Genomic DNA, 54746 nt, shown 5'->3' with positions numbered 1-54746 from the left:
CACGGCTGATATAAACCTTTCCGGGTTCGCGGCCCGGGCCGGTAACGCTGGGCATATTGTCAATATCGCCCTTTAATTCCTGGGTAATCGGATAGGTATTTTTACCCAGCCGTTCAAACAATCTTCCGACCACGCCGTTTTCCTGGGTCAGCAGCGCCAGGAGCAGATGCTCTGGCTGAATTTCCATGTGGTCATGGTCTATGGCAATCTGTTCGGCATTTTTGACCGCTTCGATTGATTTCTGTGTTAACATGTTCATGTCCATTAAATATCACCTACTTCTCTTAAATTTTGTATGTAAAGCCGCCATGCGGCCTGAATGAAGCGCACCCAAACCGCGCTCCGATATGTGATTCGATCCCTGCCTTTATTTCTTTGGCCTGGGATTTCCTAAAAACTGACCGTATAATTCCTCGAGCTCCTGATCCAGATTTTCATCCTCGTTGCTCTCAAAGTAGAGGTTCATGGCAGAGTCGATCATCCGCAGGTATTCGGTCAAAAAATTGGTAACAGTGCTGACACCGTTCTGTACCGCGCCGTTTTCCTTGAATTCACGGATGAATTTGTGGTTGGTCAGGTGTTCGCTGTCCTTGTCATCCACCTCATTGTTTTTGCGCTCGATGTTACAGATTTTCTGGAAAAACTGGTCAAAATGCTCGTTTAAATCCTCGGACTTGGTACGGGAGCTTACCTTAAGCACCGCGTATTTCTGCCCGTTGTCATTGACAAACTCATAGCTGTACCGCACCTTTGGACGGTACTTGTATTTCAGGCTTTTGCCAAACTGGATGCTGGAGTTTTTGTTGATCTGGCTCACCGACAGGGTGTCGCTGAGGTTTTGGTCCAGCTGCTCCAGTATTTTCTGCACCTGCTGCTCAGGTGTCTCCAGACCGATCTTCTCAGCCAAAATATCATTGATGAGCTGAGAGCGGTTGGTATTATTTTCATATGCCAGTTGATCGATCTTTTCAACGATCTCATCAAAAAGCATCAGGCTATATACACTTTTTTTCATAGTTTCCACCTCGTCTATGCATTAATAATACACCCTAACCAATATATTGTCAAATGATTTATGTAAAACACATGACATTTTATTGTATTTCTTAATCCACTTTAAGAATTAAAAGGCTTCATTAATAAATATTACCCAAAAAATTGAAAAACGGACGAAAATTTATGGAATCACTTAAAAAGCTTAGGAAAGCAGCTGATTGGGATTTTAAGGTTTATTAATTTTGGAAAACGTGATATGAGCTGATTATCGAATACAACAATAGCACAGCAACATAAAAAGATCGGCGCAAAATTGTGCCGATCTTTTTTAGCTTCATCTTCATTTTTTATTTTTAAGCACCCTGCACAGTGTGGCGCGCAGGACTTTCATATCCACGGGCTTGGCGACATGGGCGTTCATGCCTGCGTCCAGGGCAGCCTGAATATCCTCTGCGAAGGCGTTGGCAGTCATGGCGACAATGGGGATGGTCCGGGCGTCGGGCCTTGGCAGGCTGCGGATGGCCCTGGTGGCCTCAAAGCCGTTCATCTCAGGCATCTGGATATCCATCAAAACAGCGTCATAGGTGTCTGGAGCGGCGCCGTCAAAGGCCGCCACTGCCTCGGCGCCATTGACCCTGACCCGGGAATCCGCGCCGAGCATTTTCAGCAGCTCGCTGAGGATTTCGGAGTTGATCAGATTATCCTCGGCGATGAGGAAGCAGCGCCCTGCGAGCAGGCTTTCATCGGTGAGTCCCGAGCACTCGTCCTCACGGCTCGCGTTACCCTCAGACGCGCTCTGGGCGGCTGCGAATTCCAGCTCTACCCGGAAGACGGTGCCTGCCCGCTCCTGGCTTTCGGCGGTGATCTCGCCCTCCATCAGGTCCACCAGCCCCTTGGTAATGCTGAGGCCAAGGCCGGTTCCCTCAACCCGCGTCACATTGCGGTCTCTGGTAAAGGGCTCAAACACATGGATGAGGAAGGCTTCGGACATGCCCACACCGGTGTCGCTGACGATGAACCGGTAGCGGACTGCATCGGGGGCCTTGACTGGTGCAATTTCTTCAACCCGCAGTTCTACCCTGCCGCCCTCGGGCGTAAACTTGATAGCGTTGCTCAGCAGGTTGATCAGGATCTGGTTGATGCGCAGCAGGTCGCCGTAAAAGTAAGGGTGCCGGATATTTTCCGTCCGGGCGCTGTAGCTGAGGCCATTGTCCGCGGCCTGGGGCGCAATCATGGCGTTAAGCTGGCTGAGCAGGTCGGAAACGGCAATGGCCGAATGGTTAAGGGTGATCTGTGACCGCTCGATCTTACTCATGTCCAGAATATCATTGATGAGGCTGAGCAGGTGTCTTGAGGCCACGACGATTTTATCCAGGCAGTCCCTGACCCGCGCGCTGTCATCCAGGTGAGCCGCAGCCAGGGTGGTCATGCCCATGACGGCGTTCATGGGGGTGCGGATGTCATGGCTCATGGATGAAAGAAAATCGCTTTTGGCCTGGTTGGCCTTTTCCGCCAGTGACAGGGCCTTTTCCAGCGCTGCCTTTGTCCGGCGCTCGGAGGCCAGCATGTCGGTGACGTCTGCCCGCACCAGGCATACGGTTTTCTGGTTCCGGTCGCCCCACAGCACGTTGATCTGCTTATACCGTGTCTGGTCTCCCAGACGGTAGGGCAGCACAAAATCATAGCCCTCGGGCTTTTTCTTCAGGCGGTCACGCAGGGTGTCCAGGCAAAACTGCTTCTGGGCGTTGTCCTGTCCCCCGTCCGACTCGTAAAACTCTGCGAGCCGTCCGGCGGATTTTGTATAATCCTCTACCACATAGGGCGGAAGGTTCTCAAGGACGATCTGGCGTGTGTACATGGTGGTGCGGCCAGTGTCAATATCAATAAAGCCGATCATCTCAAAGGTATAAGCGATCACGTTCAGCAGTCCCTGCTGCTCTCTTATGGAATCGGTAATGTCGGTTCTCGCCAGACAGACGCGGCCCAGCCGCATGTCCAGGGTGGAGACGGTCATGTTCTTAAAAAGCAGCTCGCCCTTTTCGCCGATGACAGAATAGGAAAAGGAGTAGTCTCCCTTTGCCCTGAGCTGGTCGGGCAGGGTGCGGACGTCCAGCAGCCTCGCGACCTGGTCTTTATCCTTGGGCACAACCCGGGTGTCCAGCAGGTCGCCAATCCATTCTGAATAAATCCCCTCCTGCCCGGGCGTATCGCTATAAGCATCGTCCTTTGAGATGATCCGGTAACGGTCCTGGAAAACATCCACCTCGGCCACCAGGTCGTAGCTGGCCACAGCCAGCTTGCCCATCATGCGCTCAGAGATGGTCTGCCGGGTAATGTCTGTCACGGTGAGGATGCCGGTCACATCCCCGGTATCCGGTGTTTCCACCAGGTTTACCTTAAATTTGACATAACGCCCCTGGGCCTCTCTTGGCAGCTTGATATAGCTTTTCAGGACCACCTCGGTTTCATTCCGCTCGAAGGCAGCCAGCGAGGGCGCGTTGAGGTAGGTGTTTAAAAAGGTCTGCTGCTCATCCGGGTCCACCACGAGGCTGGAGATTCCGGTAAAAAAGATTTCCCGGACGTTTCCAAAGGTCTTCAGGAGATCGGAGCCGGTGTGGTCCATGATTTCAATGATCTGGTTCTGGGTCACATTGCAGTGGCCGATGATGAGGGCGTCGGGGTCGGGCCTGCGGTAGTGCTGCAGGATGAGGTCATTATACTTTTTGCGCATATGCTCCTGCTCCTCGCGCTCCCTGGTAATATCATGATAGCCCGCGTAGATCCGCTTTTCACCGCCGCTGCCCTGGATAAGCGACAGGGTGTTTTTAACCCACAGGCTGCTGCCGTCGCCCTTTCTCAGGCGGTAGGCCATTTCACAGTAATTCTCATCGTTGCGGATATATTCGGCCATGCGCTCGTTGACCCTGGCGCGGTCTTCAGGGTGGACGCCGGCCATGGCGTCTTTCTCACAGATCCGCCAGACCTCGTCCAGGGGCATGCCGGACAGCTCGGCAAAGCCGTCGGAAATGTACTCGGGCATCATGCGGCCATCCTCCAGGCAGCGGATGACTGCCACACCGCCGGGCAGGTTCCTGACCACTGTCTGGAAGTATTCCTCTATCCTTTCCTTTTCCTTCTGCGCGCGGACCTCCTCGGTCACATCCTGCACATATTTAATGTAGGAAGGGATGCCATTCCAGTCGGTTTCCTTAAAGCGGGTGCTGTAAAACCGCCCCGGCTCGCCCACATCCATGCTGTGGGTTTTTCCGTCGGGCGCGTGAGTCTTAAGGGTACAAAAGGCGCAGGGCGCGTCCCTGCCATACAGGGCCTTGTAGCATTTCTGGCCTGCGCAGCTCTGCTCCTCTCTGAAAAGGGCGCCGGACTCGTTCACATAGAGCAGGTCATAGTTTGCCTTGTCGATGACATAAACCCCGTCGGCAATCTCGTTGGCTATGCTCTGGAACAGGCGGGTCTCGTCCGATATGCCGGTAAACACCGCGTAAAACCCGGTGTCCTCGGACAAGGGCCCCATGCGCTGGCCGTTGAGGTGAATCCAGATCAGGCTGCCGTCCTTATGGCGCATGCGGTAGGAAACATCCAGGACGCCGCCGCTCTGGACCGCGGCGCGGGCAGCCGCGTGCACCCGCTCGCGGTCAGCCTCGTAGATAATATCAAAGACATCGTCCTGTACCATTTCCCGGTATTCCTCACGGGTATGGCCTGAAAGGGACATGATGCCGTCAGAATAAAAGGTCGGGATAAAGCGGCCGTCCTCCACCTTATAGCTGGCCACACCGCCGGGGATGGCGTTGACAATGTGTTCCAGCTTCTCGTTGGCAGCGGTCAGCTCCTTTTCCAGGCGCACCGACTCGCTGACATCGCTGTAAACCCCGTACAAAAGCTTTGTGCCATCCTCTTTTTCCTTGACAGAGCCGTCAAGGCGAATCCAGCAGTACTCGCCCTTGCGGTCATTAAAAACACGGTAGGTGTAGTGCATGGTTCCATTGCACAGAATGGCCTGCTGGATTTTTTGCCGCAGCATGCCCGCGTCCCCGGGATGGACGCCCAGAAAATCAGTGGACTGCTCCACATCCCGTATATGCTCCTCGGAATAGCCCATGATCTCATAAAAGGCCGGATTGTGGAACACAGGTAAAATCTGGATGCCGTCAAACTGGTAAACACACAGGCCGCAGGGAATACTGGTAAAGGTTTCCTCCAGCTCAGCCCTCAGCGATCTGGAGCGCTCCTCCTCCCGCTCTCTGTCGGTAATGTCCACGATGTACTCGATCTGCGCCGGGCGGTCCGCCCAGTCAACAATTTTGCCGCTGAGCTCATAGACCCGGCCGCTCTGGGGATGTTTGAACTTTCTGACTAAAAGGGTTTCCCGGCTCATTTTCTCTGCGCTGCAGAAGGGACACGGGCGGTCCTGGCCCGCAGCCTGATAGCAGGTGAGCCCCGGCTTTAACAGCTGCTCTGAAAAATGCGCTTTTGCCCGTCGGTTCGCATAAAGCAGCTCCCAGTTGTCCAGCGCGCTGACATAAATCGCGACCGGCGCATTATCCAGCACGGACGCGGTCTGATCCGCCTCCAGCACGGACAAATATTCTTCCATTAACATAATTCCCTCCTGCCCGGGCTTTGACCAAGCGCCGGGTTCTGCTGTAATTGATTAATTCTACCACAGAAGGGGCTTAAACGCAATCCACCAGTCCGTAGAGCAGGAAGGCGTCCTTAAGGTGGCGGGGCGAGGTTTCATGGCTGCCCGGCGCCCCGGCCGTGACGGCGATGTACTCCCGTCCGTCCTTTTCGGCCAGGGTGGCCAGGCACAGTCCTGCCTCCTCGGTATACCCGGTTTTTCCGCCGAGGAGGGTTACCCCATCCGGATACGGCGTGCCCATGAGACTGTTCAGCGTGCTGCTGAGTCCCACGCCACCGGGGTGCCTGTTGGTAGGCTCTGTCTGGTAATCGAAGGTTGTGAGCAGCTCCCGGAAATCCGGGTTTTTAAGCCCCGCCCTCAACAGAACTGCCATGTCCATGACAGTGGTGTAATGGCCCGGGTCATGCAGTCCGGTGGCGTTTTTAAAATGGGTGTGGGCCATGCCCAGCTCCGCCGCTTTACCATTCATCAGCTCCGCGAAGTTTTCCTCGGAGCCTGCTGTGGCGCAGGCCAGGCCCATGGCCGCGTCGGCCCCCGAGGGCAGCACGCAGCCGTACAGCAGGTCCCGGAGGGTGAGCTGCTCACCGGGTAAAAATCCGGCCACAGAGGCCCCAGAGCCGCTCAGGCAGTCAAAAACCTCCCCGGGCAGGGTGACGGTGTGGTCCAGATCCTCAAACTGGTCCAGGATCACAAGGACTGTCATGAGCTTGGTGAGTGAGGCGGGATAGATCTTTTCACCGCTGTTCTTCTGGAACAGCACCTCGCCGCCGTCCAGGCGCATGAGCACCGCGCTCTCGCTGTACAGGCCGGCGCTGCCCATGGCGTTCACGGGGTGGGCCGGCCCTCCTGGGCTTATGGCCTTAAAGGCAAAGACGACCATGTAAAGGCTGAGCCCCGCGATGATCAAAAACAGCGCAGGCCGCCCCCTGGCCTTTCTTTTTCTTCTCCGGCTGATGATATTTCTTCGGTTGTCATTCATAAAAAACAGCTCCTTTCTGATGGTTCAATTAAACCACAGAAAGGCGCCGCGTTTTTTAACCTTTGTTTCTTTTTCCATTAAGATTTTCTTAACCCCGCAGGGGCAGCGTGACGGTAAAGGTGGTGAGGCCGGAAACGCTCTCGGCCTTTATGCCGCCGCCGTGGGCCAGGACGATCTCCCGGGCGATGGCAAGGCCAAGGCCCGCGCCGCCGGAGGTGGTGGATCTTGCTGTATCGAGCCGGTAGAACTTCTCAAAAATACTCTCGAGCTTGTGGGGCGGGATGGTTCTTCCCCTGTTTTTAAAGGTGACAACCGCTGTGTCCTGCGCCGTTCTCGCCTCAATTTCGATGACTGTTTCCGGGTCGCTGTAGGCCACGGCGTTTTTGAGGATGTTGTTGAACACCCGGGCCAGCTTGTCCGCGTCGCCTTCCAGGTCGATGCTGCCGTCTGTCTTAAACTCGGCCTGTTTGTTCTGGGCTGTAAAAATGGGGTAGAACTCATCCACCATCTGCATGAGCATATAGGAGAGGTGGACCTGCTCCTTTTCCAGCACCACGGTCTGCAGGTTAAAACGCGTGATGTCAAAGAACTCATTGATGAGCTGCTCCAGGCGGCAGGCCTTGTCCAGGGTGATCCTGGTGTACTTTGCCCGCTGCTCCAGGGGCATGTCCGGCGCCTCCTCCAGAATGTTCAGATAGCCGATGACAGAAGTCAGCGGGGTCTTGATGTCGTGAGCCAGGTACACCACCAGGTCATTTTTGCGCTGCTCAGCCTCCCGCGCGTCCCGGGCGCGCTTTTCCAGCGACTGGCGCACCTGGTTCATCTTCTTCTCCATAAAGTCCAGCTCCCCGGGCAGCTCAATATACTCAGACTTCTCGCCGGCCAGGGCGTCGATCCCCCGGCTGATTTCATTAAAATACCGGGTAAAGCGCGTCATCCCCCAGTAAAAAATGGCGCAGAGCAGCACCACGTAGCCCGCGGCCATCCACAGCCCCTTGTTGTTCTGGAAAATCCCCCGGTAGAGCATCTCGGCCCGCTCCCCGCTGGTGAAATGAGCGAAAATATAAACCATGTAGTCGGCAAAGCGGTCCTGGAAAACCCCGTCCACAAACAGGACCATGAGCACCCAGCCCACCAGCAGGGCGGCGAGCGCAGTCAGCAGCACCTGGAGCAGGATCCGGCGTTTCAGCCTTTTAAAGGGATTATCCAATTTTATACCCCACGCCCCACACGGTCTTTATGTACCGCGGGTTTTCCGCCGAATCCTGCATTTTTTCCCGGAGGTGGCGGATATGGACCATGACCGTGTTGTTGCCCGTAAAATATTTCTCACCCCAGACTTCTTTAAACAGCTCCTCGGAGCTGATGACCCGCCCCCTGTTTTTGCAGAGGGTCCACAGGATGGAAAACTCAATGGGCGTGAGCTCCACAGGCTTCTCGTCTAACGTACACACATGGGTCTCCCGGTTGAGCGTAAGGCCGCGGTAGGCGGCTATGGCCCCGGCCTCCTGCTGCCCGCCGTTGTAGCGCTGGGAACGCCGCAGCTGGGCCTTTACCCGGGCCACCAGTTCCAGGGGCCGGAAAGGCTTGGTCACATAATCGTCCGCGCCGATGGCAAGTCCGGTGATCTTGTCAATCTCCTCCTCCCTGGCGGTGAGCATGATAATGGGAAAGGTGTACTTTTCCCGGAGCCTGCGGCACAGGGTAAAGCCGTCCAGCTCTGGCATCATCACATCCAGCACGGCCAGCTCCGGCGGGTTTTCAAGGCCCGACGCCAGCGCTTCCTGTGCGCTGTAAAATTTGCGTACGGCGTAGCCCTCGTTGCCCAGATAAAGCTCCACCAGATCCGCGATTTCCTGTTCATCATCTACTACTAATATTTCCGTCTGCATTTTTCATTTCCTCTTTAAGTATTATGGTTTCTCTTTTATTGTATCTGAACATTGCGTGAATGTCCTTGTCTTTTTCTTAGTGACCTCTTAAGATTTTCTTAAATTAAAAGCCGCCCTGCCCTCTGGCCTGTTTCGGGCCGGAGCAGGACGGGTGTTTTTAAAACAGGCGCCCTCTAAAAGCGAAAGCGCGTGTCCTCAAGGAATTTCCGCCTGCCGGGGTTGCCCTCGGCCCGGTAGATGGCTGGCGCGCCCAGATCGTAGACCACTGACCACACCGTGTCCTTTCCGGTCCTCCGGTCATACTGGCAGATGAACCCGTCGCGGCCGGACAGCAGCGCCATGGCCCCGGGCAGGCCCATGTCCCCTGCTTTTTTGTCCAAGGCGCGGGTGAGCGTCTGGTAGCGGGGCTCTGCCTCCCAGTCGTCCAAGGTTTGGTCGCAGTAGGCGGCCATGGGCGCAGAGTGAAAGCGGTTGGTCGCGCACACATAGGGCTTTTCCTCTGTGGGGCGGATCACCTCCACGCGGTCCCGGTTGGCCTCCAGCACGGCAATGCTGCCGCTCCTGTCCGCCACGGTAAAGGTCTGGGCCGAGCTGATGGGCAGCTCCTGGATACAGCCGATGACCTCCTCGGTGCTGCGGCATTTTTCCAGAAAATACCGCAGCAGCATGCCCGCGTTCATCCCCGGCTTTATGGCGTGGGGATAGACTGCAGTAAGCCCGGCCGCCAGTCCGTGGACGTTCACGCCGTCCTCCATCTCAATAAAGGCCGTAGAATTGCCGGTAAAGTCGATGGCTTCACCCAAAAAGCGGTAGATGGCATTGGTGTTGGTGTTTTCCAGAGATACCAGGAAATCACTGTTTCGGCCAAAGAGAACCTTGTCCCCGCCAGCCACGGCAAAGCAGGAGCAGTGACAGGCCGGAGGCATGGCGTACATGCTGAATAAAAAGGCGCGCAGCGGCTCCGCAGCGCATTTCTGCCCGTCGGCCACGCCCTGTATTTCCTCCAGAATCTCGGGAAAATATTGCTGGTACACAGGCACGCAGTCGGCCGCAAAGCGCAGCCGTTCCTCTGTTATTGGAAAATCAATGCGCTCCAGAAGCCTGCTGCCATGTTCTCTGAGCAGGGTTCCCCAGCGGAACCCAATGTCATAATGGTTCCCTTTAAATCGGTTGTGATACATGTTTTTGCTCTCCTGTTCTTTTATCGTTTTAGAGAGCTACCGGTAACTCTGGTTTAATGGTAATTGAATAAAAATTTATTGTCAACAGGTTTATTAATAAAGGTTTTTATCATCCTCCACTTTGTTACTTTTTCTGATTATCGTCCATCATCTCACCAGAGCGATCCCTATTAAATCAATTGATTTTCGCGATTCGCTCTCTTTAAAACCCACGGAGCACCCCGGTGAACAGCCAGGCGGCCTGCCACACAACCACCGCCGCCACACATACAGCCACCAGAAGATAGAAAGCCCTCATGGCCTTGGATTCTGTACATCTGACTGAACAGGCCAGGAAAATCAGCCAGATACTATAGGATAAAATGGTCATTACACTGCCTCCCCAAAAAACAGTGATAAAAAACAGAGTATTCACGATTTTCATTCCGTTTTCCGAGAAAAGCTTTATTTTTAAAGACTTCAGCATGGGGCCGCTCCTTTCTGCAAAACACGGCTCACAGCGTATTCACCCTTTTATTTTATGGGCGGTGATGATCGTATAGCTGTGGGCATTGACGGTTATTTCACAGCCCTCTGTCCGGACATACCAGTTCTTGCCCCTTCTTTCCATCGCCGCGTCCTGGTTTAATATCCTCGCTCTGCACCACTGCACAGCGTCCACGTCCCCGATGGACAGGTTCTTCCTTATACGCACCGCGCCCATTTCGGTGGTGTGCAGCTTATCAATATTGGCCACTAAATCATTCATTGTCTGCCCAGCTCCTTTACCATGATGTACTCCTCGCTGTTTTCGTCTGCCACCTTAAAGCCAAGGCGGCGGTACAGCCTGACCGCGCCATTAAGCTTCTGGACAGACAGGGAGACCTGTCCCCAGCCCTTTTTCGCGAGACTGGAAAGCATTGCCCGCATCAGCTCTGTGCCGATTCCAAGGCCCCTGTACGCTTTAAAAAGGGCGATGGCAAGGGATGGCGTTTGGGCGTCGACATGCCCATAGTCCTCCATGATCCGCGCCCAGACCGCTCCAATGACCTTTCCGTCCACCTCGGCCACCAGGGCATAATCCGCCTCCTGGCCACCGAAGCCACGCACATAGACCTGCAGCTCCGGGGCGTTTACAATGGCTTTTGGCGGGGCCTCAGCCCCCTCTGGTATAAAGATCGCCTCGTATAAAAAATCCTTTAGCAGCGGGTATTCCTGTTTCCGGATCTCCCGGATGGTTTTATTCATTGTCTGCCTTCTCCTTATCTCCCGAACTTTCATGATATGGGGTATTTTAACATAATCCGCACACCCCGTCTATTTTCCTGGGCGGATTCTGGATTTTTAAAGGGGCCTGTCGCACTGAAAAAGTGGCAAAATGACGCCCGTCGATATTAAAGGTGCGGCGGCGTTTTTAAGTCTATGGATTGTACAAAAAAGCTGTCCGCGGATTAAAAGAGCACCCGGTTCGAGATTAAAATGCACACCGCAGGTGTCGCATTTTACCGAGAGAGGGTGTTTTTAATCCACGGACAGCGCCAAGGCTATCAAGCTTCCGTAATCCTTTGACGGTATTTTCTGCTTAACGATGCACGATAATCCCCATCGTTAAAGTTACGGATTGATTTTCTCTTTTTTAGTGATGGCGAAGCCCATTTGCCTGTAGAGCGCGACCGCCCGCGCATTCCACTGTGCCACATGCAGGGTGATAGGTGCTTTGTTCTCCTGTCTTATGCGCTGTATTGCCCATAAAAGAAGCTGCCTTCCATACCCCTTTCCCTGACTGACTTTCCTCACAATCAGGTCATCAATCTCATTGCCATAGCAGGACACTGCGCCGATGATGCTGCTGTTATCCAGAAGAATATAAATATTGCACAGCTTATCTTTCAGATCGTCACTATCTGCGTAGACATTGACTGGATTGATTCCCAGAGCCCTTCTCATTTCATAGAAGCAATCGTTGTATATTTTCCTGTACTCCTCCAGATACCCGTAATCTAACGGGACGCAGACAATCCCTGCCGCCCCGGCAGTCTCGTCAGGATAACACATCTCATAAACAATCATTGATTTCACACGTCTTTTCCAAAATAACACGCGAGCGCCCGCCCCACAAACGCCGACGCCCCAGGACCCTTTTGCCCGTCGATGGTTTTGATCAGCGCGTCGTTGTGGAGGTACCAGTCGATCATCATATCCCAGTAGTGCTCGCCCTTGTCAATGTTCAGCTCCGCGGTCTCCCCCAGGGCGATGAGTTCGCCTACAATGGTCTGTACCTCCGGCGACGCGGGGTCCTTTTCCCTGCTGCTGTACAGCTTTTCCATGAGGGCCGCGTTTTTCTGGACCGTGCCGTCGCTTTTCATGGCCTCCATTTTTTCCATGTTCTCAGAAAAATGGCTGATGCTGTCCCTCATGGCCGCGGTATATTTCTCAACGCTGCCATACTGCCTTATTGCGAGTCCCGCGATATGCGCTTCATCTGCTTTTACCTTTTTTATAAACTGCTCAAAGGCCTCCACGCTGCCCCAGTGGCGGGCGACGGTCCCGGCGTTTTCGGTTTTAAATTCCTCCAGTATCTGAAGATATCCGCTCAGGTCAAAAGCGTCAAAACTCACGCAGGCTTCCCCCTTTTCCAGCTTATCCAGAAGGGCGAGAAGCTTATCCAGCCGGTCGCGCCTTGCCTTAAGCAGCTCCCGCTGCTTTTTAAAGGCCCTTGCCCTGTCAAAGCCCGGATCTGCCATGATTTCCCGGATGTCCTTTAACGGAAAATCCAGCTCCTTAAAAAACAAAACCTGCTGCAGGGCTTTCAGGGCCTCATCATCGTAGAGCCGGTACCCTGCCTCTGTAACCTCGGTGGGCTTAAACACGCCGATTTCATCATAATACTGCAGGGTCCGGACACTCACGCCGGTCAGCGCCGCCACTTGTTTTACGGTTCTCATTAAAATCAACTCCTGTCTCATTGATGGTCAAGAGAGCGCCGCAGACGAACCGGCCGTTATTCTCTCCGCTTTGCCTCTTTAACCCGATTGTACACTATCACGCAGCGTGAGGGTCAATGGGTTTTGGAAAGAAATCCGGTCCGATTAAGCCAGTCTTCAAAAACCCGCAGCTGCTCGGGCGTATGGAAGTAATGCTCGCCGTCCGGCACGATCTCGAGGCCGCAGGAAAACCGGCTGGCAAAGGCTTCGACGGTGCCGCGCCCGCAGGTGTCGTCCCTGCCGCCGTACAGGATCTCAGTCGGCGCCGTCCATTTGCTGACAGGGTGCTCAATCACATAGGTATAGTAGTCCCAGTACAGGGTCTGGCCGATGGGGGTGGCGATGGTCTGCTCGCGTCTCAGCTGCTCCTCGGTAATCCCAAATCCGACCATCATGTTCTCGATCATGCGCCGCATATCCACCAGCGGCGACAAAAACCATGCCTTTTCCAGGGGCTCGCCGGAATAGGCCATGAGGCTGAAATACGCGCCGATGCTGTTTGCGAACAGGCTGACAGACTGCCACCGGGCCCTGGCCCAGCGCATGACCGCGGCCAGCTCCGCCACGCACGTCTGCACCTTGCAGAGGGTCGCCTCATCCCTGCGGTCTCCGTGCTCTGGGAGGTCAAAGCTCAGAACCTGACAGCCGCCGGCCATGTTATCGGCGTTTTCGGCCAGTATGCGGATGGGCTCATCGGCCTTGTGGGACTGGCTGCCGTGAACAGCGATGATGACCCTGTCCGCCGGACAGCCCTAAAGCAGGGCGGGGATGTTCTCAATTTTCAGGCGTTTTACAGTCATGGCTTGCGCTCCTCTCTGTTTTTGGCTGCCTCCCCGCCGGACAGGGCCTCAAGGTCTGCCTGCTCATAGCGGTTGTGGCCGGGAATGCCTTTCTTATACTTCCAGCAGACAATGGCCTCCTCCAGGGATTTGCCCGCGTTGTCCGCGAAAAAATCCCGGATATAGGTATTGTACTCAAACTGCCGGTCAATGGCCGTCTTTCCCTTTTTCTTCTCTTTTAAAATCTGATCATAGGCGGCGACGGCGTCCCGGTAGGTTTTTCCGGTATTGGCCTTCAGCCACTTCTGGAAAACCACGTTAAAGGAAAACCCGCGGCCAATCTTCTCCTTGAAAAAGGCCCGGTGCCTTTCGGAGCAGACAAAATCCGGCTCGATGGCCATCTCCTCTGTAATGGCGCCCTCCCGCGTTTTTCCCGGCCGGCTTCTGGCCGCCGGGGCCGTCACCCTGCCTGTGTCCAGAAAACAGGCGATGCGCTCGGTCAGCTCAAGCTTTCCGCCGGAAACCGGCAGGCCGTTCTGCCTGCAAAAGGCTGTCAGCTCTTCCTTCAGGTAGTAATAGCTTCGGAATGTTTTACTGTCCAGGCTTTTATCCAAATCGGGGCGCTCACTCATACCGCTCCCCCTTCCGCCCAGGCCTGGCCGCACAGGCCCTGGGCAAAGGCCCGGGCACGCTCTGCCTTTTCCGCATCCATAAAAACAGTCCCATAACCCATGTGCCTTTCGGCCAGCATACCCGCGTAGCGCAGCTGGGAGTGCCGGCAATACCGTGTCACCCCGGCCTCCCAGAGGTCGGCACCGGCTTCGGGCCTGTAGCCGCAGGTGGTGATGAGGGCCAGGTGTTTTCCGGCCCACAGAGAGGGTCCCTTCTCCTCGCCGTAGTATTTGTTCATGCCGTAAACCAGCCGGTCCAGCACTGCCTTCATGGGCGGGGTGCAGTACCATGAATAGATGGGCGTGGCCAGCACCAGCAGGTCGCACCCGAGCACCGCGTCAAAGATTTCCTGCATGTTGTCCTCCAGCGGGCAGCCGAAAATGCGCCAGTCCTTCTGGCAGCGCCGGCAGGCCACGCAGGGCTTTAAATCCCGGTCATACAGCCTTATGGACCCGCAGTCCCAGCCATTTTTTTCCATTTCCTCCGTAAAGGGCGCCAGCAGCTGCGCTGTGTTGCCATGCTTCCGGGGGCTTCCCTGTAATATACACGTTTTCATAATTTCCTCCTATCTCCCATTCTAACACACCCCGGCACTGCCGTCCATCGGCCAAATAAAAAAGGCCGGCGCGAAGCCGGTCTTTTCTGCCTTAAAAATTAAACACGCTTTCCCAGTCAAACCCGCCGGATTCCTCCAGGCTTTTGGGCCAGTGGCTGCACCAGTCCGGCACCGCGGGATTTTCGACCCGGTCCAGGCTTGGGGTGTAGGGCTTGATGTCCAGTACTGGGGTCTGGTCGGCGGCGTCGGTGTAGGCGATCTGGATCACGCCTGACGCGTGGTCGATACGGATAACCTGGGCAGTGCCCAGGGCGATGGGGTTGGGCCGTGCGGGTGACCGGGTGGCGAAAATCCCCATGACTTCGGGCGATCCCTTATAGGGGCTGGGGGCTTCGAGAACACTGCGGGCCTCGGTGGTGTCGCAGCCGTCAAACCAAAAGAGCAGGCTGATATGGCTGAAGCCCTCCAGACCCCGCAGGGCCGGAATGTAGGCTGGCTCAAGCCGGATAAACATCCCCTCTTCGTTAATATTGACGGTTCCGATGGGCTTTACTGTAAACTGGTTCACTGTGTGACCTCCTTTATTTGTTGTGCCTCCAGTTTAAACCATGACATCATGTCAAGGTCAAGGCCCGGGCGGATTTTATTTTTTGTCCCTCAGATTTCCACATGGAGATAGCCGCTCCCGTAATAGGGCAGCACATTCATGCCCAGCGCCTGAGCCATCTGGGCCAGGTCACCCACCGGCACGCCCGGGCAGTACAGGTCCGCCGCGTCGCCCCGTTTGTGGAAGGACCAGGGCACCCCGCCCACCTCGTCGTTACGCGCCTCGCACCGCACGCCGGAGGTGATGATAACCGGCGACCCGCAGGCGCAGCGCAGGGCTTCGATCTTATCGAGGAGCGCAGGGTTCATCTCGCAGGGCCACCCGCCGCAGTAGCCTGCGCAGTCGCACCGGTACTCGTCACGGGCGAAATGGGCAGTGGCCATGACCGGAGCCGGCGGGGGGGCCGGCTCTGGCGGGGGCATTGGGGCTTCCTCTGGCCCGGCGTTCTGGGCTTCCGGCGGTAAGGGCTCTGGCGGCTCTGACGCGGCGGTTTCTGTCTCTGGTCTTTTGGCCGCACCTCCCGCCCGATGCATCTGGCCTGCTAAAAAGCAGGCCGATGTTACCATGATGGCTGCTAAAATCAGCAGGACCACCTGTTTTTTTATTTTTACGTTCATGTTTTTACACGGTTACCAGTTCTTCTTTCCGTACGGTTTTGTCCACAAATTCGTAGCTTCTGAGCTTCTGGTAGGAAGCGCCGCCGGGCTGAAAGATGTTCTGGGCGATGACGATGTCGGCCGCGGCGATGATCTGCTCTTTGGTCACGTCTTCCAGATAGTCGGGCAGGCTGATGGTATCGGTATCGCCGTTATCTAACAGAAATTCCAGTTCCAGGGTTTTGCTGGTACTTGTCTCCATATACTGTCTCCTTTCCATTGATTCTTATTAAAGCCGCTGTCTTATGCGACCTCGCGGTTGTCATAATACATGGCGTTGTTGATGCTTTCCACAATGGGGGTCATTAAGGTCCCCAGTGCTTTGCCGGTTTTTACGATTGCCTCGGTGGTGGCCACGGACTCATCGGTGGTGACGCCGCCGATGGTCTTTAATTTTTTCTTGATCTTGCCGCCGACTTCGCCGTAGTTCAGGTTCATCTTAAGCTCGTTTTTAAGTGCAACGCGTTCATAAGCCATCTGCATCTCTCCTTTCGTTTTGATGTTCTCAGTATAGCATCATAAAACCGCCCGGTATATGGACAGTACAAAGTGCCCGGTTTGGCCGGTTTGGCCGGTGTTCTCCGGGCCAAAGCCGCCCAGGCAGGCGGTGAGCTGCTCCCGGGTATAGGCGCTCACGGCATCGCCGCGCTCGGCCCTGAAAATGGTCTTGACGCTGAGGCCGGTGGTTTCGGCCAGCTGGGGCTGGGTGAGGCCCTTTTCCAGACGCTGCTCCCGCACCCAGCGGCCAAAGTCTTTCATTCGTCCTCCGCCACCCACTGGAGCCGGAGCTGGAGGCCTGGGTGATCTTCCTCTGCCCGGTCCAGCTCTTCGGCAAAAAGGCTCTCGGCCTCCTCCAGGGTGCGGGCTCTGATGGTGCAGCGCAGGGTGCCCTCGGCCATGCAGTCATAGGCGGTGTACTCGGGCGATACGTAAAAGTGCTCGCCGTAGAGATCGGCGTAGCGGTCCTTTAAAATTCCCATGCTTTCTCCTCCTCTGCCTTTTGATCCCGGAGGGCCATGCCTGCCCAGAAGCGCTCGACCGGGTCGGGATACGCTGCCTCAAGCTGGCGCTCTTCCTCCTCGGTAAGCTTTGGCGGAATGTTGAAGCCGTTGGGGTTGGTGTCCGCATACCCTGGAATACTCTTTGTATTTATATATTTATTATTTATATCTGAATCAGAAGAAAACCGGTTTTGTTCCCGAGGGCGTTCCGGGTGGAATCCCGCCGGGTTTCCACTGCATTCCGCGGCGGGCTTCCAGAAGAAACCACTGCCGGAATGGGCTGCGGAACTCAGGCGAACCTGCCGCAGCCCGGTGTCGAAGGGAATCAGGGCGTACCGGGCGGGGGCGCCGCCGGAAGCCTTCTGGTATTCCAGCCGGGAATACCGGATGAGCTCCTGCCGGAGTTCCCAGAGGCGTTTCGAGGAGATTCCGTCCATGAAGGCGCGCAGCGCGCTGCTGTCCACCTCGAACCATACAGGCCAGTACCAGCTGCCGTCCTCGTCCTGGACGGCGGCGGCGTTGTTTTTGATAAAAAGGTACACCCAGAGGCCCAGAACCTCTAAAGACCTGCGCGGCCGTGCCATGAGCCAGGCCATAAAGCTCAGAAACTCAGTCACAAAGTTCATGGCTGCCACGCTCCAGTACAGGGTAGATGTTATTTTCGGCCAGCAGCCCGCGGATAAAGCGTTTGCCTTTCTGGGTCCACTGCAGGCTCTCCACCACCTTGACGCTGCCGTCTTTTTTGCGGATGGTGTCGGTGTTGGTGGCCGCGTAGCCTGCGTCCTGCCAGGCCTCGTACAAATACCAGCGCTTCCCTTTTTTGAACTGGACGCCCAGACTGTGGAGCAGGCGGTTCATAAAATCCGCGGTCATGCCGTAATCCTTGGCGATGCCGGTGATGGGGATGAGGGCCGTGCTGTCAAGGACACGCTTCGCGTAGTCGGCCTCTGCCCGCAGCCCGGCCATGACCTTCTCGGCCTCCAGCACCGCGGCGGCCAGCAGGGCCTTATCCTGGGGCATGGAGAGCGCCTGCCTGCGGAGCTGTTCCTCCATGGCGTTAAAAGCCTGGATGTACCGGAGCTTCCAGGAAAGGGCCTGGGCGCCGGTAAAGCCCATGACCAGCAGGGCAAAGCCGTCCCGGGTGATGAGGTATTCCTTCTGTGTTCTTCCGTACTGGTCGACATAAGTAGAGCTCATAAAAAGATCGGCGCAATTTTGTGCCGATGTCTCCCGCCTCAGCAGGGTAATACGCCTCAGCACGCTCTTGTGGGCCCGCTCAAAGTCCCGGGCCACCTGCCGGCTCCCTACCACAGGGCGGTTTTCCCACAGGGTGACCGCAATCTCTTTGTCCGTTTTTGAATTTTCTGCACAATGAACAAGGCCGCGGGATGTTTCCGGACCTTTGTTTTGGGTTTTCATCATTGTACCTCCTCAATCATCAGAAATTTCATCTTTTTGAGATGATACCGTGAGTTTACCCTATTCCTATGTCAATCACATCCTAAACCCAGTGCAAACCCCCGCCCCGGCCGGCGGCCCTCTCCACCACCCGGGCAAACCACTGCTCACCGCCTCCGGCTTTATCCCTCAGACGCTCCAGGGGATGCTGCGCTCTTCCATCCACTTCGTTAACGTTTTCACAATCGGGCATAAAAAGCCCGCAGGACAGCACAAAAACAGCCAGGCTCAGGAGCCATCTGTAAATGCGGTGAATGGTGTTTGGAGCGCAGGGCACATCGCGGCGGCCCTCGGCGATGGCCTGGTGCACCTCAGCGCTGTACTGGCGGCCGGGCACAACCCCCTGGGGCAGGTTGCGCTGCGGCCGGGTGTGCAGCGCGCAGGTCTCGCAGGTGCAGACCAGGCGTCGCGGCCGTATTTTCCTCCGGACGCCGTCCATGCCGATAACCACGCGCCAGAAGTGGTCGCGGACGCTCATGGGCGCGCTGCACCGCGGACAGTCCGGCATCTCCTCGTAAACAATCTTCAGGAGCTGCCCGGCTTCACAGTCCCTGCCGCTGGTCTCCCCCCTCACCATAATCTGCGCTTTGGATATGAGCATATTCTTCCTCCCCGGGCTCCCGGACGCCGCAGGCAATAAAAAACCGGCACACAGCGCCCATTGAGCGTCTGTGTGCCGGTTGATTGACATGTGTCCCGGAAACCACTATTTATTTTGGTGCTTTTAGCACTTTAATACTGTTTTTTTATTAGGGATATTATATCACATTCGGTTTGTTTTGTCTCGATTTTTTTATGCGCTGAGTTTTTCTTCCGGTCATTTTTCTTTATTCCAGCGCAGACGGCTTTACGGCCAGGCGGCTGCAACGCCGCGCACAACTTCGACAAATCTGCTGCTCTCATTAATCCACGGGCTGTGGCCCGAGTGCTCGAACCAGATGATCTCTTTGTGGGGCGCCTCGAGCCTGGCGGCGTAATCCTCTACCAGGGCAGTGGGCGCGTTAAGGTCGTGCCTTCCAGTCAGGAAGTAGACGGGCACCTCCAGTTTTGGGTAGTCCTCACGCAGATCGGTGTCGTACAGTTGGGGATAAACCTGGTTAAAGGTATCAACAATGCCCCGCAGGTAGTTCACCTTATCAAAAGCGCCGTATTCTGGTGAGAAGATATCCCGAAACGTGTGATAGCCAGGGTTTTCGACCTCGGGATTCTGGTTCATGGCATCGCCGAGATCCCCGAGGTACTCGGCGCTTTTCCAGGTAACATCCTCTCCATAATACGGCGGAGGGCCATTTTTCCTCAATTTTTCCACTTTACCCTCATCACCCCGGGCTTGAGCCAGCTCGAGGGATTTTTCGTAATCCAGCTTCTCAGTTTCCAGAAAGGCCACCATCTGCCCGGTGCCCATGAAGGCGTGATAGCGTTCCGGGTTCTCAGCGGCCAGAATGATTCCCAGGGCGCTCCCCCACGATTCTCCTACCAGATAGATCTTTTCCTTATTGAAGGTCTGGCAAAGATAGCTGGTCAGGGCGGCGCCGTCATCAATGTAGGTCTCAACGGTCAGGCTTTGGATGGGGGCCGCATTATAGGATTTTCCCGCACCGGGCTGATCCCAGTTCACTACCACAAAATCCTCCTCCAGCGCAGAAAGGGCGTGACGGACAGCCGCCATCTGTGTGCCGCCCGGCCCCCCGGCCAGAAAAAGCAGCACCGGGTTCTCCCGGTTCTCTCCCCGCAGGCTGATCCACTGCCTGCGGTCGTTGAGTTCAACAGCGCGCAGCTCAGCAATGGCGGCTTTTCTCTCCTGCCCTTCCTCGGCCCGGATTGGCGGCGAATGTGCAAGACGCTGACTTAAAAAGGCGCCGCCGCCCATCAATACAATCATGACCACTGCTGCCCATGCGGCTTTTTGGATGCCTGTTCTCTTTTTTAACCCTGCCATTTTTTCTCCTTTAATTTTTGACCAGCGGTCAAGTTTTCTCTATCATAACAGCTTTTTGACCGATGGTCAAGTTTTATTTTTGGCCGGATTATGTTATGATAATCTAAAAGAAAGGGGTGTTTATTATGGGAAAAAGGGATCTGATCCTGGATACCCTGCAAGAGCTGTTGGCTGAGGATAAAGGCGCTGCCTGCTCGGTGAGCGATATTGCCAAACGTGCAGGCATAGCCAAGGGCGGGCTTTATTACTATTTTAAATCGAAGGAAGCTGTCTTTGACGCGCTGGTAGAGCGCACCTATGATGATAATATTGCACGGTGCCGCGATCTGGTGTCCAGAAATGGCGGCACAGCGCCTGAAAAGCTCAAGGCCCTGTACCAGGCCTACCGCAGTCTCCAGACCTCGACTGACTTCGACCGCTACCTGCATCTGCCTCAAAATGCCTGTATCCATCAGAAATCTCTGGCCCGAATCCTGTCTGGCCTCTCGCCCATTGTGGCGGAGATCATCGGCCAGGGCGTGTTGGAGGGAAGCTTTACCTGCCCCTTGCCCCAGGAAACCGGTGAGATTATTCTGTCCGTATTCTGTTTTCTGCTCGACCCCGGTATTTTTGACTGGACACCCGAGCAGCTTGATCACAGGCTCCGGGCCACAGCGTCCCTGATTGAGGCCGGCCTCGGCGCCGAGCCGGGCAGCCTGGACTTTTTCTATACCCTATCCTGAAAACAGCGCACAGCGTTTTATTGTCTGTGCGCTGTTTTCTTTTTGTCAAATATTGCGGTTTGGCAAGAAAATCGCAAGGTTTTAACCATAGGATTTTATAGCCGCTGTACGTATACTGTTAGAGTGCTTACGGGCACAGCTTAAGAAATTAACGGAAGGAGATGAAACACCTTGGACAGTTGCAGTAACAGCGGAACCGACAAAACGATCAGAAAAGCAGGCCTGCGGGCAGGCGGCGTGCCCGCCGTATCCCCAGGCGGCAGACTGCCCTCCGGGTGTTGATACCTCTGCCTTTTTTCCATAATCTGTTTTCCATCGTTTATGTTTTCCACTTACTGTTGCATACCCAAACCCCAGGAAGCTTTCGGAAATGAAGGGATATGCGCTGAAGCGGCATAAGGCGGTGGTTTTTTTATGCCCTTTTTCAGTCTTTCCCAGAAACACAGAAGGAGTGTGGCACCAATGAACCTATACTGCATTATTTTCGGGCTGATCTTTCTGGCGGCCGGAGCCGCCTTTTTCGCCGGGCTGACCCCTGGCTGGCTCAACGTCTGGCAGAGAATGTCCGAACGTGAAAAAAGCAAAATACGCATTGACCGGCTCAGCCGGAACATCGGATGTGTGGTGGGCGCTGCCAGCGCTGTATTTCTGGCCGCTGGCCTTAACCCGGCGTTCCACCACGCTGCGTTCATGTGGTGCATGATTGCCTGGTTTATCCTGACCGGCCTTGATATTGCTTTTATCAACCACTCAGGCTGGTACAAATCGGAGTAAGCAAGCCCTGCATTCACGCACCGCACCATTATTATCAGGAGGTATGGACCCATGAACAGGATTCAAAAAAACAACGGAGCTGTAAAAAAGAGAATTGACAGCGCTGCCCGCAGAGAACAGGCCAGCGCAGTCATCCATTTTGCAGCGGCCAGCAAAATCCCTGCGGTTTTAAAAAAATTCAATACCACGCTGGGGGGCCTGACGGAAAAGGATGTGACCGCCAGCCGCAGCGCCTATGGTAACAACAAAGTCACCCATGAAAAGAAGAAAACACTGCCGAGAAGGCTGGCGGAAGCCTTCATTAACCCCTTTACTGCCATTTTATTCTGCCTTACCTTTGTGTCTGCGATCACCGACATTATTCTGCCGCTTATCCAGAATTCACCGGATGACTTCAGCCTGCAGACTGTCGTCATTATTCTGACCATGGTTCTGATCTCAGGAACCCTGCGCTTTTTTCAGGAATCCCGTTCCGGCAGCGCGGCCGAAAAGCTGCTGGGCATGATCACAACCACCTGCACCGTTGACCGCGAGGGCGGCGCCACCCAGGAGATCCCTCTGGACGAGGCCGTCGTCGGGGACATCATCCACCTTTCCGCCGGCGACATGATCCCCGCGGACGCGCGGATTATCCACGCCAAGGATCTGTTCGTCAGCCAGGCGGCCCTGACCGGCGAAAGCGAACCCACCGAAAAAACCCCACTTGCCTGCGACGGCACAGCCGGCACCGTCACCGACTATACGAACATTGTCTTTATGGGCAGCAATGTCATCAGCGGCAGCGCCACCGCGGTCATCATCTCTGTGGGTGACGACACGCTCTTTGGCTCCATGGCTTCCTCTGTGGCGGGGGAAGCTGTGGAAACAAGCTTTACCAAGGGCGTCAACGCCATCTCCTGGGTGCTTATCCGCTTTATGTTTGTCATGGTACCCGTGGTCTTTGTCATCAACGGGCTGACCAAGGGCGACTGGCTGGAGGCTTTCCTCTTCGGCATTTCCATCGCTGTCGGGCTGACCCCGGAAATGCTGCCCATGATCGTCACCACCTGCCTGGCCAAGGGCGCGGTGTCCATGTCCAAGAAAAAAACCATTGTCAAAAACCTGAACGCCATCCAGAACTTCGGGGCCATGGATATTCTCTGCACCGACAAGACCGGCACCCTGACCCAGGAACGCGTGGTGCTGGAGTATTCTCTGGACGTGATGGGCAATAAGGACAACCGGGTGCTCCGCCACGCCTACCTCAACAGCTATTTCCAGACAGGGTATAAAAACCTGATGGACCACGCCATTATCCGCAAGACCGAGGAGGAGGAAGCCTCTGACCCAAGGCTGACGGACCTGTCCGAAACCTACACCAAGGTGGATGAAATCCCTTTTGATTTCGCCCGCCGCCGCCTTTCCACTGTGGTCAGCGACAAAAACGGCAAGACCCAGATGGTCACCAAGGGGGCGGTGGAGGAAATGCTCTCGATCTGCGCCTTTGCGGAGTACAGGGGCAGGGTTGAGCCGCTGACCGACGAAATCCGGGAAAATATCCTGAAGACTGTCGACGCCTACAACAACGACGGCATGCGGGTCATCGCTGTCGCCCAGAAGACAAACCCGTCGCCGGTGGGCACCTTTGGCGTGAAGGACGAGTGCGGCATGGTGCTCATGGGCTACCTTGCCTTTCTGGACCCGCCAAAAGAATCTGCCTTCGCGGCCATTAAGGCGCTGCGGGAATACGGTGTGACTACCAAGATTCTGACCGGGGACAACGAAAAGGTCACTCAGTTTATCTGCCGCCAGGTGGGCCTTAAGATCAACAACCTGCTCCTGGGCTCCGACATTGACAAAATGGATGATTTCACCCTGGCAAAGATGGCGGAGCGCACCGATGTGTTCGCCAAGCTCTCACCCGACCAGAAGGCCCGCATTGTCACAGTGCTGCGCGAAAAGGGCCATACAGTCGGCTTTATGGGTGACGGCATCAACGACGCGGCGGCCATGAAATCGGCCGACGTCGGTATCTCTGTGGACAGCGCGGTGGACATTGCCAAGGAATCCGCGGACATTATCCTCCTTGAAAAGGACCTGATGATCCTGGAGCAGGGCATCATCGAGGGGCGCAAGACCTACGCCAACATGAACAAGTACATCAAGATGACGGCCTCCTCAAATTTTGGGAATATGTTCTCGGTGCTGGCCGCCTCTGCCCTGCTGCCCTTTTTACCCATGCAGAGCGCGCAGCTGATCTTTTTAAACCTGATCTATGACCTGACCTGCACCGCCATCCCCTGGGACAACGTGGACGAGGACTTTCTGAAACGGCCCCGCAACTGGGACGCCTCATCGGTGGGCAGCTTTATGCTCTGGCTCGGGCCCACAAGCTCCATCTTCGACTGGACCACCTATGCCGTCATGTACTTTGTGTTCTGCCCCATGTTCATATCCGGCGGCGTCCTGTACAATGACCTGGCGGCCCATTTCTCCGGCGCCGAGCTGGCCCAGATGCAGATAAACTATACGGCGCTGTTCCAGGCCGGCTGGTTTGTGGAATCCATGTGGAGCCAGACCATGGTCATCCATATGATCCGCACCGACAAGCTGCCCTTTATCCAGAGCCGGGCCTCCGCGGGCCTTACCCTGCTTACCTTTATCGGGTGCGGGGTGGTTACAGCCCTGCCCTTTACCGCTTTTGGCGCGAGCCTGGGCTTCATGCCGCTGCCATCCCTCTATTTTGCCTACCTGGCCCCATGCATTATCCTGTACATGTGCCTTGCCACCAGTGTGAAAAAAGCCTATGTACGGCATTTCGGGGACCTTCTCTAAAACGAAAGGAGTATGATGATGAACTTTAATATGCTTTGGTTAAGCCTTTTTAACACTACGGAGCTGCTGGGCGTCAACCTCGGCTTTTGGGCCGCCATGCTGGTCTGCCTGCTGGCTGTGGTTGTAATGAACGCAGTGCTCTGGGGCCTTAAGCCTCAAAAACAGGCGGTGCAGTCTGCCGCGCAGGCCCGCGCCCACAGCCGGCCGCGGTAAGCCTGCGGCTTTCTGAAATAACAACCGAAGGGGGTGTCACGATGAACATCTATGATTTTGTATTCCGTCTTGGCGTCGCGCTGCTGCTCGGCTTTATCATTGGACTGGAGCGCCAGTTCACCGGGCACCCTGCCGGCATCCGGACCAATATTCTTATCTGCCTGGGAACCTGCCTGTTTTTACAGCTTCCCATGGTGATCGAGCTTTACTCCGACATCGGCCGTATCGAGAGCTACATTATCTCGGGGGTCGGTTTTTTATGCAGCGGCGTCATCTTCAAGGAGGGCGGAAACGTCAAGGGGCTCAACACTGCCGCCACACTCTGGTGCACTGCGGCGGTGGGCTGCTTCTTGGCAACCGGCAGAATCCTTTTCGCCCTGGTGGCAGCGCTGATCCTCATAGCGGCCAATATCCTCTCCCGCCCGGTGGCCAGGCGGATCTACCCGCTGGTCAATTTCTCTGAGACGGACAACCGCTACACCGTATCCGTTGTGTGCGACGAGCGGTATGAGGGCCGCCTGCGCAGCTACCTCATCAACGCGGTGCGGAACCGGAAAATGTACCTGGTAAGCCTGGACAGCAACGACCTGCCCGGCGGCCGCATCGAGATCATCGCAGAATACACCTGCTTTTACCGGAACCCCATCCCTGTCATTGAGCAGATCACCACGAGCTGCCTGAAAAATGAGGACAAGGTTTCCGCCAAGTGGGAGCAGGTTCAGTAGCCGGGCTTATGTCCGGCTTTTTTAATCGCAAGAAATCGCAAGAATTTTTACATGTAAGGTGTGCTACAATAGGAACCAGCAAAATGAAATTTTCAGGAAGAAGGTGTTCCCTTGAAAAAAACATCGCCCTTAAATGAACGGATCAAAAAATACGCCCACTCCGATGCCGCCGCCCTGTACCGGGACCTGGGCACCACCAAAAACGGGCTGCGGCTAGACCAGATCGGCGCCATGAAGGAAAAATACGGGGCCAACACCGGGGTTGCCGGAAAGGCCGAGGCCATGAGCGCCCGACTCCGCCGGGCTTTTGTCAACCCCTTTACGGTGATCCTGTTTGTGCTGGGCCTGGTCGCCCTGGCCACTGACCTCTGGTACAGCGGCAGCTCCCCCAGAAACACCGGCACAGTGGTCATCATCGCTGTGATGATCCTCATCAGCGGCACCGTGCGCCTGACCCAGGAGCTGCGTTCCAAGCGCGCCTATGACCGGCTCGACCGGCTGGTCCACACCCATGCGGATGTAAAGCGGGACGGTGTGCGCCTCGCCCTCCCCGCCGAGGAGCTGGTGGTGGGCGACCATGTTTTCCTGGCTGCCGGCGACCGCGTCCCGGCGGATATACGCCTCACCCATACCGAGGACCTCTTTGTCTCCCAGTCGGCCGTCACTGGCGAGAGCGGCATCCTGGAAAAGGACAGCCGGGTTTACAGCTGTCAGGAGGAGATGGCCTTCTCCCAATATCAAAACCTTGTCTTTATGGGCACCACCGTCATCAGCGGAAAGGGCGAGGGCACAGTGCTGGCTGTGGGGCGGGAGACCCTGTACGGCAGCTTTAAAGGGCCGGACGCGCTGTCCCCGGCCAGTTTTGAAAAGGGCGCCGCCTCCATCGCCTGGGTATTGTTCCGGTTTATGGCTGTGCTGGTGCCCATTGTCTTTGTGGCCGCGGGCGTCACCAAGGGCAGCTGGGTGGAGGCTTTTCTCTTCGCCCTCTCAGTGGCTGTGGGGCTCACGCCGGAAATGTTGCCCATGGTCATCACCTCCTGCCTGGCAAAGGGCAGCGTCGCCATGTCAAAAAAGCAGACCATTATCCGGGACATCAACGCCATGCAGGGCTTTGGCAGCATGGATATCCTGTGTATGGATAAAACCGGTACCCTGACCAATGCGGGCATCCTCCTGGAATATTACATGGATATCCTGGGTAATGAGAGCGAGGCGGTGCTCCGCTTCGCCTACCTCAACAGCCTGTACCACTCCGGCGTCAGGAACCCCATCGACGCCGCGATTCTGGAATGCCGGACCATGCCGGGAAAAGGGGACGCCTGCGCCGCCCTGGCCAGGCAGTACCAAAAGGTGGATGAGATTCCCTTTGACTATAACCGGAAGTACGCCAGCATCCTCCTGGCCGGCAGCGGCGGGCATACCCTGGTCATGAAGGGCGATGTGGAGGCGGTTTTTTCCCGCTGTGCCTTTGTGGAGTACCAGGGCGCTGTCCGCCCCATTACCCGGGACGGCCGAGCCAGCCTGGACGCGGTGGTGGCCGAGATGCTGGAGGACGGCATGAAGGTGGTGGCTGTAGCCCGGAAAGACCTGAACAGCCAGAGCCATGTCACCACAGACGACGAGCGGGACATGATCCTGATGGGCTATCTGGCGTTCTTTGACGCGCCCAAGCGCACCGCGGCCCAGTCCATTGCCGGGCTGAGAGCACTGCAGGTCCAGACCAAAATCCTGACCGGCGACCATCAGCAGATCGCCCGCTCGGTCTGCCAGCGGATCGGCGTCGACGCAGACAGCCTGCTCACCGGCACAGAGCTGGACGCCCTGTCCGACCTGGAGCTGCGCCGCGCCGCGGAAAAAACCGCTGTCTTTGCCGAGCTGAGCCCGAGCCAGAAGGTGCGGATCGTGGAGTCTCTGCAGGAAAACGGCCACACCGTGGGCTTTCTGGGCGACGGCACGAACGATATTCCGGCAATCTGCCAGGCCGATGTTGGCATCTCGGTGGATACCGCCGTGGACGCGGCAAAGGACATGGCGGACGTCATCCTGCTGCAAAAGGATCTGAACGTCCTGGAGGCCGGCATTCTGGAGGGACGAAAGACCTTTACCAACATGACCAAATACATCAAAATCACCGCCAGCTCAAACTTTGGCAACATACTCTCCATTGTCTTTGCCAGCGCCTTCCTGCCCTTTCTGCCGATGGCGGCCATCCAGCTCCTGCTGCTGAACCTGCTCTACGACACCCTGTGCATTGTGCTTCCCTGGGACCACGTGGACAGTGGGGCCTGCGCCTCCCCCAGGGACTGGTCGGGAAAAACTTTGGGGCGGTTCATGGGGTTTTTCGGGCCCATCAGCTCACTGTTCGACGGGATCACCTTTCTGTTTCTGTACTTTGTGCTGTGCCCCTCCCTTACCGGCGGCCTGCTCTATACCCAGCTCACCGACCCGGCCCTGCAGCTCCAGTACATGGCGGTATTCCAGACCGGGTGGTTTTTAGAATCCATGTGGACCCAGGTGCTCATCCTGCATATGCTGCGCACCGAAAAAATCCCGTTTCTGCAGAGCCGGCCCTCTGCCCCGGTCATGCTCATCACCGTTGCCGGTATCCTGCTGTTCACCGGGCTTTCCTTTACCCCGCTGTTCAGCGTGCTGGGGCTGACCATCCTCCCGCCGCGCTACTTTGGCTTTCTGCTGGCTGTCGTGGCGGCCTACATGCTGCTGACCACTGTGCTGAAACGGCTCTACACCGCGAAATACGGCGAACTGATCTAGAAAGGAGGAACCCAGATGAAAAAAAACGCAAGCTTTATCATGATGGATTCCGCCCTTGCCCAGTCTTTGTACCAGGCCCTGGAGACCCTGCCGGTCCAGTCTGCCTACGCCGAGGAGCTGCGCCAGGGCCTGCGTGACCTCCTCGACGGTGACGCGGCGACCCTTGTGCTGGGCCTGGCCGGCCTCATGGACGACGGCATCTACGCCGGCGCCCTTGAGATCCACCCCAAAAGCCGGCGGGTGCTCTACGACGGAAAAGAGATCGGCCTGACCCCCAAGGAGTTTGACATCCTGCACTTTCTGGCTAAAAACAAAGGCGAGGTCTTTACCAAGGAGCAGATCTACCAGGCGGTGTGGGCCGAGGACTACCTCATGGCCGACAGCAACATCATGGCCTTTATCCGCAAGCTCCGGAAAAAGATTGAGCCCAACCCCGACGCGCCAGAGTTTATCCTGACCATCTGGGGCATTGGCTATAAGTTTACAGACCCGCGCTCCTGAAAGCCGGACGCGCAAAAAAACAGCGCGCGGACAGGTTCTTCCACACGCTGTTTTTTGCGCTTATTTTTCTTTCATCAGCTCTTTTTCCAGGTCGGCCGCGTACCGGGCCTGCTGCTTTTTCAGGTAGGGGCCGATAAAAGCGCGCATGAAAAACTTTTTGGGCGCGGCCTCCTCGGTAAAGGTTAAGACTGCCTGGCCGTCCTCCTCGCTGAAAAGGCCCTCCCACCGGCCCTTCATATTGCCGTTTTCCATATCAAAGGCATAGCGCTTACAGGGCTCCAGGGCTGTGATCGTAAAAAAGGTGGGGTAGCCCTTTGCGGTGTACTCCACAAACCGCCTTTCGTCCAGAACCTCGATCCGGCTCAGGTCGCTGCGCCAGCCGCTGTTTTCATTGTCGGTCACGACCCGCCACAGGGCGGAGACGCTGCAGGGTAAACTAATTTTCAGCTTTGCTTTTGCCATCTCTGTCTCCTTTCCTAACGCCTATTTGGCCAGCAGTTTTTTCAGCTGGCCCTCGTTTAACAGGTGGACGGTCTCGAACCGTCCGTCCTTAAAAACAGCCCAGTTGTTAAACACGCAGGGCACTGCCTTGGCGGCCTCCAGGCTGTCCACGGCCACCAGCTCCAGAGGGATGCCGTTGGCCTCGCAGTAGCCCTTTGCCTGCTCAACGCAGTTTGGGATAAAGGGGCACTGCATACCGTAGTAAATGGTCAGCTCCTTGCCCGGAATGGCTTGTTTTTTGACATTCTGGGCAAAGCGGGGCAGGCTCCCATCAAAGGACAGGGCCAGAAGCTCGTAGCCGTCGTCTGTGGTGTCAACGGTCTCGAAACCATATTTCATAAAAAACTTCTTATCTGCCATAAAAGGCTTTTTCTTTCTGGCGCTCAGCACGCACACACCGGATTTCCCGCGCGCTTTTGCGTCCTCGATGCAGTAGTCCAGCAGCGCGGCCCCGTGGCCCTTTCCTTTAAAAGACCCGGCCACCCACAGGCAGTAGATATACAGGTAGTTGTCCCCCAGCACCGGCGTCCAGGCAGTCTCGAGGGGCGCGTACTCGATAAAGACCTTCCCCCGGTCATCCAGCTTCCTGAAAACATGGCCCTCGTCCAGCCGCTCCCGCAGCCATTTCTTTTTTGCCGCCACACCGCACTGATGCTTTTTGTCGGCTATGGCACAGCACACATGCTGGCTGTCCAGGTTTTCGGCTGTCAGATTAAGATACGCTTCACTCATTGATTTCCTCCCTCTTTTGCCTTTTGGCTCTTTGTACCATTATACCAAAAAAACCTGACAATGTCTGTCAGGTTTTTCAGGGTGTCGAAAAGTCAAAATGTGGTTGTAAAGTTAAAGCAAGAGGCAATTTCAATGGAGAATTGAGAATGCAGAATGGAGAATTAGAGGAACAAAATGCTGTGCATTTTGATTGGATTTGCGGCCAAAGGCCGCTGTTTCAATCGCTTTTTCGTCAGAAAAAGGGGTCAATCATTCTCCATTCTCAATTCTTCATTCTCCATTAAACAATCCTCCCTTTAACGCTTCACCTCTTCATAATAACATTTGTCTACACTCTGAAAAACCTGACAATGTCTGTCAGGTTTTTAAAGATCGTTACTGGACGACTCAGGCGTGGAGCGATCAAGCCTCGTCCCCGCCGATAAAGACGCGCAGGGCGTTAAGCACCTCAAACTCACGCTCGCCAAAGCCATAGCCCACCCGGTGGATACGCATGGCGGGAAAACCGTCTGCGGGGCTGGCCAGCTCTGCCAGAATGGCCGCGCCGGTCGGCGTCACGGCCTCGCCCCCGGCGCAGCGGGCGTAAACCTCAAAGCCTGAGCCTGCCAGAATCTCGGCGGTGGCTGGCGCCGGCACTGGCAGGACGCCGTGGGCGCACGCCACAAAGCCCTGGCCTGTGTTCACCGCAGAGGCCAGAATTTTATCCGCTGCCACCGCGTGGGCGCAGATGGCCGCGCCCACAATGTCCACAATGGAATCTACGGCCCCCACCTCATGGAAATGGACCTTTTCGGGCGGTACGCCGTGTACCTTTCCTTCCGCCTTTGCCACCCGGCCAAACATGGACAGGGCTGTGGCCTTGACCGGCGCGTCCAGGCTGCTGCTTTCAATCATCTCCTGAATCTCCGCAAAATGGCGGTGGCAGTGCTCCTCCCGGCCGGCGGCCACCCGGCAGCTGGTGCCGGTGATCCCCCGCTTTTTTGTCTTTTCAATCTCAAGGTGAAAGCCAGGCAGGCCAAGCTTTTCAAGCTCCTGCCGCAGGGTCTCCGGGCTCACGCCGCAGTCCAGAAAGGCCCCGAGGGTCATATCGCCGCTGATGCCCGCAAAGCAGTCAAAATACACGATTTTCATGAATGCCTCCTAAAGCTGGTTGATTTTCGAGGCCATACAGGCCGCCCCAAAGCCGTTGTCGATGTTGACCACGCCGATGCCGCTGGCGCAGGAGGTCAGCATGCCCAGCAGGGCGGAGATGCCGCCAAAGTTGGCTCCATAACCGATGCTGGTGGGCACAGCGATCACTGGCTTGTCCGTGAGACCACCGACCACTGAGGCCAGCGCGCCCTCCATGCCTGCCACCACAATGATGACCCGGGCCCCGTTGATGACCTCCACGTTGTCTAAAAGCCGGTGGATTCCGGCCACGCCCACATCATACAGCCGCCGCACCGCGTTGCCCATGACCATGGCGGTCACAGCTGCCTCCTCAGCCACCGGGATGTCCGAGGTGCCTGCGGTCACCACTGCGATATATTCCTCGGATACCGGGTATTCCTGGCGCTTGACCACCACCGACCGGGCGTCCTTGTAATAGACGGCGTCTTCGGTCAGCTCCCGGATGGCCGCGTAGACCTGCTCATCGGCCCGGGAGGCCAGGATATTGCCTTTTGTGCGCGCAAGCATATCGGCCACAATGCCCTGGATCTGCTCAAGGCTTTTCCCGGGGCTGTAGATAACCTCAGGAAAGCCGTTTCTCAGCTCTCTGTGATAATCCACCTTGGCGTATTCCAGATCTTTGTAGGGCATTTCCTGCATTTGCTCCAGGGCGTGCCCGACACCCATGGCGCCAGAGCGCACCGCGGTTAAAATGCGTTCCATTTCTTTTTTTGTCATTTCATTTTACCCTTTCTCCTTTAATGTACCCGCCGCAGACAGACACCGCCCGCGAATCCCAAAATCCTCGGATTCGCGGGCGGTCACACTGCTGAAGAGGGGATGCTGTTTACAGGCTATGCCTGGTATTCCACAATACTGAGGGCCAGCGCCGCAACCTTCTGGGCTGCGAACTTGCCGCCCGGGATGGCCCGGGTCAGGTGCGCGGCTTTTTCCACAATATCTGCCGCCTCCGCGGGGTCATGCTTCTTCATGGCAGCCGCCACAGCCGCGGGCACGGTCACATTCAGAATACTGCAGGCGCACAGGGCCAGCTCATCCATGACCGCTGCGCCCAGAGGCACGGCCCAGGCCACATCCTGACATTCCCCTTTCACAACCCTGGGAATAATATCATGGACAAAGCCGTCCATTTCGGCCACGTTGTCGCCCACAGTCACAGTGATGTCAACCGAGGGGTCAAAGGACCAGTATTTCTGGGCCAGCTTAGAGGTTCTGCGGGCAGCAGGCTCAATCCGGCGCACCTTGATGCTCACCGGTTCGCCCACCATGCCGGAGAGCAGGACACCCGCGTTCTTTTCAACCTCTGCGATGCGGTCGTCGTCAAATTTGGAGACGATGTCTTCCAGGCTGGTACCTGTCATCATCTGATCATAGGCGTACTCTGCCCGGCGGTGGATGGCCCAGGCCCTTGCCGGCTCGGTGGCGTCGATGAGCATATTGGTCACCGGCCCGCGCCACAGCTCATTGGCCTTGCGGCAGATGGTGTTAATGCTGAGCTGGGCCACCTCCGGATCAAAGGAGCAGGCACTGCGCTCGGCCACGATTTCCTGCCCAGTTTTGGCCGCGTCGCCGCCGTTCTTGATCAGGGCTTTCATGCCGATGACCGCGTAGGCGCCCACATGGCCCAGGGGCGCGTTGACCGGCCCGCCGGAAAAGCCCGCGATGCCCTCCTGGAAGCAGGAAAAGATTTCATCAAAGGCCATCATGCCAATGACCGACGGGGCGCCAATGTCCTTGAGGATCAGGCCCACATCGCCCACCAGCTTGGCGGTGTCCACTGCCTCGCCCGTTACCTTGAAGTGCACCTCTTCCGGCAGTCCTGCGGTAGCCACCGCGGATTTCCCCACCAGATAGGCCGAGCTGGTGCGCCCGTAAACGCCCTCGCCCTCTGGCACCTCGGCGTCGGGGTGGATGATTTCAAGAATCGCCGCTGCGCCCAGCACTGCGGCGGTGAAGGGATGGGGAACCATCACTGCCCCTGCCATAGCGTCCAGCATGGCCTGGGTGCCGATGCGCGCGCCGTTGACCGCCAGCTCAGGCCAGACATAGTCCTCGCCCAGGGCGCTGTGGCCGTAGAGCGGGCCGCCGCCAACGTTCATGGGCACATTGCGCCCGTCCAGCGTGGAGAGGGTTCCCTCCAGCATGGCCTTGTTGATGGCCAGCACCGCCGGGAACGCGGAGATTTTATTGTTCATCTTGGCGGTCGGGATGGCTGCCACGCCGCTGCGGTCCACGCCGGCCAGCATGCGGGCCGTGGCTCCCAGCTTCCGGTTGCCCGCCGGAATGCCTACCTGGGCGGCAGAGCCTGCCAGGTACATGATGCAGGCTGTGATCAAGGCCGCGTTGGCCCCATCGGCGCCGGATTTCTTGGCGACCTTGACAGCCTTTTCCATGATGTCGTCGATGGGCAGGCGTCTGGCGTCCGCGAACTCAATGGAAAGCTTTTCCCCTTTTAACAGCTCGTCTGTAATCACATTGGCAACAGTGTGGATGGCCATGTTGACCATGCCGTGACCCCCAGCCAGGGCCTCGATCCGGTCGTTGGTCAGATTTGAAATATTGGATACCGAAGCCATCTCAACCGCAGAGATCACTCTGCATTTTGCGTTATCATTCATGATACTACCTCCTGAAAATTCCTTTAAATTTGAAATACACTTTTTTCACTGTCCAGCAATGCTGAAACCGCCATATGATAAGCCGCTTCGTAGGTCACGGGCTTATGCCACTTTTCATAAACCGCCTCCCGCAGCGCCACTACACTGTCGTGCTCGGGCCGCAGGCTGCCGCTCTCAAATTTCTTGCCCTCCACGGTAAAGTGGAGCGTCTCTCCCTGAAAACAGAGTTCCACGGGGCGCTTCAGCCTCTCATTGTACTGATAGCGGTGCACTGTGTCCATGCGGTGCCAGCCGCCGCTGGTCAGCTCCCCGGCAATGGCCTCCTCTACCCTGTCTGCCGAATCCGGCCTGCAGTCGATAAAAAACAGATAGGACGGCCGGTTTTTCTTGGTGATGGCCGGCACCACCTGCACGTTCGCGGCCCCGGCGGTGTAGAGATGGCCGATGGCCTGCCCGACGCACTCGCCGCTCAGGTGGTCGGCCTGTACCATAAAAACAAGTCCGTCTTTAGAATGAATGTCCATTGCTCCCTCCTTTTCCTGATGCAATCGCTCTCTTAATTCATTTTAGCATCATTTTCCTCTAAAACAAGTTGTTCACAAATTTATGAGCCACTCATAAATTAATGAGTAATGGGGAAATCTTAAATTCTTCTTTTTGCTGGCCGGATTTATGTTAGAATAAACTTAACAAATAAGAGGAGGCGCTTATGAAATACCAGCACAAACTTGAAAAAGAAAGAATGTGCCCCATTGAGCACGGACTGGAGGCCTTTGGCGGCAAATGGAAAGCCCGCATCATCTGCGTTCTGTCCACCGATGATACCATGCGCTATAAACAGCTGAAAAAAGAGCTGAGCAACATTACCGATACGGTCCTGGCCGCCATGCTCAAGGATCTGATCGCCGACGGCCTTATTGCCCGCACCCAGTACAATGAGATCCCCCCAAGGGTTGAGTACGCCCTGACCGATAAGGGCCGGTCTGTCCTGCCCATTCTCCAGAGCATCTGCGCCTGGGCCAAGGCCCATACCACCAGAGACCTGGAGGCAGAGCTGCCCTCCTGCAAAAGCTGCAGCCAGCTGCCCTGATGCCGCCCCTGGGGTATCGGCCTGCTGATGTAAACATTTTCTTACCTCCATTGTAACACGTATTTCATTGAATGCAAGTCATTTGCCTTCAGCGCATTATCGCTAAATCTTTCGTTAAGCTTTTGTCCATAAATACAAAAAGACCGGCGCAAAATTGCGCCGGTCCTGTGGCTTTCCTGCTATCGCTTTCTTCTTTTGTCTTTTTCCTTCATAAAACGCCGGGCGTTTTTCATGCCGCCCACGCTCTCAAACATCCGCTCAAGCTTCTTGGCCTCGATCTGCCTCGAATTCAGCCCTTCATAGCCTGCTTCCTTTTTCAGCTTCTGGTAGCTCGCGAACCGGTCCGCGCCCAGCGCGCCATCCTCCACTGCCCGGAGTACCGCGCAGCCCGGCTCGGTGGTATGGGTGCAGTCCCTGAACCGGCATTCCTCTGCCAGGGCCTCGATGTCGGCAAAGGCTCTGTCCAGGTCTGCGCTCTCCACGCCCAGCTCACGCATCCCCGGTGTGTCGATGACCATGGCGCCGTCTGGCAGTTTAATCAGCTCCCGCCGGGTGGTGGTATGCCTGCCCTTGTCATCGTTTCTCAGACCGCCTGTCGCAAACATTTCCTCGCCGGCCAGGCCGTTGATGAGCGTGGACTTGCCCACGCCGGATGAGCCGATAAAGGCCACGGTCTGCCCGGGCCGCATGTAGGGCATGGCGGCCTCAAAGTCTCCGCCCCCCTGGGTCGTGGTCATGATGACGTCTGCCCCGATGGCCACTGACTGCGCCTCCGCCAGGCGCTCTGCCGGATGGCCGCACAGGTCGGATTTGGTCAGAACCACCACAGGCGCTGCGCCGCTGTCCCAGCCAATGGCCAGATAGCGCTCCAGCCGCCTCAGATTAAAATCCTTGTTCATGGCCATGCAGATAAAGACCGTGTCGATATTGCTGGCAACCACCTGCTCCTCCTGGGCTGTGCCCGCCGCCTTGCGGATAAAGGCGCTTTTTCTCGGGAGCACATGGTGGATGATGGCATGGCCGCCCGCGTCGCTCTCCCGGTCCAGCATGACAAAATCGCCCACTGCGGGAAAATCCGCGGGCCCCTCCGCTTCATGCCGGAGCCTGCCGGAGACCTCGGCTATCAGCACGGCGCTTTCGGTCATAACTCTGTAAGCATCCTTGTACTGTGATACCACCCGCCCGGGGTAAAGCCCGCTGTATTCACCTGCTGCCTTTATTATCCGGTCGTTCATTCCCATCTGCTTCAATACTATTTTATTCAATGTTTTTTCCTCCTTAAAGTTGTATGATACAAACCTATGGGAGGTTTTCTGCCGCGTTACTCTGCGCAGACCTCCCGGCCTGCTGCAAGATCCGTTTTACGGTTTTTATACATAAATCATTTTCTCCTTTTCACTTATTGGTTCCGGTTCATTTTAACATATTCCGGGACAAAGGCAAAGCCCCTGGCCTGGCCCTTAAGCTTTGCCCTCAAAGGCCAAATTCCGCCGCATACCGCAGCACGCCGCTCACCGGGCCCGCGTCTTCACGCAGGCGCAGAGCCATGAAATTTTCGGGCGGCACCTCAAAGGGCGCCCGGATACCCAGCTGCTCCGCGGGAATGTAGCCCGCCCGGGGATAGTAGTCCTCACTCCCCAGCACGGTGATATAGTCATAGCCCAGGGCCTCTGCGGCCTGGCGCCCTGCCTCCATAAGCGCGCTGCCAATGCCCTGGCTCTGGTTTTCCGGCAGTACGGACAGCGGCGCCAGAACAAGCACATCCCGGCTGCCCACAGAGCCTTTGGTCAACAGGATATGCCCGACGATCCGGCCGTCCTTTTGAGCGACCAGAGAGAGCTCCGGCACAAAGGCTCCGCCCTTTCTCAGGGCAGCCACCAGGTCCTGCTCATTGCCGTCGCTGTGCTCCGCGCGCTCAAAGGCTGCCTTCACAACCGCGTAAACTTCATCATAATCCTTTTCTGTCTCCTGTCGGATAACCATCTTTCTGCCTCCGTTGTTTTATCAAAATTCCGCGCTGCCATCACGGGTTAAAAAGAATCATGTGCAGCACGGCGGTCTCATCCCCTGTATTCCTGTAGGAATGGGCGGTATCGGCCTTAAACCGCACGCTTTCACCCTTTTCCACTGTAAGCCGCTGGCCGCCCGTACAGATTTCAATACGGCCCGCAAACAGAGTGATAAACTCAGTGGTTCCTCTGAGGTGCGGCTCAGACGCCCAATAGCTGCCCTTATCCAGCTCCAGATAATAGACGGCAAAGCGGCGGTTCTCATCGTCGGGGAAAAGGGCGTAGTTCTTCACCCTTCCATCGTCCTCAAGCAGGGGCTGGAGCTCGGCTGTTTTCACGATCTCATAGGGGTTTTTGGGGCGGACGGTCAGCGCGTCAAAGGGAACGCCCATACCGTTTGAGAGCTTCCACAGGGTGGATATGGTTGGGTTGCCCTCTCCCCGCTCAATCTGCGCGAGCATGCTTTTGCTCACACCGCTCAGCCTCGCGAGCTCCTCCATGCTCAGCTTACGCTCCTCACGCAGCCTTTTTATATTTTTAGCAATGATCTGATTCATGGTATCCAAAAAAACACACCTTTCTATTGACAATATATCGCACAAGTTATATCATTATATCACACATATTGTGCGATATAATATTCACTTTGTATTATTATATAATCTAAAAGCACTTTTGTAAAGGAAAGAGGTGTGCGATTTGTTCCATTTATACGATTTTCTGCTTTACTGCTTCATCACTGCCTACACGCCGGGGGCCAACAACCTGCTCTCCATGAGCAACGCCGCCCGGCTGGGCTTTAGACGCAGCGTCCGCTTTAACCTGGGTATCCTGGCCGGGTTCACGGTCATTATGACGCTCTGTACGGTTTTCAGCGCAGCGCTCTACACCCTCCTGCCCAGGGTAAAGCTTGTCATGCAGGTTCTCGGCGGCGCCTATATGCTGTATCTTGCCTGGAAGGTCTGGAAAAGCGCGGCGGATTTAAAGGCCGAAGGCGGCAGAGAGGCCCGTTTTCTATCGGGCATGCTCCTGCAGTTCGCCAATCCCAAGATTTATATCTACGCCATTACTGCCATGTCTTTGTATATTCTGCCGGTTTACCAGTCTCCCTGGGCCCTGGCCGGGTTCACGGCGCTCCTGGCCCTCATCGGCGCGTCCGGCTCCTTTGTCTGGGCCCTGTTCGGCGCGGCTTTCTGCCATTTTTTCGCAAGGCATACCAAAGCGGTAAGCCTGGTCATGGCCCTTTTACTGGTTTACTGCGCAGTGTCGCTTTTCCTGTAAAATCAGTCTTCAACCGTCTTTGGGCAGCGGTAGCGCGGCTGTCCCTGGCTGTGCTTGCCGTACTCGATGGCCTCCCTGGGGCAGCGGCAGATGCAGGCCATGCAGTGGGTGCAGCGCTTCCCCCATCGGGGTCTTCCGTTCTCCAGGCGGATATTGGAAAGGGGGCATACCGCCTCGCATTTTCCGCAGGAAATACAGGCGTCCGTGACCCGGAACTTGCCGGCACGCACCACTGCCGGGTAAAAGACATCGTTGACCAGACCGCTCTGGATTTTATCCTTAAAAGCGACGGCCTGCCCGGGCAGGGGCTGTCCCTCCCCGATGAGCCGGGCAATACCGCTGATGGCCGGCTCGGCCCGGCCGATGATTTCCAGGGCCTCCTCCCTGCCGGGCGCGTCGTAAAGGGCAATGTAGTTTTCCGGCATCTTGACCCCTGCGCAGCCGCGAAAGCGCAGGCCTCTGGCTTCGCTCAGCCTTTTCAGATAAGCACCGGCGTTGCCGATGCTGCCGCCGCAGGTCAGCACAAAATAAATGTCCCGGGCGCCCTCGAGGGCTGTTTTCATGAGCCAGTCACGCACCACCCGGGGAATCCGCCACGCGTAGGTGGGCGCGACCACCACCCAGGGTCTTTCTGAGGACAGGGCGCTGTGGTCCTGTTTCCTTATTTTATCAAAAAGGTTCAGGGTCTCGTCCTGGATTTCCTGTCCGATCCTTTTGGCTGTGTAGGCACTGTTTCCGGTGCCTGAAAAGTATAAAATCATCTTAAACCGCTCCTTTCAAAGGCCTGGGCGCCCGTTTCCGCCGATGTGCACCACGCCGTCGTAAATCTTGTTTACCAGCTCTGCCAGGGCTTTCCACTGGGTTTCATCCGCGCTGATATAATAGTAGTTCCGGGTTCCCTCCCGCCGCATGTTCACAATGCCCGCCTCCTTTAAAATCTGGAGATGGTGGGAAACCGAGGGCCTTGTCAGGTGGGTTTTTTCGGCTATCTCACCCACCCGGATACCGGACAGGTCGCTCTGCAGCAGCACCAGCAGGATGAGCTGCCTGGTCTCATCGCCGATGGCTGTAAAGGCATTCCGGCAGGCCTCAAAGCCCTGGGTGATCTCAGCGATCCGCTCCTCACATGTTTTTTCCATAGGGCTCACTCCTATAAATACCGGACATCCAGGGCCTCACGCTGGGCTGACCGCTGGTACTTCACCGCCGGGTAGCCCAGCACCAGTGTGGTGACAGCCTTTTTGCCCCTGGGGATGCCAAGGGTTTTCCTGATCCCGCGCGACGCGCCCGCGGCTGTGGTAAAAAAGCCGCTGAACAGCACGCCCAGCCCGTTGGCCTCTGCCACAAACTCCATGTTCTGAGCCGCCAGCGCCCCGTCGATCGGGGCCTTTGCGGCAATGACAATGACGATGGGCGCGTGAAAAAAGAAAAAGTGATCGCCGATCTGGCTGCGCCGCGCCAGAGGGCTGAAAAGCCCGGCCAGAGGCTTGAGCCTGCGGAACAGCCTGACCGCCATCTGCTCGATTTTTTCCTTTTCCCTGTCCAGCACAATAAAGGAAACGTCCTGCATATTCTTCGCGGTATGGGTTATTCTTCCTGCTTCCAGCACCTGCGCGAGCACAGCCTCGGGGATTTCCCGGTCCTGGAACTGCCGGATGGTACGGCGGCGGCGGATTACGCCCAGCACCGCCTCGGGCTCCAGACGTCCGCCCCTGTCCGGGACCGGTGCCTCCCCATAACCGCTGATGGCGACCGCCGCCTTTGGGCAGACTGCCACGCAGTGCCCGCAGAGGATACAATCCTGGGCCCTTACACGGGCCTTTCCGTCCTCCAGCGCGATGTTGTGGGCCACGCAGTCCTTTTCGCACAGGCCGCAGCCGATACATTTTTCCCTGTCAATTTTAATGTGATGTTGATTGATGACTTCCACCTTCTTTCGTTAACATTCTTTAACCATTATAGCAGATCGAATAAATTGTGCCACATTGGTAAAGAAAGTCGTTACCATTAAAAATGTTCCTTAAGCGCTGCGATCCAGCCCTCGATGGCCTCGGCCAGCATAAACTGCTGCCGCAGCACAGCCTTGCCGGTTTCGGGGATCTCCGGCAGGTTTTCCTTCAGCGCCATATTTTCTTCCAGATCGCCCTTGAGGTTTTTTATGTTCGCCTCAATGTTGTCCAGGCACTGCTTCTGATCCGCGGGCGTAAGGCTGTCCAGATTGACGATGACCGCGTTAAAATCCAGAAAAATATTGATGGGTTTACAGGCGATTTCCGACATCAGCTTCTCAAATTCCCTTTCACCCGCGCTGGTCAGGGAATAGACGGCCTTCTCCGCCATTTTTCCCTCCCTCACAGCATTGCTTTTAATATACCCCTTTTCTTCAAGCTTTATGACCTTTTTATAGATGGAGGGCGTGCTGATTTTTACCCATCTGGATATGTTTTGGTATTCTACCTGCTTTTGGATATCATAAGCGCTCAGGGCTTCCTTTCTGAGCATGCCGAGTACAATCAGATCAATGGTTGCCATAATAACCTCCTCTTTCTTCTTGACAGATACTATAATTTATAGTATTATGGGTTCCTCAATTATTTTGCTATAATTTATAGTACTATATTTTACAATCCATGTCAAGTAAAAGGAGATTTTAACATGAAAGAACACCACTCTAAAATGGCGCTGCTCGGGAGCGCTCCCATTCCCAGGGCTCTTTTGGCCCTGGGGCTCCCAACCATGATGGGCATGCTCATCAACGCCCTGTATAACCTGGCCGACACTTATTTTGTCGGCGGCCTCGGGACCAATGCCATGGGCGCGGTCACCGTGGCCTTTCCCCTCGGCCAGATCGTCGTGGGCCTCGGCCTGCTTTTTGGAAACGGCGCCGCCGCTTATCTCTCAAGGCTGCTGGGCCGGGGCGATGGTGAGACCGCCAATAAGGTGGCCAGCACCGCCCTTTACAGCAGTATTCTGACCGGGGCCCTCGTCATTCTCGGCTCGATCCTTTTTCTGGAGCCCATTTTAAAACAGCTCGGCGCCCTCGAGAGCGTTATGCCCGACGCCCTCGCCTACACCCGTATTTACATCCTGTTTTCAATCTTCAATGTGTTTAACGTCACCATGAACAACCTTGTGTCCAGCGAGGGAGCGGCCAAAACCGCCATGTGCGCGCTCATGGCCGGCGCTGTCCTGAACGTGGCGCTGAACCCTGTTTTCATCTATACCCTCGGCTTCGGCGCTGCCGGCGCGGCCATCGCCACCGCCCTTTCCCAGATGGTCTCTACTCTGGTCTATCTTGGCTATATTCTCAGAAAAAAAAGCGTGTTCAGCTTCAGTCCCAGGGAGTGCTGCTTTTCCCGGGAGATCCTGTCTGAGATTCTGAAAATCGGGATTCCCACACTGGTTTTCCAGCTGCTGACCAGCCTCTCCATCGGCATGATCAACGACGCCGCCAAGGATTACGGCGCCTCTGCCCTGGCTGCCATGGGGCCGCTCACCAAGATCATGTCCATGGGCTCGCTGGTGGTGTTTGGGTTTTTGAAGGGCTTCCAGCCCATTGCCGGATTCAGCTACGGCGCCGGAAAATGGGGTCGGCTTCACGAAGCCATCAAAACCGCCATTCTGTGGTCAACCCTTTTTTGCGCGGCCTTTGGCCTGACAGTGGCTTTCTTCTCCCCACAGCTAATGTCCCTGTTTACCAGGGAGGATATGGAAATGATCCGGATTGGTTCGGCCGCGCTCCGGGCAAACGGCCTGTCTTTCACGCTCTTTGGCTTTTATACGGTCTACTCATTTCTGTTTCTGGTCATGGGCAGGGCAAGGGAGGGCTGTATCCTGGGCGCCTGCCGGCAGGGGCTCTGCTTTGTCCCGGTCATTCTGATTCTCCCGGTTTTTTGGGGCCTGAACGGTATCCTGTACGCCCAGCCCGTGGCGGACGTGCTTTCCGCCCTTGTGACGGTGTTCATGGCCGCGCGGCTTCACAGGGAACTGGCTTTGGGTCGGGAATAGGTTTGTTTGAATATAAAAAAGCACGGCACAAAATGGTGCCGTGCCCGTCTGAGCTCAATTCCATATATCTTCCAGGTTTCTTTTTTCATATACGGTTCGCAAAACGTAAACCTGCTGCTCTGATTCCAGAATGATAAAAAACGTGAGAAAATGACCTGTTTTAAAAAATCTTATGCCTCGGGCGGCCCAGGGCTCTTTCCTGTAAATGGAGTGCCGGGCAGGCATTTGCCCCAGCTTTAAAATTTCTGACATTAATCTTTTTTTAAAAGTTTTTGCAGCATCTGGTTCGAAAAGTTCTGTAGTAATATACCGCCATATCCTTTCAATATCCTTTCGTGCCGCGTCAGTAACAATCACCTCATAGCTTTTCATTCACCATATTTCTCCTGCATCTCTGCAAAAAATTCTTTTGCCGGGCGTCCTTTTCTTTTTAAGAAGTCTTCATAGCCCTCCTCGATCAGGCTGTCAAGGTGATCCGGCGTCTTTTTTATTTTGAAGGTCACACTTCCGTCACGTACAGCCTGCCGTACCAGAGCGTTAATCGCCGCATTGGTGGTAAGCCCCAGCTCAGAAAAAAGCGCGTCTGCCTCCTCCTTCAGCTTTTTATCCATTCGGACCGTTACATTGGTGGTATCCATTATTCTGTCCTCCTCATTATCAATTGCACATAATTTGCACTTCTATTATACACCATTTCAAGGATAAAAGCAAAAAAAGACCGGCACAAAATTGTGCCGATCTCAGACTTCAGACAGAGCTGAAGGTTTGAGGCAAAATCAAATCGCCTCCTGCCTACTGTTCCTGCACGATCCGGACATCGTAGCGGATAATGCCCTGATAGCTGCCGGCTACTGCGTTTGCAAAGGCGTGGCGGGCAAAAGAGACGCTGACCGGAACTGGGGTATCCAGATAGAGCGGCGTTTCGTTTTCCCTTGCGCCGCCGGGCTGTCCAATAAAGGGCGAAGCCTCTACCCAGTTGCCGGGGCTCACAGCGCTGTCAAGACGGATGCCGCCGGGCAGGGCAAGGCGCAGGCTGCGGCTTCCATACAGGTGCATCTCGGTCAGACGCACCTCGCCCACAGCGTATTCGCGGCCTCCCACTCCAGGTGTGATGGTGAGGGCACCGGGGATCACGACCACAAATCCCTCATCAATGTTCATATCAACCTCTACCGTTCCCTCGGCCCCGCCGGCGCCAGGGCCGGGTGTGATTTCCTGTTCAGCCGCGAGAGCCGGCTGTACACTCAGCAGGAACAGGACCAGCAGGAACAGTGTTAATCTCTTTTTCATAATGTTTTCTCCCACGCGGCACATGCCGCGGCTTTATGCTTAGCTGATGCCGCCTTTATTGACGACCCTTGCGACAAATTTAAGATTTCCGACTAAAGTCATGGATCCTTTTACCGGCAGCTTTTCCGGATTTGCCAGAACTACCTTTCCCGCAGCTTTTGATTCTTCTTCATTGAAGGGATATAAAAAGCTGGCAAACTCCTCATGCGGCTTTACTTCTGTAAAGTTACCGGCGGGTTCTTCTTTATACAGATTATAGGCAAGCTCGTACGTTTGCCCGCCTCCGTCACCTTCAAGCCAAAATTCATCATCGTCTGGGCCGCCGCTTCCGGTAACGGTTACGGCTATGCGGTATAAACCGGATTCAAAAGTCTTGCAGTTTTTAATGCTTATCTCAAAGGGGATCGTCCTTCCGTCCTCATCGTACTGGTAGATCATCCCATTATTGCCGGCCTTGATGTAGGGAGGTATGACCAGTGAATAGCTTGGCGACGCGTTAAGGGTAACGCTGACCTGCGCATCCCCTTCGGCACTGCCGTCGGTATTGGAGGGGTACTCCTTCGGCGGGGGAATCGGCGTGGGGGTTACCAATGGAAGATCCCCGCCCCCGGCAAAAACCGGCTGGGCGGAAAACAGCAGGCACAGGGCCAGCAGCAGGGACAGAATGCAGTATTTTTTCTTTTTCATAAAATTGCCTCCTTATGGGGTTGTCTTATCCGGGGGAACCAGTGCCGCCGAAAATACCAGGTTTCCCTGATATTGCCCGGCATTGGCGCTGTCTTCCGGCGCGTTCAGCGTGACGGTGCCTGTCTGGGGTGTATTATTTGCCTTAAAGGCAGCAAACTCGCGGTTGGCGGGGATGTCTGCGTCCCCGTTTTTAACGGTGTAGGCGATTGTGGGGCCGCCGGTTCCCTTTTCCAGCGTATAGGCGCCGCCCGATCCGCTGCCGCTTGTCTTAACAGCCACCGAGTAGCCCAGCCTCTGGGCTTCCTCCTCCATGCCACGGATAGAGACTTCAAAATCCTTTGTGTAGCGCTGCTTCTTTGCCCAGAAGGCATCGCCAAAAGTTAAGCTTTTCGGGATAACCAGCGTATAAGCCGGAAGCTTAAAGGTAACCTTGATCTCGCTCCCTCCGCTGGCCTCACCCTTTTCATCTGACTGAACGGTTGTCTCGGGAAGAGGCTCTCCCTGGGCCAAAGCCGGCTGAGCCAGCAGCAGGAAACCGAGCGCCAGAACAAGCGCGCTTATTTTCTTTTTCATGATTTACTCCTTTTGTGCTTTGTTTTTATCACCCTGAACGGATGCGTTACTCTTTTCGGCTTCTTTTTCTGTAAAGGGCCGCAGCGCCCAATACGCCGATGGCCGCTGTGCCAGCCGCCAGGAAACCGGCCTCCCGGGCGTTGAGAACACCGCCGGTTCGCGGATTATCCTCAGCCGGCATCTCCCGGTCCGCGTCGATGAGCTCCTGGGAAACGCTGACGGTCAGATCGCTGCCATAGGTCTGTCCCTCCTGCGCCAGCGCCGGGGCGCACCAGAGCAGGGTCAGCAGCGCAAGGGACAGGGTTATTATGAAACGCCTCATCACGGCACCTCCACAACTTCAAATTTCAGATACAGGGTATCACCCTTGGCCGGGCTTTTAGGGCTGTATTTTCCAGCGCTTGCCTGCCGGGCCTCGTCAAAACCAAAGCTTGCGTACAGATTGTACCGGTCGCCCTGGCGGAGCAGGGCCTCGCTGGTTTTTGGCCCGTCCTTTTGCTGCCAGGGTGTCATATAAGCCGAATAGGCCAGCTCTCCCCGGCCAGGCTGGCCAGGACTGAGGGACAGCCTCAGGGCGCGGTCGGGAATGCTCACCCGCAGCGCCTTCCCCTCGGGCATGGTTACCTGCGGGGCGTATACGGCGCCCAGCGAATAGTCGGTACTCCGGTCATAGCTCAGGCTCACACTTTTGGGCATGACCACCACATAATCCGGTTTTACCAGAAAACGGATGGACATGGGGGTTTCGCCTCCCTGTTCTCCAGCCGCGAGGGCATTCCCTCCCATGGACAGCAGCAGAACCGCTGTGGCTGCGGCAGCTGTTAATCGCTTAAATTTCATCAAGCCACTCCTTTTCTATCATCGTTTTACTGAACAGTCAGCTCGGTCTGGATCGACGCGCCGTTCATGGGGCTGTTATCCGTCAGGCTCCGGGTGTTGTAGACAATCACGGCGCTGTAGACGCCGGGGTCTGGTATGGTGCCAAGCTTTGGGTTCTCGATCCCTGTGCCGGGCTCAAGCAAACCGGATTTGTAGATGGTCTCGCCGGTATCCTGAAGCACCAGGTCGATCTGAAAATAGCAGGGGTTCCCCTCTGGATTCTGAAACATCACACTCACAACGCCTGTGGCACTGTCGGCAGCGAGCTGTGGATAGCCGGGAATCTGGATTCCGTCCGGCGCCTGCTGGCCTGTGGGCGTGGGCGCCAGGGAAACCACGCTCCGCTCCAGCTCCGGCGCCGCTGGCCGGGTAGAATACCAGGCGATAAAGCCAACAGCCGCCAGCAGCAGCACCGCCAGGATACCGATGATGATGTTTTTAATTTTGGAATGTTCCATAATGCCTCCTCCTGTCGCAATACCTTATAAATAAAACAGGAAGCCGCGCAATTGTCAGCTTCCTGTTTTTTCGGGGCTGCCTGCCCCTGCCTCTATTATACAACGATCCTCTTCCAAAAAGTAGAAAGGTTACGAATTTGTAACCTATGGGATTGTTTTTTATGATTCTTTCTCAAAGCAATAGCCCGATCCCCGGCCAGAGGTAATGGTATAGCCACTGCCCGCCAGCTTTCTGCGCAGACGGGAAACCGCTGTCCTGACTGCCCCCGCATTGCCGGCGGCCGGGAGTTTCCAGACAGCTTCGTAGAGCTGCTCGGCGGATATGCCTCTGCCCTCATTTTGGATCAGGAACAAAAGAATGGCATACTCCCTTGGCTGCAGCAGCATATCCCGGTCAAACAGAAAACCTCTCTGGGCGACGGTATCCATCACAAGAGGTCCCCGCGCCACCTCGGCTGGCGGACACATCGCCTCCCTCCGTCGGAGCAGGCCCACGATCCGGGCCAGCAGCTCCTCGATGCGGTAGGGCTTTGTCATGTAGTCGTCCGCCCCGCCCGTCAGACCGTTCACAATATCCTCATAATCCCTCCGGCTGCTCAGCAAAAGCACAGGCGCTTGGGTGGACTGGCGCAGCTCACTGATAAACGCGAGCCCGTTGCCGTCTGGCAGCAGGATATCCAGCACCACCAGGCTGATGCCGGGCTTGCCTGCCAGAATCCGGCGTGTTTCCGCAAGGCTCTTTGCGGTCAGCACCCTGTAACCAGCGCGCTCCAGCACCGAGCAGTTGAGTGCCCGCACGTGTTCATTATCCTCGACCATCAGTATCACAGGCGTTTTCTTTTCATTCATCCTGCCCTCCCCCTTTCGCTGCCGGTATGGTAAAACGGACGATGGTTCCACTGCCCGGCTCACTTTCAACGCTGATTTTTCCTCCGTGGGCATTTATGATCTGCTTTGCAATATACATCCCCAGGCCGCTGCAGTCCGGGGTGCGCCTTACGCTGTGCCGTATGAACAGCCTGGGCATCAGCTCCGGCGGAATCCCCTCGCCATTATCCGCAACGGCTACGGCCACCATTGTGTCCTCGAGCTCTGCCTCAAGCGTAATCTGCCCCTCTTCGGTGTGCTTTACACTGTTGGAAATAAGATTGAGCACGACCTGCAGCAGGCGTTCCCGGTCGCCGTACACAGGCGGCAGACCAGCAGCTGCCTTTACTTCAATGGTGTTGTGCCGTCCGGTGTCGATCAACGGAAAATATGTTTTGGCGGCGGTTTCCAGCAGGCTCGGCAGATCCATGGGCTGGCGCATCAGGGCAAAGCTGCCGTTCTCGATGGCGGCAGCGTCCAGAAGCTGAGTTACCAGCCGCTCCATGCGTCCGGCCTCACTGTCCACCCGGCGCATGTTCTCCCGGACAGCGTCCCGGTCAATCGCCGCGTCCCCCATCATAGCTCCAGTGAGCTGGGCAAATCCAGAGACAACGGTAATGGGCAGCTGCAGCTCATGGGACAGGCTGTGGAGAAATTTCTCCTTCATATCGGCTACCTCCTGTACCCGTGCCAGGGCGCTCTCCTTCCTGGCCTGCTCGCGGACATGCCCCAGACAGATGACCAGAATCGCACAGGTGATCACACTGACCAGCCCCAGCAGCGAACGGATCGCCACATAGCTGATCTGATCTGCGCCCAGCATCCCCGGTGTAGCGACGGATACAAGGATGGCAGACAGCAGAGGCGGCACCCATATGATGTTCCAGATTCTCGTGTTGTCCAGATCCATGACTGGCTCCAGCATCCTGCGGAAAAAGTAAAAAATCACCGGGTAAGTCAGCAGGTCAAACAGCAGGGTAAAAAGAATCATGGTCAGAAACCCGCCGCCAAGGCGCACCATGGCAAACTGGGCGATGCCGATATTCACTGCCATGAGCGTGTAGGAGATCAGATAGACAAAAAAGTGCCGTACAAACCGGTCCTTTATCACAAAGCAGGACATAATAAAGAAAAGGACAAAGGTGATATTGCGGTAAATGTCCGCGGAGTGTTCTTCTGAATAGCCAAAAACCAGAATACCTGCCATCACTCCGGCCCAGACAGCCGCAACCGTCAGCCCCAATGCCCAGACTGGTATCCTCAGCTTTTTACGGAAAGGGTAATACCGCATAAACAGCGGCCCCAGAAAGGTGATAAAACTTGCCAGCAATTCCATCCACATAGCGCTCTCCTCCTTACTTTTATTATACTCGATCTGAGCAAGCTTTAAAAGCAAAAAAAGATCGGCGCAATTTTGCGCCGATCTCAGGCTGATCTAATCCTCCAGCACCTCGATGGTGTCTCCGGGCTTTACCACGCCGCCTTTCAGGATAATGGTAAAAATCCCCTCTCTGGGCATGACACAGTCGCCTACTTTTTTAGCGATCTCGCAGCCCTTGTGGCACTGTTTGCCAATCTGGGTGACCTCCTGCAGGGTCTCGCCAATTTTCAGGCGGGTGCCCACAGGCAGCTCATAAACGGTGATGCCCTCCGTGGTGATGTTTTCAGCGAAATTGCCGGGCTCAAGCTCGCCGGCGCCCAGGGCCACCATTTTGTCAATGCTCTCCTGCCCCAGCAGGCTGACCTGGCGGTGCCAGTCGCCGCCGTGGGCGTCGCCCTCCAGTCCAAACTTTTCAATAAACACGCCTTCACCGATGGGGGTTTTCATCACGCCCTTTTTTTCGCTCCGGTTAATGGCAATGACCTTTCCTTTCATTTCTTTTCCTCCTTCCGCTCAAAGGTGCCGGAGTGGCCTCCGGTTTTCTTAATGAGCCTGATGTCACCGATGACCATTTCGCGGTCCACAGCCTTGCACATATCGTAGATGGTCAGCGCCGCCACCGAAACGGCCGTAAGCGCTTCGATCTCAATACCGGTTTTGCCTGTGGTCCTGAGCTCAGCCTCGATGTGGATACAGCTGTTTTCCACATCGGGCTCAAAACGCAGGTCACTGCCGGTGATGAGGATGTTATGGCACATGGGGATCAGCTCCGAGGTGCGCTTGCACCCCATAATGCCCCCGATCTGGGCCACGGACAGCACATCCCCCTTTTTCATCTGGTTGCTCAGGATCTTCTCAAGGGTTTGGGGCTTCATGTAAATGGCGCCTCGGGCCAGGGCCATGCGCGCAGTGTCCTTTTTGTGGGTGACGTCCACCATGCGGCCCCGGCCTTCTTCGTTAAAATGGGTAAATTCATCTGAGATGGCCATATTATCCTCCTATTTCGTTCATATTGCGTTTTTTAATGGTTTCATGCTCGTCGATATGGTGGCGTTCCGGCTTGGCCGAAACCGCCATTTCAAGAATTTCTCTGTAGCTCCTGCCTGCCCCGCGCAGCGCCTTCACGTCCAGCTCCTCATCGGAGTGGAGGCAGGGCTTGAGCTTGCCGTCAGCCGTGAGCCGGATGCGGTTGCAGTCCGAGCAGAACCGGTGGCTGATGGGGTTGATGAGCCCCACCTTCCCCAGGGCGCCGGGCAGGGTGCAGAGCCTGGCCGGCGCGCCGGGCGGGGACGCCGCGGGCACCAGCTCCGGCACCCGCGCAAGCACTGCCTCGCCGGGCATGTACTGGCCGAAAGCGTACTCGGCCCCATCGCCCAGAGGCATGAGCTCGATGAAACGCACCTCCACCGGGCGGGTTTTGGTGTAGTGGACAAAGGCCTCGATCTCATCGTCGTTAAAGCCTTTTATCAAAACCGTGTTGATCTTCAGCGGCGTGAGCCCGGCTGCCACGGCTGCGTCGATGCCTGCCAGAGCGTCCTCAAGCCTTCCGCACCGGGTGATGCGGGCGTACTTTTCCGGATCAAAGGTGTCCAGGCTGATGTTGACCCGCCTGAGCCCCGCGGCCTTGAGATCCGCAGCCATTTCAGGCAGCAGAATGCCGTTGGTGGTCATGGCAAAATCCCGGATGCCGGGGATGGCCCCGAGCTTTTTCACCAAATCCAGCACCCCGGCACGCACCAGGGGCTCTCCCCCGGTCAGGCGGATCTTGTCAATGCCCATGTCCGCCCCCGCACGCACCAGTGCCTCGATCTCCTCAAAGGAAAGGTTGGTGGCATGCCGGCGCTTGGGCACGCCCTCCTCGGGCATGCAGTACACACAGCGCAGGTTACACAGGTCGGTGATGGAGATCCTCAGATAATTGACTTTTCTTCCAAAGTGGTCTCTCAAATCAGCACCACTTTTCCGGGCGCATCAAACCCATAGCCTCCCAGCTCTGTGAGGGCCTCCCTCAGCTCGCTGCCCCGCAGGGCTTCTAAAAAGGCCTGAACCTTTTCATCCTCCAGGTTTTCCTGAGCCACGATAAAGTCGTACTCCTCATCGCCAACCGGGATAAAGTCCAGCCCCATCATATTGGCGGCGGACAGCACGCCCATGCCCACGTCGCAGGAGCCGGACTGCACCGCAGAGGCCACCATCATGTGGGTGTTGAGCTCCCGGTCGTAACCCACGATCTGGGAGGGGTCGATGCCCTTTTTCTTTAGGAGATAGTCGAACAGCACCCGGGTGCCGGCCCCGCGCTGGCGGTTGACAAAGGTCACGCCGTCTCTCGTCAGATCCTCAATGCTTTTAATATTTTTGGGGTTTCCCTTTGGGATCATAAAGCCCTGGACCCGCTTCACACCCTTGATGAGGGCGGCCTTCCCCCCGCCCAGATATTTTCTTATAACGGGGATATTGTAGACGCCGGTTTCCTCATCCAGCAGATGGGTGGGGGTCAGGTGGCACTCGCCCTTTTTAAAGGCCATGATGCCGCCCAGGCTCCCCACATGGGCGGAGGACAGGTTCACCAGCTTTTTGTTTTTATGGAGGATATTGGCCATGATGTCAATCATGACATCGTGGCTGCCGATGGTGACCAGTGTATTTTCGATCTCCTCCACCGGGCGCAGCAGCTCGATGTCGACCTCCTGGCCGGCCTCATAACCCTCTATATTTTTAGGCACCCGCAGGATACCGTCGGCGTTGACCAGGGACATGGTCACGCCGGCGCCGCGGTCAAGGGGCGTAGCCACAAAACGGCCGCCCACCTTGCCGCACTTCATGCGGACAAATTCCAGGTATTTGAGGGTGGACATGAGCCGCTTGGACAGGGTGGCCTTAATGACCGGGCGGCTCACATTAAGCTGGTGGGTCATGCCCAAAATCACAGGCTTCACAAAGTTTTCAAACACAAAGTAAGCCGATACCGGGTAGCCCGGAATGCCGATGACGGGCTTACCCTCGATGAAGCCCAGAATGGCGGGCTTGCCCGGCTTGATGGCCACACCGTGTATGGCGACCTCGCCCAGCTCCTCCACCAGAGCCCTGGTGTAATCCTCAGTGCCGGCTGAGGAGCCGGCTGAGATGAGCACCATGTCATTTTCAGCCACTGCCTTCTGGATGGCGGCCTTGATGACCGCATAATCATCGGGCACTGGCGCGTAGCGGGCAGGCTCGCCGCCGTATTCCTTAATCAGGGCCTCAAACATACGGGTGTTGGAGTCAATGATCTTCCCCTTTTCCATGGGCGATCCGGCCTCGACGATCTCGGTGCCCGTGGGGATAATGCCCGCCCGGGGCTTTTTCAGCACCGCCACCTCCAGGATTCCCCCGGCCAGCAGGGCGCCGATGTCCATGGCCCGCAGCTTATGAAAGGCTGGCACAATGAGCTCTCCGGCCACAATGTCCTCCCCGATGGGCCGCACATGCTGCCACAGCGCTACAGGCTTCGCGATGCGCACATGGGCATCGTCCACTGTCACCACATCCTCAATCATCACCACTGCGTTGTAGGGTTCCTCGATCACATCGCCGGTGTCCACAAACTCAAAATCCTCGTGGAGGGTCAGCACCCTGGGGCTGCGCTCATCCACGCCCACGATCTCCAGCGCCTTGACACAGATACCATCCATGGCCGAGGCGTTGTAATAGGGCGAGGATATTTTCGCAAAGACCGGTTCTGCGGTTACCATGCCCAGACAGCCGGTTACCGGCACCGTTTCTTCTGCCGCTCGGGTTCTGCCCGCCTCGGTCATTTTTAAATATTTAGAGACAGCGTCGTCCAGATCCTCATTTTTGAGGTACAGGTTGCGCTCGCTGATATCCACTATTTTTGCCATTACTCTCTCCTTCTTTCCTTAAAACAGCATGACCTTAACGGGGTCGCCGGGATTTTTACCCTCCTCGTTTTCAGTCATCTCAATATATCCGTCCGAGTAGGCCAGCAGGGTAATCATGCCCGACTTGCCATAGGTCGGCCTCACAAGCATGCCGTCCCCGCCTGCCTCAACCGCCACGGTCTGGAAGGTCCTGCGCCCCGGCGCCGCGTGGACATTTTCAGTCAGGGTTCCCACAATGTACTGATTCTTATACAAATCGGTCCGGTGGAAAATATTAATCAGCTTTTTCATGACCACCATGTAGACCATGATGGCAGAGGCGGGCTGACCGGGCAGGCCGATCACCGGCTTTCCAAGGGCTTTTCCCATGATGGTGGGCTTGCCCGGCTTAATGGACAGGCCGTGGAGGAACACCTCGCCCAGATCATTCAGCACGGTCAGGGTATAGTCCCGTTCACCCACCGAGCTGCCGCCGGAGAGCACTACCGCGTCGCTGGTTTCCAGTCCCCGGGTGATGGCCGCTTCAATGGCCTTCGGGTCGTCGGCCGCGTAGGCGGTCTCGATAACCTCAGCGCCCAGCTTTTCCGTCAGCGCCGCAATGGCCGGGGTGTTGATGTCCACGATCTCGCCCAGCCCCGGCGTCTGTCCGGGCCGCACGATCTCATCGCCGGTGGAGATAATGGTAATCCCCGGCTTTTTGTAAACCAGCGCGTCCACCACGCCCACCGAGGACAGCACGCCCACATCCTGGGGCCTTATGGTGTGCCCGGCCTCAAAGACCGGCTCGCCGGCGCGGATGTCGTCACCGGTCAGCATCATGTTTTCCAGAGAGCCTGCCCCTTTGTAGATGGCCAGCTCATCGTCCCCGAACTTTTCGGTGAACTCGATCATCACCATGGCCTCCGTACCCTCAGGCACCATGCCGCCCGTGGGCACATAGACGGTCTCACCAGCGTGCAGGGAGAACTTGGTCTCCCTGCCCATTTCCGCTGCTCCGGTCAGCTTTAAAAAGGCCGGAATGGATTCGCTCGCGCCCTGGACATCCCGCAGCTTTACCGCGTAGCCGTCCACCACCGACCGGTCGAAGTGCGGGACGTTTACACCCGAGACAACAGGCTCGGCCAGAATCCGGCCAAGGGCGCGCCCAAGGGGTACCCTTTCGGTACCGAGCGCATAGTCTGAGAAATATTTCTCCATCAGCGCTTTCATTTCATGGGTTGTTTTTACTTCAAATAGCTCCATTTTTATATCATCTGCACTTTCTATAATTCATATCTTCTATTGTAGCTGAATTTACATAAAATGACAAGGCTGACAAAAACTTATCAGGATTTTATCCATTGACAGACGGCGGCTTTTGCTCTTTCAAAGAGGAAATTCCGGCCTTTTTAAGTCTTGATTTATCCTTAATTAAAACGTCCTTCCTGTTTCTCATTATGCCGTAAGGTGTATATTTTATTGCAGACTAAAGGCATATGGACAAACTGTATTCAAATTATTTGGGAGGACTAACAAATGACTCAGTTATCTAAGAAAATCCGGGCCGCCACTGTCGGCCTGCTGGTCTCTGCCGCCATCTTCGCGGCGGGGTGCTCAAACACAGCGGTGAACCAGGGCGGCGAGGTGTATTACAACGCCAAGATCTTCACATCGGACGATGATCAGCCCGAAGCCAGCGCGCTGGTGGTAAAGGACGGGAAGATCAGCTTTGTGGGCAGCAGCGATGACGCCCTTAAATTCGCCGGCTCGGGCGCCACGTCCCACGACATGGGTGGCAGTTTGATCCTGCCCGGCCTCATCGACAGCCACGCCCATTATCTGGCCATCAACACCTGGACCAGTGACGTGCTGCCCCTCCAGATCGACCTGGCCATGACCCACGACCAGATCCTGGAGGCTGTGAAAGACTACGCCGAGCAGTACCCTGCCGAGGTCGCGCCTGTGATCTCAGAGATGGGCTACGGCACTGACGCGAAGCCCCTGGCCACTGAGCTGGATAAAGTCGTCTCCGACAGGCCTGTAGTACTCACCAACAGCGGCGGCCACGGCGGCTGGGCCAATACAAAGGCTCTGGAAATGGCCGGTGTCACTGCCGCGACCCCCGACCCGTCACCGGGGATCAGCTATTTTGTGCGGGATGAAAACGGCAATCCCACCGGAGAATTCAAGGAAGCCTCCACCATGGCCATCATGCTGCAAAACCTTGGCTTAACCTCGGGCAAGGCCATCGAAACCCGTTTTCCGGTCTTTACCCAGACAGTTCTGAGCCCCTATGGCTACACCTCTTACTATGACGCGGGCCTGCTCGTCGCTGACGAGGAAGAATCCATCGACGCTCTCAGCAAGGCGGGCGCCAACATCCGCGTTTTCACCTCCTTTGTCTACAGAGACCCTGTCCCTGTCGATGAATTCGTGTCCAAAATGACCTCCGTTCGCGACAAGTACACATCGGACACTGTGC

The 54746-nt window shown here is 56.2% G+C and carries 64 protein-coding genes (2 of these 64 only partly in view); 11 read left to right on the top strand and 53 right to left on the bottom strand.

What is annotated here, in order from left to right; genetic code table 11:
- The 25 genes from clpB to FYJ53_RS06800 all read right to left on the bottom strand — a co-directional run.
- Window positions 1-265, bottom strand: partial view of an ATP-dependent chaperone ClpB gene (clpB, locus tag FYJ53_RS06920; RefSeq protein ID WP_154557240.1) — the 5' end (the start) only. The gene continues 2339 nt to the left of window position 1, outside the view; 265 of the gene's 2604 nt are visible here — the first part of the coding sequence; its start codon is at window positions 263-265; the stop codon falls past the left edge of the window.
- A 102-nt stretch (window positions 266-367) separates the two neighbouring features.
- Window positions 368-1015: a hypothetical protein gene (locus FYJ53_RS06915; protein ID WP_013379806.1), complete on the bottom strand. Its 648-nt coding sequence runs from the start codon at window positions 1013-1015 to the stop codon at window positions 368-370.
- A 321-nt stretch (window positions 1016-1336) separates the two neighbouring features.
- A complete protein-coding gene (locus tag FYJ53_RS06910; protein WP_013379805.1) occupies window positions 1337-5617 on the bottom strand; it encodes a PAS domain-containing protein in 4281 nt (1426 codons plus the stop codon).
- A 73-nt stretch (window positions 5618-5690) separates the two neighbouring features.
- Window positions 5691-6635, bottom strand: coding sequence for a D-alanyl-D-alanine carboxypeptidase family protein (locus FYJ53_RS06905; protein ID WP_070081174.1), 945 nt, complete (start codon window positions 6633-6635; stop codon window positions 5691-5693).
- 88 nt (window positions 6636-6723) lie between these two features.
- Window positions 6724-7845, bottom strand: coding sequence for a sensor histidine kinase KdpD (locus FYJ53_RS06900; protein WP_013379802.1), 1122 nt, complete (start codon window positions 7843-7845; stop codon window positions 6724-6726).
- Window positions 7838-8527: a VanR-ABDEGLN family response regulator transcription factor gene (vanR, locus tag FYJ53_RS06895; RefSeq protein ID WP_013379801.1), complete on the bottom strand. Its 690-nt coding sequence runs from the start codon at window positions 8525-8527 to the stop codon at window positions 7838-7840. The genes FYJ53_RS06900 and vanR overlap by 8 nt, the downstream gene beginning before the upstream one ends.
- A 173-nt stretch (window positions 8528-8700) precedes the next feature.
- Window positions 8701-9708: a C45 family autoproteolytic acyltransferase/hydolase gene (locus FYJ53_RS06890; RefSeq protein ID WP_013379800.1), complete on the bottom strand. Its 1008-nt coding sequence runs from the start codon at window positions 9706-9708 to the stop codon at window positions 8701-8703.
- A gap of 202 nt (window positions 9709-9910) precedes the next feature.
- The gene (locus tag FYJ53_RS06885; RefSeq protein ID WP_154557239.1) at window positions 9911-10078 is read right to left on the bottom strand and encodes a hypothetical protein; all 168 of its coding nucleotides are present in this window, start codon (window positions 10076-10078) and stop codon (window positions 9911-9913) included.
- Between the two features lie 135 nt (window positions 10079-10213).
- Window positions 10214-10456: a DUF3781 domain-containing protein gene (locus FYJ53_RS06880; RefSeq protein ID WP_013379797.1), complete on the bottom strand. Its 243-nt coding sequence runs from the start codon at window positions 10454-10456 to the stop codon at window positions 10214-10216.
- On the bottom strand, window positions 10453-10935 hold the full coding sequence (locus FYJ53_RS06875) for a GNAT family N-acetyltransferase (protein WP_013379796.1): 483 nt from the start codon (window positions 10933-10935) through the stop codon (window positions 10453-10455). Before FYJ53_RS06875 ends, FYJ53_RS06880 begins: the two co-directional genes overlap by 4 nt.
- Window positions 10936-11301: 366 nt before the next feature.
- Window positions 11302-11757, bottom strand: coding sequence for a GNAT family N-acetyltransferase (locus FYJ53_RS06870; RefSeq protein WP_050814097.1), 456 nt, complete (start codon window positions 11755-11757; stop codon window positions 11302-11304).
- Window positions 11758-11762: 5 nt separating this feature from the next.
- A complete protein-coding gene (locus FYJ53_RS06865) occupies window positions 11763-12632 on the bottom strand; it encodes a MerR family transcriptional regulator (RefSeq protein WP_154557238.1) in 870 nt (289 codons plus the stop codon).
- Between the two features lie 113 nt (window positions 12633-12745).
- The gene (locus FYJ53_RS06860; RefSeq protein WP_320075088.1) at window positions 12746-13327 is read right to left on the bottom strand and encodes an alpha/beta hydrolase; all 582 of its coding nucleotides are present in this window, start codon (window positions 13325-13327) and stop codon (window positions 12746-12748) included.
- Between the two features lie 140 nt (window positions 13328-13467).
- On the bottom strand, window positions 13468-14082 hold the full coding sequence (locus tag FYJ53_RS06855; protein WP_013379791.1) for a DUF6434 domain-containing protein: 615 nt from the start codon (window positions 14080-14082) through the stop codon (window positions 13468-13470).
- The gene (locus tag FYJ53_RS06850) at window positions 14079-14678 is read right to left on the bottom strand and encodes a flavodoxin family protein (protein WP_013379790.1); all 600 of its coding nucleotides are present in this window, start codon (window positions 14676-14678) and stop codon (window positions 14079-14081) included. Before FYJ53_RS06850 ends, FYJ53_RS06855 begins: the two co-directional genes overlap by 4 nt.
- Before the next feature lie 91 nt (window positions 14679-14769).
- Window positions 14770-15246, bottom strand: a complete 477-nt coding sequence (locus tag FYJ53_RS06845; protein ID WP_013379789.1) for an SAM-dependent methyltransferase — start codon at window positions 15244-15246, stop codon at window positions 14770-14772.
- 89 nt (window positions 15247-15335) lie between these two features.
- Window positions 15336-15902, bottom strand: coding sequence for a D-Ala-D-Ala carboxypeptidase family metallohydrolase (locus tag FYJ53_RS06840; protein WP_013379788.1), 567 nt, complete (start codon window positions 15900-15902; stop codon window positions 15336-15338).
- A gap of 4 nt (window positions 15903-15906) precedes the next feature.
- Window positions 15907-16143, bottom strand: coding sequence for a DUF2922 domain-containing protein (locus tag FYJ53_RS06835; protein WP_013379787.1), 237 nt, complete (start codon window positions 16141-16143; stop codon window positions 15907-15909).
- A 41-nt stretch (window positions 16144-16184) separates the two neighbouring features.
- Window positions 16185-16418, bottom strand: coding sequence for a hypothetical protein (locus tag FYJ53_RS06830; protein WP_013379786.1), 234 nt, complete (start codon window positions 16416-16418; stop codon window positions 16185-16187).
- Between the two features lie 39 nt (window positions 16419-16457).
- Window positions 16458-16700 (bottom strand): helix-turn-helix domain-containing protein, encoded by a 243-nt coding sequence (locus FYJ53_RS06825; RefSeq protein WP_013379785.1) that lies wholly within the window; start codon window positions 16698-16700, stop codon window positions 16458-16460.
- The gene (locus FYJ53_RS06820) at window positions 16697-16921 is read right to left on the bottom strand and encodes a hypothetical protein (protein ID WP_013379784.1); all 225 of its coding nucleotides are present in this window, start codon (window positions 16919-16921) and stop codon (window positions 16697-16699) included. The genes FYJ53_RS06825 and FYJ53_RS06820 overlap by 4 nt, the downstream gene beginning before the upstream one ends.
- Window positions 16909-17568 (bottom strand): hypothetical protein, encoded by a 660-nt coding sequence (locus tag FYJ53_RS06815; RefSeq protein ID WP_013379783.1) that lies wholly within the window; start codon window positions 17566-17568, stop codon window positions 16909-16911. Before FYJ53_RS06815 ends, FYJ53_RS06820 begins: the two co-directional genes overlap by 13 nt.
- Entirely contained in the window at window positions 17552-18361 is an 810-nt protein-coding gene (locus FYJ53_RS06810; protein WP_050814045.1) for a Rha family transcriptional regulator, read from the bottom strand. Before FYJ53_RS06810 ends, FYJ53_RS06815 begins: the two co-directional genes overlap by 17 nt.
- Before the next feature lie 82 nt (window positions 18362-18443).
- Window positions 18444-19001, bottom strand: coding sequence for a DUF6431 domain-containing protein (locus tag FYJ53_RS06805; protein WP_013379781.1), 558 nt, complete (start codon window positions 18999-19001; stop codon window positions 18444-18446).
- Window positions 19002-19247: 246 nt separating this feature from the next.
- The gene (locus FYJ53_RS06800; protein WP_013379778.1) at window positions 19248-20339 is read right to left on the bottom strand and encodes an alpha/beta fold hydrolase; all 1092 of its coding nucleotides are present in this window, start codon (window positions 20337-20339) and stop codon (window positions 19248-19250) included.
- 125 nt (window positions 20340-20464) lie between these two features.
- Here FYJ53_RS06800 and FYJ53_RS06795 point away from each other — a divergent pair, with 125 nt between their 5' ends.
- The 7 genes from FYJ53_RS06795 to FYJ53_RS06765 all read left to right on the top strand — a co-directional run bounded on the left by FYJ53_RS06795 (window position 20465) and on the right by FYJ53_RS06765 (window position 28860).
- Window positions 20465-21061, top strand: a complete 597-nt coding sequence (locus FYJ53_RS06795; RefSeq protein ID WP_013379777.1) for a TetR/AcrR family transcriptional regulator — start codon at window positions 20465-20467, stop codon at window positions 21059-21061.
- A 462-nt stretch (window positions 21062-21523) separates the two neighbouring features.
- Window positions 21524-21835, top strand: coding sequence for a DUF3784 domain-containing protein (locus FYJ53_RS06790; RefSeq protein ID WP_013379774.1), 312 nt, complete (start codon window positions 21524-21526; stop codon window positions 21833-21835).
- Between the two features lie 51 nt (window positions 21836-21886).
- Window positions 21887-24649 (top strand): magnesium-translocating P-type ATPase, encoded by a 2763-nt coding sequence (gene mgtA, locus FYJ53_RS06785; protein WP_013379773.1) that lies wholly within the window; start codon window positions 21887-21889, stop codon window positions 24647-24649.
- 18 nt (window positions 24650-24667) lie between these two features.
- Window positions 24668-24862 (top strand): conjugal transfer protein, encoded by a 195-nt coding sequence (locus FYJ53_RS06780; protein ID WP_013379772.1) that lies wholly within the window; start codon window positions 24668-24670, stop codon window positions 24860-24862.
- A 41-nt stretch (window positions 24863-24903) separates the two neighbouring features.
- Complete coding sequence (locus tag FYJ53_RS06775) at window positions 24904-25587, top strand: MgtC/SapB family protein (RefSeq protein ID WP_013379771.1); 684 nt, start codon at window positions 24904-24906, stop codon at window positions 25585-25587.
- 111 nt (window positions 25588-25698) lie between these two features.
- Entirely contained in the window at window positions 25699-28359 is a 2661-nt protein-coding gene (mgtA, locus tag FYJ53_RS06770; protein WP_013379770.1) for a magnesium-translocating P-type ATPase, read from the top strand.
- 15 nt (window positions 28360-28374) lie between these two features.
- Window positions 28375-28860 (top strand): winged helix-turn-helix domain-containing protein, encoded by a 486-nt coding sequence (locus FYJ53_RS06765; RefSeq protein WP_154557237.1) that lies wholly within the window; start codon window positions 28375-28377, stop codon window positions 28858-28860.
- A 60-nt stretch (window positions 28861-28920) separates the two neighbouring features.
- On the opposite strand, the gene FYJ53_RS06760 is transcribed toward FYJ53_RS06765, so the two are convergent.
- The 6 genes from FYJ53_RS06760 to larC (FYJ53_RS06735) all read right to left on the bottom strand — a co-directional run bounded on the left by FYJ53_RS06760 (window position 28921) and on the right by larC (FYJ53_RS06735) (window position 34408).
- Window positions 28921-29322, bottom strand: a complete 402-nt coding sequence (locus FYJ53_RS06760; protein ID WP_013379768.1) for an SRPBCC family protein — start codon at window positions 29320-29322, stop codon at window positions 28921-28923.
- Window positions 29323-29343: 21 nt separating this feature from the next.
- Entirely contained in the window at window positions 29344-30093 is a 750-nt protein-coding gene (locus FYJ53_RS06755; RefSeq protein ID WP_013379767.1) for a GNAT family N-acetyltransferase, read from the bottom strand.
- Between the two features lie 402 nt (window positions 30094-30495).
- On the bottom strand, window positions 30496-31224 hold the full coding sequence (gene larC, locus FYJ53_RS06750) for a nickel pincer cofactor biosynthesis protein LarC (protein ID WP_013379764.1): 729 nt from the start codon (window positions 31222-31224) through the stop codon (window positions 30496-30498).
- Window positions 31225-31233: 9 nt separating this feature from the next.
- Window positions 31234-31983 (bottom strand): nickel pincer cofactor biosynthesis protein LarB, encoded by a 750-nt coding sequence (larB, locus tag FYJ53_RS06745; protein ID WP_013379763.1) that lies wholly within the window; start codon window positions 31981-31983, stop codon window positions 31234-31236.
- 116 nt (window positions 31984-32099) lie between these two features.
- On the bottom strand, window positions 32100-33884 hold the full coding sequence (locus tag FYJ53_RS06740; RefSeq protein ID WP_013379762.1) for a hypothetical protein: 1785 nt from the start codon (window positions 33882-33884) through the stop codon (window positions 32100-32102).
- A gap of 23 nt (window positions 33885-33907) precedes the next feature.
- Window positions 33908-34408 carry a nickel insertion protein gene (gene larC, locus FYJ53_RS06735; protein WP_013379761.1) on the bottom strand — a complete coding sequence of 167 codons (501 nt, stop codon included), beginning with the start codon at window positions 34406-34408 and terminating at the stop codon, window positions 33908-33910.
- 185 nt (window positions 34409-34593) lie between these two features.
- On the opposite strand from larC (FYJ53_RS06735), the gene FYJ53_RS06730 reads away from it, so the two are divergent.
- Window positions 34594-34974, top strand: coding sequence for a helix-turn-helix domain-containing protein (locus FYJ53_RS06730; RefSeq protein WP_013379760.1), 381 nt, complete (start codon window positions 34594-34596; stop codon window positions 34972-34974).
- Between the two features lie 179 nt (window positions 34975-35153).
- Here FYJ53_RS06730 and rsgA read toward each other — a convergent pair whose 3' ends face one another.
- The 3 genes from rsgA to FYJ53_RS06715 all read right to left on the bottom strand — a co-directional run bounded on the left by rsgA (window position 35154) and on the right by FYJ53_RS06715 (window position 37540).
- Window positions 35154-36239: a ribosome small subunit-dependent GTPase A gene (rsgA, locus tag FYJ53_RS06725; RefSeq protein WP_013379759.1), complete on the bottom strand. Its 1086-nt coding sequence runs from the start codon at window positions 36237-36239 to the stop codon at window positions 35154-35156.
- Window positions 36240-36447: 208 nt separating this feature from the next.
- The gene (locus FYJ53_RS06720; RefSeq protein ID WP_013379757.1) at window positions 36448-36957 is read right to left on the bottom strand and encodes a GNAT family N-acetyltransferase; all 510 of its coding nucleotides are present in this window, start codon (window positions 36955-36957) and stop codon (window positions 36448-36450) included.
- 40 nt (window positions 36958-36997) lie between these two features.
- Window positions 36998-37540 carry a helix-turn-helix domain-containing protein gene (locus tag FYJ53_RS06715; protein WP_337926963.1) on the bottom strand — a complete coding sequence of 181 codons (543 nt, stop codon included), beginning with the start codon at window positions 37538-37540 and terminating at the stop codon, window positions 36998-37000.
- A 142-nt stretch (window positions 37541-37682) separates the two neighbouring features.
- Between FYJ53_RS06715 and FYJ53_RS06710 the strand changes: the two genes are divergently transcribed.
- Window positions 37683-38264, top strand: coding sequence for a LysE family transporter (locus FYJ53_RS06710; protein ID WP_013379755.1), 582 nt, complete (start codon window positions 37683-37685; stop codon window positions 38262-38264).
- A 2-nt stretch (window positions 38265-38266) separates the two neighbouring features.
- On the opposite strand, the gene FYJ53_RS06705 is transcribed toward FYJ53_RS06710, so the two are convergent.
- From FYJ53_RS06705 to FYJ53_RS06690, 4 genes are all read right to left on the bottom strand, one after another.
- Entirely contained in the window at window positions 38267-39025 is a 759-nt protein-coding gene (locus FYJ53_RS06705) for an EFR1 family ferrodoxin (protein ID WP_013379754.1), read from the bottom strand.
- Window positions 39026-39040: 15 nt separating this feature from the next.
- Window positions 39041-39403, bottom strand: a complete 363-nt coding sequence (locus FYJ53_RS06700; RefSeq protein WP_013379753.1) for a helix-turn-helix transcriptional regulator — start codon at window positions 39401-39403, stop codon at window positions 39041-39043.
- An 11-nt stretch (window positions 39404-39414) separates the two neighbouring features.
- Window positions 39415-40194: a nitroreductase family protein gene (locus FYJ53_RS06695; protein ID WP_013379752.1), complete on the bottom strand. Its 780-nt coding sequence runs from the start codon at window positions 40192-40194 to the stop codon at window positions 39415-39417.
- Between the two features lie 77 nt (window positions 40195-40271).
- Window positions 40272-40796 carry a PadR family transcriptional regulator gene (locus FYJ53_RS06690; protein WP_013379751.1) on the bottom strand — a complete coding sequence of 175 codons (525 nt, stop codon included), beginning with the start codon at window positions 40794-40796 and terminating at the stop codon, window positions 40272-40274.
- A 123-nt stretch (window positions 40797-40919) separates the two neighbouring features.
- Here FYJ53_RS06690 and FYJ53_RS06685 point away from each other — a divergent pair, with 123 nt between their 5' ends.
- The gene (locus tag FYJ53_RS06685; RefSeq protein ID WP_154557236.1) at window positions 40920-42272 is read left to right on the top strand and encodes an MATE family efflux transporter; all 1353 of its coding nucleotides are present in this window, start codon (window positions 40920-40922) and stop codon (window positions 42270-42272) included.
- A gap of 54 nt (window positions 42273-42326) precedes the next feature.
- Here the strand turns inward: FYJ53_RS06685 and FYJ53_RS21780 are convergent, their stop codons facing one another.
- The 15 genes from FYJ53_RS21780 to glp all read right to left on the bottom strand — a co-directional run bounded on the left by FYJ53_RS21780 (window position 42327) and on the right by glp (window position 53527).
- Complete coding sequence (locus tag FYJ53_RS21780; RefSeq protein WP_013379749.1) at window positions 42327-42644, bottom strand: type II toxin-antitoxin system RelE/ParE family toxin; 318 nt, start codon at window positions 42642-42644, stop codon at window positions 42327-42329.
- Window positions 42641-42910 (bottom strand): type II toxin-antitoxin system RelB/DinJ family antitoxin, encoded by a 270-nt coding sequence (locus FYJ53_RS06675; protein WP_013379748.1) that lies wholly within the window; start codon window positions 42908-42910, stop codon window positions 42641-42643. Before FYJ53_RS06675 ends, FYJ53_RS21780 begins: the two co-directional genes overlap by 4 nt.
- A gap of 154 nt (window positions 42911-43064) precedes the next feature.
- Window positions 43065-43562, bottom strand: a complete 498-nt coding sequence (locus FYJ53_RS06670; protein WP_013379747.1) for a hypothetical protein — start codon at window positions 43560-43562, stop codon at window positions 43065-43067.
- A gap of 39 nt (window positions 43563-43601) precedes the next feature.
- On the bottom strand, window positions 43602-44249 hold the full coding sequence (locus FYJ53_RS06665; RefSeq protein ID WP_154557235.1) for a hypothetical protein: 648 nt from the start codon (window positions 44247-44249) through the stop codon (window positions 43602-43604).
- Between the two features lie 12 nt (window positions 44250-44261).
- Entirely contained in the window at window positions 44262-44822 is a 561-nt protein-coding gene (locus FYJ53_RS06660; RefSeq protein ID WP_013379745.1) for a hypothetical protein, read from the bottom strand.
- 46 nt (window positions 44823-44868) lie between these two features.
- Window positions 44869-45144: a hypothetical protein gene (locus tag FYJ53_RS06655; RefSeq protein ID WP_013379744.1), complete on the bottom strand. Its 276-nt coding sequence runs from the start codon at window positions 45142-45144 to the stop codon at window positions 44869-44871.
- Window positions 45144-45662, bottom strand: coding sequence for a hypothetical protein (locus tag FYJ53_RS06650; protein WP_013379743.1), 519 nt, complete (start codon window positions 45660-45662; stop codon window positions 45144-45146). Before FYJ53_RS06650 ends, FYJ53_RS06655 begins: the two co-directional genes overlap by 1 nt.
- A gap of 26 nt (window positions 45663-45688) precedes the next feature.
- Entirely contained in the window at window positions 45689-46159 is a 471-nt protein-coding gene (locus FYJ53_RS06645) for a hypothetical protein (protein WP_013379742.1), read from the bottom strand.
- A gap of 159 nt (window positions 46160-46318) precedes the next feature.
- On the bottom strand, window positions 46319-47008 hold the full coding sequence (locus FYJ53_RS06640; protein ID WP_013379741.1) for a response regulator transcription factor: 690 nt from the start codon (window positions 47006-47008) through the stop codon (window positions 46319-46321).
- Window positions 47001-48368, bottom strand: a complete 1368-nt coding sequence (locus FYJ53_RS06635; RefSeq protein WP_013379740.1) for a sensor histidine kinase KdpD — start codon at window positions 48366-48368, stop codon at window positions 47001-47003. Before FYJ53_RS06635 ends, FYJ53_RS06640 begins: the two co-directional genes overlap by 8 nt.
- A gap of 93 nt (window positions 48369-48461) precedes the next feature.
- Window positions 48462-48902: an MOSC domain-containing protein gene (locus FYJ53_RS06630; RefSeq protein WP_013379739.1), complete on the bottom strand. Its 441-nt coding sequence runs from the start codon at window positions 48900-48902 to the stop codon at window positions 48462-48464.
- Window positions 48899-49390 carry a cyclic pyranopterin monophosphate synthase MoaC gene (moaC, locus tag FYJ53_RS06625; protein WP_176731164.1) on the bottom strand — a complete coding sequence of 164 codons (492 nt, stop codon included), beginning with the start codon at window positions 49388-49390 and terminating at the stop codon, window positions 48899-48901. The genes FYJ53_RS06630 and moaC overlap by 4 nt, the downstream gene beginning before the upstream one ends.
- 7 nt (window positions 49391-49397) lie before the next feature.
- Window positions 49398-50354 carry a GTP 3',8-cyclase MoaA gene (gene moaA / locus FYJ53_RS06620; RefSeq protein ID WP_013379737.1) on the bottom strand — a complete coding sequence of 319 codons (957 nt, stop codon included), beginning with the start codon at window positions 50352-50354 and terminating at the stop codon, window positions 49398-49400.
- Window positions 50351-52285 carry a molybdopterin biosynthesis protein gene (locus FYJ53_RS06615; RefSeq protein WP_148429740.1) on the bottom strand — a complete coding sequence of 645 codons (1935 nt, stop codon included), beginning with the start codon at window positions 52283-52285 and terminating at the stop codon, window positions 50351-50353. The genes moaA and FYJ53_RS06615 overlap by 4 nt, the downstream gene beginning before the upstream one ends.
- Window positions 52286-52303: 18 nt before the next feature.
- On the bottom strand, window positions 52304-53527 hold the full coding sequence (gene glp / locus FYJ53_RS06610) for a gephyrin-like molybdotransferase Glp (RefSeq protein ID WP_154557234.1): 1224 nt from the start codon (window positions 53525-53527) through the stop codon (window positions 52304-52306).
- A gap of 273 nt (window positions 53528-53800) precedes the next feature.
- Between glp and FYJ53_RS06605 the strand changes: the two genes are divergently transcribed.
- Window positions 53801-54746 carry the 5' portion of an amidohydrolase gene (locus tag FYJ53_RS06605; RefSeq protein WP_154557233.1) on the top strand. Its footprint extends 779 nt past the window's final position, so only the first 946 of its 1725 coding nucleotides appear in the window; its start codon is at window positions 53801-53803; the stop codon falls past the right edge of the window.

The organism is Eubacterium sp. BL-380-WT-2B (assembly GCF_009696115.1).
Classification (GTDB): domain Bacteria; phylum Bacillota; class Clostridia; order Eubacteriales; family Eubacteriaceae; genus Eubacterium; species Eubacterium callanderi.
The sequence above is the reverse complement of the archived record's forward strand: the minus strand, read 5'-3'. Positions and strand labels throughout refer to the sequence as shown.

Excerpts from the sequence above, each read along its gene's own strand:
- FYJ53_RS06915 (WP_013379806.1), bottom strand. The coding sequence starts at position 1,015 with ATGAAAAAAAGTGTATATAGCCTGATGCTTTTTGATGAGATCGTTGAA.
- FYJ53_RS06910 (WP_013379805.1), bottom strand. The coding sequence starts at position 5,617 with ATGTTAATGGAAGAATATTTGTCCGTGCTGGAGGCGGATCAGACCGCG.
- FYJ53_RS06905 (WP_070081174.1), bottom strand. The coding sequence starts at position 6,635 with ATGAATGACAACCGAAGAAATATCATCAGCCGGAGAAGAAAAAGAAAG.
- vanR (WP_013379801.1), bottom strand. The coding sequence starts at position 8,527 with ATGCAGACGGAAATATTAGTAGTAGATGATGAACAGGAAATCGCGGAT.
- FYJ53_RS06890 (WP_013379800.1), bottom strand. The coding sequence starts at position 9,708 with ATGTATCACAACCGATTTAAAGGGAACCATTATGACATTGGGTTCCGC.
- FYJ53_RS06885 (WP_154557239.1), bottom strand. The coding sequence starts at position 10,078 with ATGACCATTTTATCCTATAGTATCTGGCTGATTTTCCTGGCCTGTTCA.
- FYJ53_RS06880 (WP_013379797.1), bottom strand. The coding sequence starts at position 10,456 with ATGAATGATTTAGTGGCCAATATTGATAAGCTGCACACCACCGAAATG.
- FYJ53_RS06875 (WP_013379796.1), bottom strand. The coding sequence starts at position 10,935 with ATGAATAAAACCATCCGGGAGATCCGGAAACAGGAATACCCGCTGCTA.
- FYJ53_RS06870 (WP_050814097.1), bottom strand. The coding sequence starts at position 11,757 with ATGATTGTTTATGAGATGTGTTATCCTGACGAGACTGCCGGGGCGGCA.
- FYJ53_RS06865 (WP_154557238.1), bottom strand. The coding sequence starts at position 12,632 with ATGAGAACCGTAAAACAAGTGGCGGCGCTGACCGGCGTGAGTGTCCGG.
- FYJ53_RS06860 (WP_320075088.1), bottom strand. The coding sequence starts at position 13,327 with ATGGCCGGCGGCTGTCAGGTTCTGAGCTTTGACCTCCCAGAGCACGGA.
- FYJ53_RS06855 (WP_013379791.1), bottom strand. The coding sequence starts at position 14,082 with ATGAGTGAGCGCCCCGATTTGGATAAAAGCCTGGACAGTAAAACATTC.
- FYJ53_RS06850 (WP_013379790.1), bottom strand. The coding sequence starts at position 14,678 with ATGAAAACGTGTATATTACAGGGAAGCCCCCGGAAGCATGGCAACACA.
- FYJ53_RS06840 (WP_013379788.1), bottom strand. The coding sequence starts at position 15,902 with ATGAACGTAAAAATAAAAAAACAGGTGGTCCTGCTGATTTTAGCAGCC.
- FYJ53_RS06835 (WP_013379787.1), bottom strand. The coding sequence starts at position 16,143 with ATGGAGACAAGTACCAGCAAAACCCTGGAACTGGAATTTCTGTTAGAT.
- FYJ53_RS06830 (WP_013379786.1), bottom strand. The coding sequence starts at position 16,418 with ATGGCTTATGAACGCGTTGCACTTAAAAACGAGCTTAAGATGAACCTG.
- FYJ53_RS06825 (WP_013379785.1), bottom strand. The coding sequence starts at position 16,700 with ATGAAAGACTTTGGCCGCTGGGTGCGGGAGCAGCGTCTGGAAAAGGGC.
- FYJ53_RS06820 (WP_013379784.1), bottom strand. The coding sequence starts at position 16,921 with ATGGGAATTTTAAAGGACCGCTACGCCGATCTCTACGGCGAGCACTTT.
- FYJ53_RS06815 (WP_013379783.1), bottom strand. The coding sequence starts at position 17,568 with ATGAACTTTGTGACTGAGTTTCTGAGCTTTATGGCCTGGCTCATGGCA.
- FYJ53_RS06810 (WP_050814045.1), bottom strand. The coding sequence starts at position 18,361 with ATGAAAACCCAAAACAAAGGTCCGGAAACATCCCGCGGCCTTGTTCAT.
- FYJ53_RS06805 (WP_013379781.1), bottom strand. The coding sequence starts at position 19,001 with ATGCTCATATCCAAAGCGCAGATTATGGTGAGGGGGGAGACCAGCGGC.
- FYJ53_RS06800 (WP_013379778.1), bottom strand. The coding sequence starts at position 20,339 with ATGGCAGGGTTAAAAAAGAGAACAGGCATCCAAAAAGCCGCATGGGCA.
- FYJ53_RS06795 (WP_013379777.1), top strand. The coding sequence starts at position 20,465 with ATGGGAAAAAGGGATCTGATCCTGGATACCCTGCAAGAGCTGTTGGCT.
- FYJ53_RS06790 (WP_013379774.1), top strand. The coding sequence starts at position 21,524 with ATGAACCTATACTGCATTATTTTCGGGCTGATCTTTCTGGCGGCCGGA.
- mgtA (WP_013379773.1), top strand. The coding sequence starts at position 21,887 with ATGAACAGGATTCAAAAAAACAACGGAGCTGTAAAAAAGAGAATTGAC.
- FYJ53_RS06780 (WP_013379772.1), top strand. The coding sequence starts at position 24,668 with ATGAACTTTAATATGCTTTGGTTAAGCCTTTTTAACACTACGGAGCTG.
- FYJ53_RS06775 (WP_013379771.1), top strand. The coding sequence starts at position 24,904 with ATGAACATCTATGATTTTGTATTCCGTCTTGGCGTCGCGCTGCTGCTC.
- FYJ53_RS06765 (WP_154557237.1), top strand. The coding sequence starts at position 28,375 with ATGAAAAAAAACGCAAGCTTTATCATGATGGATTCCGCCCTTGCCCAG.
- FYJ53_RS06760 (WP_013379768.1), bottom strand. The coding sequence starts at position 29,322 with ATGGCAAAAGCAAAGCTGAAAATTAGTTTACCCTGCAGCGTCTCCGCC.
- FYJ53_RS06755 (WP_013379767.1), bottom strand. The coding sequence starts at position 30,093 with ATGAGTGAAGCGTATCTTAATCTGACAGCCGAAAACCTGGACAGCCAG.
- larC (WP_013379764.1), bottom strand. The coding sequence starts at position 31,224 with ATGAAAATCGTGTATTTTGACTGCTTTGCGGGCATCAGCGGCGATATG.
- larB (WP_013379763.1), bottom strand. The coding sequence starts at position 31,983 with ATGACAAAAAAAGAAATGGAACGCATTTTAACCGCGGTGCGCTCTGGC.
- FYJ53_RS06740 (WP_013379762.1), bottom strand. The coding sequence starts at position 33,884 with ATGAATGATAACGCAAAATGCAGAGTGATCTCTGCGGTTGAGATGGCT.
- larC (WP_013379761.1), bottom strand. The coding sequence starts at position 34,408 with ATGGACATTCATTCTAAAGACGGACTTGTTTTTATGGTACAGGCCGAC.
- FYJ53_RS06730 (WP_013379760.1), top strand. The coding sequence starts at position 34,594 with ATGAAATACCAGCACAAACTTGAAAAAGAAAGAATGTGCCCCATTGAG.
- FYJ53_RS06720 (WP_013379757.1), bottom strand. The coding sequence starts at position 36,957 with ATGGTTATCCGACAGGAGACAGAAAAGGATTATGATGAAGTTTACGCG.
- FYJ53_RS06715 (WP_337926963.1), bottom strand. The coding sequence starts at position 37,540 with ATGAATCAGATCATTGCTAAAAATATAAAAAGGCTGCGTGAGGAGCGT.
- FYJ53_RS06705 (WP_013379754.1), bottom strand. The coding sequence starts at position 39,025 with ATGATTTTATACTTTTCAGGCACCGGAAACAGTGCCTACACAGCCAAA.
- FYJ53_RS06700 (WP_013379753.1), bottom strand. The coding sequence starts at position 39,403 with ATGGAAAAAACATGTGAGGAGCGGATCGCTGAGATCACCCAGGGCTTT.
- FYJ53_RS06690 (WP_013379751.1), bottom strand. The coding sequence starts at position 40,796 with ATGGCAACCATTGATCTGATTGTACTCGGCATGCTCAGAAAGGAAGCC.
- FYJ53_RS06685 (WP_154557236.1), top strand. The coding sequence starts at position 40,920 with ATGAAAGAACACCACTCTAAAATGGCGCTGCTCGGGAGCGCTCCCATT.
- FYJ53_RS21780 (WP_013379749.1), bottom strand. The coding sequence starts at position 42,644 with ATGAAAAGCTATGAGGTGATTGTTACTGACGCGGCACGAAAGGATATT.
- FYJ53_RS06675 (WP_013379748.1), bottom strand. The coding sequence starts at position 42,910 with ATGGATACCACCAATGTAACGGTCCGAATGGATAAAAAGCTGAAGGAG.
- FYJ53_RS06670 (WP_013379747.1), bottom strand. The coding sequence starts at position 43,562 with ATGAAAAAGAGATTAACACTGTTCCTGCTGGTCCTGTTCCTGCTGAGT.
- FYJ53_RS06665 (WP_154557235.1), bottom strand. The coding sequence starts at position 44,249 with ATGAAAAAGAAAAAATACTGCATTCTGTCCCTGCTGCTGGCCCTGTGC.
- FYJ53_RS06660 (WP_013379745.1), bottom strand. The coding sequence starts at position 44,822 with ATGAAAAAGAAAATAAGCGCGCTTGTTCTGGCGCTCGGTTTCCTGCTG.
- FYJ53_RS06655 (WP_013379744.1), bottom strand. The coding sequence starts at position 45,144 with ATGAGGCGTTTCATAATAACCCTGTCCCTTGCGCTGCTGACCCTGCTC.
- FYJ53_RS06650 (WP_013379743.1), bottom strand. The coding sequence starts at position 45,662 with ATGAAATTTAAGCGATTAACAGCTGCCGCAGCCACAGCGGTTCTGCTG.
- FYJ53_RS06645 (WP_013379742.1), bottom strand. The coding sequence starts at position 46,159 with ATGGAACATTCCAAAATTAAAAACATCATCATCGGTATCCTGGCGGTG.
- FYJ53_RS06640 (WP_013379741.1), bottom strand. The coding sequence starts at position 47,008 with ATGAATGAAAAGAAAACGCCTGTGATACTGATGGTCGAGGATAATGAA.
- FYJ53_RS06635 (WP_013379740.1), bottom strand. The coding sequence starts at position 48,368 with ATGTGGATGGAATTGCTGGCAAGTTTTATCACCTTTCTGGGGCCGCTG.
- FYJ53_RS06630 (WP_013379739.1), bottom strand. The coding sequence starts at position 48,902 with ATGAAAGGAAAGGTCATTGCCATTAACCGGAGCGAAAAAAAGGGCGTG.
- FYJ53_RS06615 (WP_148429740.1), bottom strand. The coding sequence starts at position 52,285 with ATGGCAAAAATAGTGGATATCAGCGAGCGCAACCTGTACCTCAAAAAT.
- glp (WP_154557234.1), bottom strand. The coding sequence starts at position 53,527 with ATGGAGCTATTTGAAGTAAAAACAACCCATGAAATGAAAGCGCTGATG.